The sequence below is a fragment of the Brevibacillus laterosporus LMG 15441 genome (genome assembly GCF_000219535.2).
In the GTDB taxonomy this organism is placed as follows: domain Bacteria; phylum Bacillota; class Bacilli; order Brevibacillales; family Brevibacillaceae; genus Brevibacillus_B; species Brevibacillus_B halotolerans.
Genome location: NZ_CP007806.1, coordinates 857,843 through 915,513, shown reverse-complemented (window position 1 = coordinate 915,513; position 57,671 = coordinate 857,843). Strand labels below are relative to the sequence as shown.

51 protein-coding genes (2 of these 51 running past the window's edge) are annotated in these 57,671 nt (G+C 41.3%); 15 read left to right on the top strand and 36 right to left on the bottom strand.

Translation table 11 applies throughout. The features are described from left to right. Window positions 1-1,375: the 5' portion of a YcdB/YcdC domain-containing protein gene (locus BRLA_RS04565; RefSeq protein WP_003335224.1), read on the bottom strand. It extends 872 nt beyond the left edge of the window; only the first 1,375 of its 2,247 coding nucleotides appear in the window; it begins with the start codon at window positions 1,373-1,375; the stop codon falls past the left edge of the window. A gap of 227 nt (window positions 1,376-1,602) precedes the next feature. Then, entirely contained in the window at window positions 1,603-2,646 is a 1,044-nt protein-coding gene (locus BRLA_RS04560; protein ID WP_003335225.1) for a glyceraldehyde-3-phosphate dehydrogenase, read from the bottom strand. Window positions 2,647-2,916: 270 nt separating this feature from the next. On the opposite strand from BRLA_RS04560, the gene BRLA_RS04555 reads away from it, so the two are divergent. Then, window positions 2,917-3,807 (top strand): helix-turn-helix domain-containing protein, encoded by an 891-nt coding sequence (locus BRLA_RS04555; RefSeq protein ID WP_003335226.1) that lies wholly within the window; start codon window positions 2,917-2,919, stop codon window positions 3,805-3,807. Between the two features lie 88 nt (window positions 3,808-3,895). Here the strand turns inward: BRLA_RS04555 and BRLA_RS04550 are convergent, their stop codons facing one another. From BRLA_RS04550 to polA, 4 genes are read right to left on the bottom strand one after another with little or no spacing between them, the layout of a single operon-like run. After that, a complete protein-coding gene (locus BRLA_RS04550; RefSeq protein ID WP_003335227.1) occupies window positions 3,896-4,471 on the bottom strand; it encodes a lytic transglycosylase domain-containing protein in 576 nt (191 codons plus the stop codon). After that, window positions 4,468-5,070: a dephospho-CoA kinase gene (gene coaE / locus BRLA_RS04545; protein ID WP_003335228.1), complete on the bottom strand. Its 603-nt coding sequence runs from the start codon at window positions 5,068-5,070 to the stop codon at window positions 4,468-4,470. The genes BRLA_RS04550 and coaE overlap by 4 nt, the downstream gene beginning before the upstream one ends. A 27-nt stretch (window positions 5,071-5,097) precedes the next feature. After that, entirely contained in the window at window positions 5,098-5,922 is an 825-nt protein-coding gene (gene mutM / locus BRLA_RS04540; RefSeq protein WP_003335229.1) for a DNA-formamidopyrimidine glycosylase, read from the bottom strand. Between the two features lie 12 nt (window positions 5,923-5,934). Further along, window positions 5,935-8,628 (bottom strand): DNA polymerase I, encoded by a 2,694-nt coding sequence (gene polA, locus BRLA_RS04535; RefSeq protein ID WP_003335230.1) that lies wholly within the window; start codon window positions 8,626-8,628, stop codon window positions 5,935-5,937. Between the two features lie 252 nt (window positions 8,629-8,880). On the opposite strand from polA, the gene BRLA_RS04530 reads away from it, so the two are divergent. Beyond that, the gene (locus BRLA_RS04530; RefSeq protein ID WP_003335231.1) at window positions 8,881-9,789 is read left to right on the top strand and encodes a DMT family transporter; all 909 of its coding nucleotides are present in this window, start codon (window positions 8,881-8,883) and stop codon (window positions 9,787-9,789) included. Then, window positions 9,776-9,901, top strand: a complete 126-nt coding sequence (locus BRLA_RS24935) for a hypothetical protein (protein WP_003339126.1) — start codon at window positions 9,776-9,778, stop codon at window positions 9,899-9,901. Before BRLA_RS04530 ends, BRLA_RS24935 begins: the two co-directional genes overlap by 14 nt. Window positions 9,902-9,949: 48 nt before the next feature. On the opposite strand, the gene BRLA_RS04525 is transcribed toward BRLA_RS24935, so the two are convergent. The 7 genes from BRLA_RS04525 to citZ all read right to left on the bottom strand — a co-directional run bounded on the left by BRLA_RS04525 (window position 9,950) and on the right by citZ (window position 18,291). Continuing rightward, a complete protein-coding gene (locus BRLA_RS04525) occupies window positions 9,950-10,816 on the bottom strand; it encodes a YitT family protein (protein WP_003339127.1) in 867 nt (288 codons plus the stop codon). A 151-nt stretch (window positions 10,817-10,967) separates the two neighbouring features. Further along, window positions 10,968-11,912, bottom strand: a complete 945-nt coding sequence (locus BRLA_RS04520) for a VanW family protein (RefSeq protein ID WP_003335233.1) — start codon at window positions 11,910-11,912, stop codon at window positions 10,968-10,970. 157 nt (window positions 11,913-12,069) lie between these two features. Further along, window positions 12,070-13,848, bottom strand: coding sequence for a two-component system histidine kinase PnpS (gene pnpS / locus BRLA_RS04515; RefSeq protein ID WP_003335234.1), 1,779 nt, complete (start codon window positions 13,846-13,848; stop codon window positions 12,070-12,072). A 15-nt stretch (window positions 13,849-13,863) separates the two neighbouring features. Then, window positions 13,864-14,562, bottom strand: coding sequence for a response regulator transcription factor (locus tag BRLA_RS04510; protein WP_003335235.1), 699 nt, complete (start codon window positions 14,560-14,562; stop codon window positions 13,864-13,866). A 239-nt stretch (window positions 14,563-14,801) separates the two neighbouring features. Further along, complete coding sequence (gene mdh, locus BRLA_RS04505; protein ID WP_003335236.1) at window positions 14,802-15,740, bottom strand: malate dehydrogenase; 939 nt, start codon at window positions 15,738-15,740, stop codon at window positions 14,802-14,804. 28 nt (window positions 15,741-15,768) lie between these two features. Next, window positions 15,769-17,052 carry an NADP-dependent isocitrate dehydrogenase gene (gene icd / locus BRLA_RS04500; protein WP_003335237.1) on the bottom strand — a complete coding sequence of 428 codons (1,284 nt, stop codon included), beginning with the start codon at window positions 17,050-17,052 and terminating at the stop codon, window positions 15,769-15,771. A gap of 126 nt (window positions 17,053-17,178) precedes the next feature. Further along, window positions 17,179-18,291, bottom strand: coding sequence for a citrate synthase (gene citZ, locus BRLA_RS04495; protein WP_003335238.1), 1,113 nt, complete (start codon window positions 18,289-18,291; stop codon window positions 17,179-17,181). 337 nt (window positions 18,292-18,628) lie between these two features. Between citZ and ytvI the strand changes: the two genes are divergently transcribed. Continuing rightward, a complete protein-coding gene (gene ytvI, locus BRLA_RS04490) occupies window positions 18,629-19,783 on the top strand; it encodes a sporulation integral membrane protein YtvI (protein WP_003335239.1) in 1,155 nt (384 codons plus the stop codon). Between the two features lie 260 nt (window positions 19,784-20,043). After that, a protein-coding gene (locus BRLA_RS04480) for an IS3 family transposase (protein ID WP_119912828.1) occupies window positions 20,044-21,194 on the top strand; the annotation gives its coding sequence in 2 pieces (ribosomal slippage) (window positions 20,044-20,305 and window positions 20,305-21,194; 1,152 coding nt in all). Between the two features lie 73 nt (window positions 21,195-21,267). On the opposite strand, the gene BRLA_RS04475 is transcribed toward BRLA_RS04480, so the two are convergent. The 10 genes from BRLA_RS04475 to BRLA_RS04430 all read right to left on the bottom strand — a co-directional run bounded on the left by BRLA_RS04475 (window position 21,268) and on the right by BRLA_RS04430 (window position 33,199). Continuing rightward, the gene (locus tag BRLA_RS04475; RefSeq protein WP_003339133.1) at window positions 21,268-21,672 is read right to left on the bottom strand and encodes an FxsA family protein; all 405 of its coding nucleotides are present in this window, start codon (window positions 21,670-21,672) and stop codon (window positions 21,268-21,270) included. A 40-nt stretch (window positions 21,673-21,712) separates the two neighbouring features. Then, a complete protein-coding gene (locus tag BRLA_RS04470) occupies window positions 21,713-22,153 on the bottom strand; it encodes an acyl-CoA thioesterase (RefSeq protein WP_035317867.1) in 441 nt (146 codons plus the stop codon). 105 nt (window positions 22,154-22,258) lie between these two features. Further along, window positions 22,259-24,013 carry a pyruvate kinase gene (gene pyk, locus BRLA_RS04465; protein WP_003335242.1) on the bottom strand — a complete coding sequence of 585 codons (1,755 nt, stop codon included), beginning with the start codon at window positions 24,011-24,013 and terminating at the stop codon, window positions 22,259-22,261. 119 nt (window positions 24,014-24,132) lie between these two features. Continuing rightward, entirely contained in the window at window positions 24,133-25,092 is a 960-nt protein-coding gene (gene pfkA, locus BRLA_RS04460) for a 6-phosphofructokinase (protein ID WP_003335243.1), read from the bottom strand. Between the two features lie 391 nt (window positions 25,093-25,483). Then, entirely contained in the window at window positions 25,484-26,443 is a 960-nt protein-coding gene (gene accA, locus BRLA_RS04455; protein WP_003335244.1) for an acetyl-CoA carboxylase carboxyl transferase subunit alpha, read from the bottom strand. Then, the gene (gene accD, locus BRLA_RS04450) at window positions 26,443-27,327 is read right to left on the bottom strand and encodes an acetyl-CoA carboxylase, carboxyltransferase subunit beta (RefSeq protein ID WP_003335245.1); all 885 of its coding nucleotides are present in this window, start codon (window positions 27,325-27,327) and stop codon (window positions 26,443-26,445) included. Before accD ends, accA begins: the two co-directional genes overlap by 1 nt. Window positions 27,328-27,347: 20 nt before the next feature. After that, the gene (locus BRLA_RS04445; protein WP_003335246.1) at window positions 27,348-27,530 is read right to left on the bottom strand and encodes a hypothetical protein; all 183 of its coding nucleotides are present in this window, start codon (window positions 27,528-27,530) and stop codon (window positions 27,348-27,350) included. Between the two features lie 73 nt (window positions 27,531-27,603). Continuing rightward, complete coding sequence (locus tag BRLA_RS04440; RefSeq protein ID WP_003335247.1) at window positions 27,604-28,275, bottom strand: FadR/GntR family transcriptional regulator; 672 nt, start codon at window positions 28,273-28,275, stop codon at window positions 27,604-27,606. Window positions 28,276-28,348: 73 nt separating this feature from the next. Further along, a complete protein-coding gene (locus tag BRLA_RS04435) occupies window positions 28,349-29,587 on the bottom strand; it encodes an NADP-dependent malic enzyme (protein ID WP_003335248.1) in 1,239 nt (412 codons plus the stop codon). 147 nt (window positions 29,588-29,734) lie between these two features. After that, complete coding sequence (locus tag BRLA_RS04430; protein ID WP_003335249.1) at window positions 29,735-33,199, bottom strand: DNA polymerase III subunit alpha; 3,465 nt, start codon at window positions 33,197-33,199, stop codon at window positions 29,735-29,737. Window positions 33,200-33,384: 185 nt separating this feature from the next. Here BRLA_RS04430 and BRLA_RS04425 point away from each other — a divergent pair, with 185 nt between their 5' ends. Together BRLA_RS04425 and BRLA_RS04420 are read left to right on the top strand one after the other, a co-directional pair. Next, window positions 33,385-33,696 (top strand): YtpI family protein, encoded by a 312-nt coding sequence (locus BRLA_RS04425; RefSeq protein WP_035317946.1) that lies wholly within the window; start codon window positions 33,385-33,387, stop codon window positions 33,694-33,696. A 309-nt stretch (window positions 33,697-34,005) separates the two neighbouring features. Then, window positions 34,006-34,380 carry a helix-turn-helix domain-containing protein gene (locus tag BRLA_RS04420; RefSeq protein WP_003335252.1) on the top strand — a complete coding sequence of 125 codons (375 nt, stop codon included), beginning with the start codon at window positions 34,006-34,008 and terminating at the stop codon, window positions 34,378-34,380. A 143-nt stretch (window positions 34,381-34,523) separates the two neighbouring features. Here BRLA_RS04420 and BRLA_RS04415 read toward each other — a convergent pair whose 3' ends face one another. From BRLA_RS04415 to mscL, 3 genes are all read right to left on the bottom strand, one after another. Beyond that, the gene (locus BRLA_RS04415; protein ID WP_003335253.1) at window positions 34,524-35,834 is read right to left on the bottom strand and encodes a DRTGG domain-containing protein; all 1,311 of its coding nucleotides are present in this window, start codon (window positions 35,832-35,834) and stop codon (window positions 34,524-34,526) included. A gap of 286 nt (window positions 35,835-36,120) precedes the next feature. Continuing rightward, complete coding sequence (locus tag BRLA_RS04410; RefSeq protein ID WP_003335254.1) at window positions 36,121-36,462, bottom strand: YlbF/YmcA family competence regulator; 342 nt, start codon at window positions 36,460-36,462, stop codon at window positions 36,121-36,123. A gap of 98 nt (window positions 36,463-36,560) precedes the next feature. Continuing rightward, complete coding sequence (gene mscL / locus BRLA_RS04405) at window positions 36,561-37,022, bottom strand: large conductance mechanosensitive channel protein MscL (protein ID WP_003335255.1); 462 nt, start codon at window positions 37,020-37,022, stop codon at window positions 36,561-36,563. Window positions 37,023-37,401: 379 nt separating this feature from the next. Here mscL and nhaC point away from each other — a divergent pair, with 379 nt between their 5' ends. Beyond that, window positions 37,402-38,817 (top strand): Na+/H+ antiporter NhaC, encoded by a 1,416-nt coding sequence (gene nhaC / locus BRLA_RS04395; protein ID WP_003335257.1) that lies wholly within the window; start codon window positions 37,402-37,404, stop codon window positions 38,815-38,817. Between the two features lie 293 nt (window positions 38,818-39,110). On the opposite strand, the gene BRLA_RS04390 is transcribed toward nhaC, so the two are convergent. Beyond that, entirely contained in the window at window positions 39,111-40,268 is a 1,158-nt protein-coding gene (locus BRLA_RS04390) for a DUF445 domain-containing protein (RefSeq protein ID WP_003335259.1), read from the bottom strand. An 80-nt stretch (window positions 40,269-40,348) separates the two neighbouring features. On the opposite strand from BRLA_RS04390, the gene BRLA_RS04385 reads away from it, so the two are divergent. From BRLA_RS04385 to BRLA_RS04355, 7 genes are all read left to right on the top strand, one after another. Next, window positions 40,349-41,770 carry a YheC/YheD family endospore coat-associated protein gene (locus BRLA_RS04385; RefSeq protein WP_003335260.1) on the top strand — a complete coding sequence of 474 codons (1,422 nt, stop codon included), beginning with the start codon at window positions 40,349-40,351 and terminating at the stop codon, window positions 41,768-41,770. Between the two features lie 19 nt (window positions 41,771-41,789). Next, complete coding sequence (locus tag BRLA_RS04380; RefSeq protein WP_003335261.1) at window positions 41,790-42,890, top strand: YheC/YheD family endospore coat-associated protein; 1,101 nt, start codon at window positions 41,790-41,792, stop codon at window positions 42,888-42,890. Between the two features lie 6 nt (window positions 42,891-42,896). Then, window positions 42,897-44,270, top strand: coding sequence for a YheC/YheD family endospore coat-associated protein (locus BRLA_RS04375; RefSeq protein ID WP_022583793.1), 1,374 nt, complete (start codon window positions 42,897-42,899; stop codon window positions 44,268-44,270). 28 nt (window positions 44,271-44,298) lie between these two features. Continuing rightward, on the top strand, window positions 44,299-45,582 hold the full coding sequence (locus BRLA_RS04370) for a YheC/YheD family endospore coat-associated protein (protein WP_003335263.1): 1,284 nt from the start codon (window positions 44,299-44,301) through the stop codon (window positions 45,580-45,582). A gap of 337 nt (window positions 45,583-45,919) precedes the next feature. Continuing rightward, window positions 45,920-47,434: a potassium/proton antiporter gene (locus BRLA_RS04365; protein WP_022583792.1), complete on the top strand. Its 1,515-nt coding sequence runs from the start codon at window positions 45,920-45,922 to the stop codon at window positions 47,432-47,434. Between the two features lie 199 nt (window positions 47,435-47,633). After that, window positions 47,634-48,659, top strand: coding sequence for a hypothetical protein (locus tag BRLA_RS04360; RefSeq protein ID WP_003335266.1), 1,026 nt, complete (start codon window positions 47,634-47,636; stop codon window positions 48,657-48,659). Window positions 48,660-48,738: 79 nt separating this feature from the next. Next, on the top strand, window positions 48,739-49,200 hold the full coding sequence (locus tag BRLA_RS04355) for a hypothetical protein (protein ID WP_003335267.1): 462 nt from the start codon (window positions 48,739-48,741) through the stop codon (window positions 49,198-49,200). A gap of 26 nt (window positions 49,201-49,226) precedes the next feature. Here BRLA_RS04355 and BRLA_RS04350 read toward each other — a convergent pair whose 3' ends face one another. From BRLA_RS04350 to BRLA_RS04310, 9 genes are all read right to left on the bottom strand, one after another. Next, complete coding sequence (locus tag BRLA_RS04350; protein WP_003335268.1) at window positions 49,227-49,598, bottom strand: hypothetical protein; 372 nt, start codon at window positions 49,596-49,598, stop codon at window positions 49,227-49,229. After that, on the bottom strand, window positions 49,595-50,149 hold the full coding sequence (locus BRLA_RS04345; protein WP_003335269.1) for a hypothetical protein: 555 nt from the start codon (window positions 50,147-50,149) through the stop codon (window positions 49,595-49,597). The genes BRLA_RS04350 and BRLA_RS04345 overlap by 4 nt, the downstream gene beginning before the upstream one ends. A 12-nt stretch (window positions 50,150-50,161) precedes the next feature. Then, a complete protein-coding gene (locus BRLA_RS04340; RefSeq protein ID WP_003335270.1) occupies window positions 50,162-50,488 on the bottom strand; it encodes a hypothetical protein in 327 nt (108 codons plus the stop codon). A gap of 136 nt (window positions 50,489-50,624) precedes the next feature. Further along, window positions 50,625-51,701 (bottom strand): YeiH family protein, encoded by a 1,077-nt coding sequence (locus tag BRLA_RS04335; RefSeq protein WP_003335271.1) that lies wholly within the window; start codon window positions 51,699-51,701, stop codon window positions 50,625-50,627. 199 nt (window positions 51,702-51,900) lie between these two features. Continuing rightward, window positions 51,901-53,394 (bottom strand): sensor histidine kinase, encoded by a 1,494-nt coding sequence (locus tag BRLA_RS04330; RefSeq protein WP_003335273.1) that lies wholly within the window; start codon window positions 53,392-53,394, stop codon window positions 51,901-51,903. After that, window positions 53,375-54,079, bottom strand: coding sequence for a response regulator transcription factor (locus BRLA_RS04325; protein WP_003335274.1), 705 nt, complete (start codon window positions 54,077-54,079; stop codon window positions 53,375-53,377). Before BRLA_RS04325 ends, BRLA_RS04330 begins: the two co-directional genes overlap by 20 nt. 66 nt (window positions 54,080-54,145) lie before the next feature. Next, the gene (locus tag BRLA_RS04320) at window positions 54,146-54,751 is read right to left on the bottom strand and encodes a class I SAM-dependent methyltransferase (protein ID WP_003335275.1); all 606 of its coding nucleotides are present in this window, start codon (window positions 54,749-54,751) and stop codon (window positions 54,146-54,148) included. 108 nt (window positions 54,752-54,859) lie between these two features. Beyond that, window positions 54,860-56,011 (bottom strand): TolC family protein, encoded by a 1,152-nt coding sequence (locus BRLA_RS04315; RefSeq protein WP_003335276.1) that lies wholly within the window; start codon window positions 56,009-56,011, stop codon window positions 54,860-54,862. 366 nt (window positions 56,012-56,377) lie between these two features. Then, window positions 56,378-57,671, bottom strand: the 3' portion of a protein-coding gene (locus BRLA_RS04310; protein ID WP_003335278.1) for a degradosome RNA helicase CshA. The gene runs 227 nt beyond the window's last position; the window shows 1,294 of its 1,521 coding nt (coding positions 228-1,521); the start codon falls outside the window, past its right edge; it ends in the stop codon at window positions 56,378-56,380.

Here is a 57,671-nt window from a genome sequence, read left to right as displayed (position 1 = left end):
TTACTTCTACCTCGATGTCTAGGTCATCAATGGGAGTATCTTTATATAAGTATCCAAATGTAAAAATGTAAGATTGCCCCTTATCGCCTCTAATGTAAGGGTCATCTCCTGTTTTAAGATACAACTGTCCCGTATGATCAGGGTAAAGGCTTTTGATCATTTCTATTGCTACCTTTTCCGCTTCTTTCTTATCAATCGCTTGTTTCCCTTTCGTATTTTCCGATGCTTCGTTGTTATGTTTTGAAAAGGCAAGGAATTGGCCCTTGTCATTTATCTTAATTCTTATTTCTTTCTCATTAGATGGGGAGCTTTGATTCGTTGAAATAAATCGAAATGACCAATCCAATGTTTTGATACCTGAAGCGTCAGCACTGGAGCCTGTCCCACCTGATCCATTATAAACCCAGCCTTTAGCTAGCTTTTCAGCCCATTTCTTTGCAATTTGTTCTGCCTGGTCTTTGCCGATTTTTTCAGGCGCTTGATTTTTTGTAAATGTAATTTTATCGCCTAATGGGATGATTTTATTGCTAGTTTCCGCTTTGCGACCATTTGGACTGATCGCCTCTCCACTATTTGCATCCAAAAACTTTGCACTATTGTTGCCATATATATAAACAGGAGTATACGTTACATCCCCGCTGTTCCTCTTCTTATACCTATCAGATCTCATGTATCGTACCTGTGGATCTAGTAGTCCCTTTAGTGTTTTCTCCGCTTGTTCTAGGGAAATGGCTGCCTTAGGAGAGGGAATTTTTCCGTCATCCCACGTAAGATGATAGGACGTAATTTCACCATCAGCATCAACCTTAATCGTTACTCCATTTTCAAGGAATGGAATTTCGTCAGACATACGGGTATGGACAAATGTATAATGATTGTTATTCGTCAATGGGACAATTTCATTTGCTTTACTCAAAGAATCTTTTTTTGATTTAGCTACCTTTTCAATAAAAGCCCATGCCGTTTTTTCCGCTTCTTTCTCACTAACCGCCTTTTTCACCGTTTTATTGTTGCGTGTATATTTATAGAAATCAATCAATTCTCCTGTTTGAGCATTAACTGATGCATGAATATATTTGTTGCTTTTTTTATCACTTGTCTCCCAGCTTATCGACCAGTATGGAGAGCCTGTTCTCTCGTCATCTATTTCTAATCGGGAATTTCTTAGTTTGTAATCCGCAGGAATGGTAATCCATTGCCGTACACGCTCTTCCACTTCTTTTTGTGTTAATAGCTTATCATAAGCTCCCTTCTTCTCCTGTGCATACAATACAGAAGCGCTTCCTGACATCTCAAATGGAGCTACTAACATACCAGCCGCCAGCACACATCCGCTACCTACAGCTATCCACTTACGCAATGATAACCTGTTCATCTCATTCCTCCTCTTCTTGTACACTGCCTTTCCAATCATATTAATTATAGCAATATTTTACATGAAACTAGATAAACGAATGATATAAAATCCATTACTGGAATGATTATGCAAGATTTTTGGGTTACAAAATAAAAAAGCCGATTTCAGCACTTATGAAATCAGCTTTTTTTCATAAATTCAAATAACAATTATTTTTCAGAATTAAAATGCCAAATGCAGCCAATTTATCCGTGTGTACTGCCTGTTAAAATCCGTTTCGATTGATTTACATGCTCTGACACATGCTTTACCAAATCAAGAACACGGCAGGAATATCCCCATTCATTATCGTACCAAGCAATGACCTTTACATGCTTATCACTCATCACCATAGTGGACAGACCATCCACGATTGAGGAATTTTCATTACCATTAAAGTCAGTAGAAACAAGAGGTGCATCCGTATAGCCTAAATAGCCTTTTAAAGCCCCTTCGCTTGCTTCGCGCAGCACCCGATTGACCTCTTGTGCAGTGACATTTTTAGAGATTTGTACAACCAAATCGACCACAGAAACATTTGGAGTAGGTACACGTAAAGCAAAACCATTCAGTTTGCCATTTAATTCTGGCAATACTTTACCTACCGCTCTGGCTGCTCCTGTTGTCGTTGGAATAATCGATTGGCCACAAGCACGTGCGCGGCGTAAATCCTTATGGGGGTTATCCAGATTAACCTGATCGTTCGTGTAGGAATGAATCGTAGTCATAAGCCCGGATTGAATCTGAAACGCTTCATGCAGCACCTTAGCTACAGGCGCAAGACAATTGGTCGTGCAAGAAGCATTCGAAACAACATGGTGATGCTCATGATCGTATTGATCATCATTGACACCCATAACAATGGTCGCGTCCTCTTCTTTACCAGGTGCAGTAATAACTACTTTTTTAGCACCGCTTTTTATATGCTTCTCGGCACCACTACGATCTGTGAACTTCCCAGTCGCTTCCACAACCACTTCAACCCCAAGCTTCCCCCATGGTAGGTTCAAAGGATCGCGATCGGATAACACCTGTGTGTTTTTTCCATTAATTACAATGCAATTGCCATCTACAGTAACGTCATGGGCTAAGGTCCCATGAACGGAATCATATTTTAATAAATGAGCTAGGGTTTCAGGAGGATAGCTAGCGTTAATAGCCACAACCTCGATGGATGGATCTTGGATCGCTTTGCGAAAAACCATGCGCCCAATACGTCCAAACCCATTTATCCCGATTTTAATTGTCATTTTATGTTGACCCTCCCTGAAATAAGTTACTCTAATCACTATTAATAATATATTAAGTATGTCATATTTGACAATGTGTTTTACTTAAAAACAGCAAATTTGGGCAGTTTGCTACATGATCTGCCCAAGCAGTAATAATTAGATTTTCCAAAAAGAATGATGCCCGTGATCAGGCAAAGCAATATCCAGAGATTTGATCAAAAGACCGCTGCTATGTTTTGGTAAGCTTTACATATCAAACAGAAAACTTGGAGGGGAGAAGCTTTCCAGATGAATGAACAAGAACTGGCAATCATTCAATCTCTTCACTGTATAGAAGAACAATTATTTGATGAAATCACTGTTTCTGATTTGGCTCGACAAGCTGGGTATTCAATCGCTCATTTTCATGCTTTATTTCTTAAACACGTAGGATTTCCCCCCTACGAGTACATAAAAAAACGCCGTTTAGCAAAAGCAGTCTCTCTGCTTTGTTCCTCTACTCAAGGCATTTTAGATATTGCAGTTACACTAGGCTTTGAATCACAGGAATCATTTACTCGCGCCTTCAAAAAGGAATACCTTATGCCACCTGCCATCTATCGCCGCTATATGCAAACACTTTTATTCAAACAGGAGGAGCTTTCTATGAATTCAATCTCTACCGATCTAAAACCCACAGGTTGGATGCTACAAGGTACCAATCCTGGAGCCTATGAGATGGGGGTGGACTATAATAGCATTCACCACGGTACATGTTCTGGCTATCTTCGTTCGAAACACCCTCATCCAGAAGGATTTGGCACGATGATGCAGATGTTTCAGGCACACAAATACCTAGGTAAGCGCATGCAATTAACAGGATTTATTCAAACAAAGTCAGTGACAGGCTCGGCAGGCTTTTGGATGAGAGTGGATGGAAGTGAGGAAGAGATATTACAGTTTGATAATATGAGTAATCGTCCTATTCAAGGGACCACGGAATGGAATATGTATCGCATCGTATTGGATGTCCCTGCTCATAGTGAAGCGATTGCATTTGGCGCATTCCTACAGGGCGGTGGTCAGATTTGGGTGGATAGTCTTCGTTTTGAGGAAGTAGATGTAAAAACACCCGTAACGCACCTAGAGACCTCTCCTGAATTGCCTGAGGAGCCTATTAATCTACTGTTTGAGGAATAAGAAGATTCGTTTTAGCAAAAAGTTGTTTCGCTAGATTCTTTTTTTCACTAGCTGATAATGTGGTAAAAAGCTCCCTGACAGATTACCATCAGGGAGCAAGATTAGGAAAGCTATTTTCGTATACCTCTTTATAACGATCTTCGTAATATAAAACACGTTGGACATAATGACGGGTCTCCCCAAACGGGATATTGGAGATCGTTTCACGAGTCCCTTCCCATTGCTTATTATGCAACCAATTTTTCACATTTCCTTGTCCTGCATTATAAGCAGCCAATGCAAGTACTTCATTCCCTTTAAACATTTGTAACAAATAAGCTAGATACCAGGTACCTAAATTAATGTTAGTTGCAGGATGTTCCAAATCAGCAGGATACAGCATCTCTAGCTTCCCTTGAGACTGTATCCATTCTGCTGTGTTTGGCATCAATTGCATTAAGCCGACTGCTCCTTTTTTCGAAACCAAATCTGGCTTAAATTTAGATTCGGACCGAATGACAGCAAGCACAAGGTATGGATTTACTTCGTATTTCTTACTCACTAACCGAATTTGTTCCTCATATTTGATCGGGTACATTAGTTTCCAAACAATGGAGGAGTTTAGCAGCAGATAGATGATAATCAAAACGGAAAACAAGAGAATAGCAGAGCGTAGCGTTTTCATGGGATTATCTCCGCAAGCAAGCTAGTTACCAAATCATCCACCTGCTTCTGAGTGTCTGAGCGGCTACCTTGGTTATCGATTACATAATTAGCTAATTTACGCTTTTCTTCAATATTCATTTGGGCTCGCAAACGCTTTTTCGCCTGCTCCTCATCAAATTCATCCCGCTCCATTAACCGTATAAACTGTACGGATTCTGGTACGTAAACAACCACAACTCTGTCTACCATATAGGTAAGCTTGCTTTCATACAATAACGGTATGTCCATAAAGACAAGCCGTTCCCCGCGTTCCTGAGCTAGAGTAGCTTGCAGACGCATTTCCTTGCGTACTTCTGGATGAACGATTTCATTTAAAACCATTCGTTTTTCTCTATCACTAAAGATCATTTCCCCTAGCACTGCACGATTTAAGGCACCTGTCTCATCCAATACACTCGTACCAAAGTACTTGACAATCCCATTGTAGGCCGGTTTGCCCACCTCTACCACTTCTCGGGCAATAAGATCCGCGTCGATAACGGTGACTCCCCGTTCACGCAGCATGGCTGCAACAGTACTTTTTCCGCTCGCAATTCCTCCTGTTAGACCCAAAATCACGCTATCTCCTCCTTCCCGATTAGCGGTCTATTTTTGACAGGATGGGCAAAAGTGCGTTCCGCGTCCTCCTACAACAATTTTCACAATCTCTGTAGAGCAGCTTGGACACAGTTCTCCTTTTTTCCCGTACACCTTTAATACTTGTTGGAACATCCCCATTTCACCTTGTCCATTTACGTAGGATTTAATAGAGCTTCCTCCAGCATCAATCGCTTCTTGTAGGGTCTGTACAATACTTGTATGCAAAATCTCTATTTGCTGATTCGTCAATGTATTAGCTACCCGTTCTGGATGTATATTTGCTCGGAAAAGAGCCTCGTCCACATAGATATTCCCCAAGCCCACCATAAATTCCTGATTTAATAGCAAGGGTTTGATTTTAGTGGTCTTACGCTGTAACATGCTGGAGAGCAAGGTAGGTGTAAAGGCTTCGTCTAAAGGCTCTGGTCCCAGCTTTTTAAGTGGCTCCACCTCTTGTTCCTTACCTAATGGAATCACGTCCATCGTTCCAAATTGACGCACATCCCGATAGCGAAGCTCCGTTCCATCCGTGAAATGAAAAATCACATGCGTATGCTTTTCTATCTCTTCAGAGGATTGATAAACTCCATATCTTCCTTCCATACGCAAATGTGAAATTAATACATCCTGATCGAGGATAAATTTAATAAATTTTGCTCGCCGTTCAACAGCATGAATGGTTTGTCCAACTAAAATGGATTTAAATTGTTCCACATCGGCAGGCCGGCGAATAATCCGTGGCAACAATACGCTTACCCGTTCAATCTTCTTGTTCAGCACTAGTGTTCTCAGCGTCCGAACAACGGTTTCTACCTCTGGTAGTTCTGGCATTAGATGTCCCTCCTACTTGGCGTCATACCAGGTTTCCCCATAATTTACATCTACTTTAAGTGGAACGTCCAGTTTAAGTGCGTTCTCCATCACGTTAGCTACCAGCTTTTGCATCGTTTCTAATTCATCCTCTGGAACCTCAAACACCAATTCATCGTGTACCTGAAGAAGCATGCGGCTTTTTAGCTGATTCCTAACGAGGGCCTCTTGCATCTGGATCATCGCTAATTTAATAATATCGGCAGCCGTTCCTTGAATAGGAGTGTTCATAGCAGTACGCTCTGCAAAAGAACGTAGATTAAAGTTTCTACTTGCAATATCTGGTAGATATCGACGGCGGTGCAACAGTGTCGTCACATAGCCATCCTTCTTTGCCTGATGCTTAATCTCTTCCATGTAATTCTGAACACCTGAAAATACATCAAAATAGCGTGCTATAAATTCAGCCGCTTCCTTACGCGGTATATTTAAATTCTGAGATAAACCAAAATCGCTGATTCCGTAGACAATTCCAAAATTAACAGCCTTCGCTTGACGGCGCATATTGGAAGTTACCTCGTCTTCGCTTACTCCGAATACGTCCATCGCTGTGCGTGTATGAATGTCCATATTATTTACGAAGGCGTCAATTAGGTTGGGGTCCTTCGAAATATGCGCTAAAATTCTCAGCTCGATCTGCGAGTAATCAGCAGCAAGGATATAGCAGTTGTCATTTGTCGGCACAAATGCTTTCCTTATTTTACGCCCCTCTTCCAAACGGATCGGGATGTTTTGTAGATTCGGCTCCGTGCTGCTAAGCCGTCCAGTAGCAGTTGTGGCTTGGTTAAAGCGTGTATGCACCCTGCCTGTTTTGCCATGAATCTCTTTTAAAAGGCCTTCAATATAAGTAGAACGTAGCTTACCTAATTGACGGTACGTAAGAATATCTATCACGATCGGATATTTTTGCGCCAGCTTCTCTAGCACATCTGCGCTGGTAGAATAGCCTGTCTTCGTTTTCTTCTCAGGCGGAATCCCCATGCGTTCAAACAGAATCTCCCCTAATTGCTTCGGAGAATTTATGTTAAACGTAGTACCTGCCTGCTCATAAATTTTCTCAGTCAACGCCTCTAATTGCTTGTCCAGCTCCTCGCCCATCTGATGAAGCTGCTCCTGATTAATCAGAACACCTATCTCTTCCATGTCGGCCAGCACGAGACTAAGTGGCTGTTCAATCTTTGTGTAAAGCTCTGTTAATTGGTTAGCCGTAAGCTCTTCTTTGGCTTGAAGAACACTCTGCCACAAAGCCTGCGCCTTACGCGCTACGTGTTCACTAATGAGCTCCATCGACGGTAGGCTTCGCTTTGCCCCTTTGCCATAGATATCCTCATCAGACGCCACCTTGACAGACGAGAATTTGGCAGTCGCATCAGATAGAGTAGGGTTGCTCTCACTAGCATTAATCAAATAGGATGCAAGGAATAAGTCAAAATCAATTCCCTTTACGTCCATTTCATGCCAGCAAAGTCCAACCGTTTCACGTTTGCCATCAAAGACCCATTTTTGTTTAGAGGCATCCTGTAGCCAATCCGTAAAGGCTGTCCAGCTTTTAGCCGTTTCATAAGGAATGAATAAAGCTTGTTCTTCTGTAGCTAAGCCAAATCCAAGAATTGGCGCATAATGATAGTTCTCTCCATCCATCTCTACCACCAAGCTCATGGGAGAGGTCAACAGAGGCTCATAATCGGCCAATTTACCTTCTTCGACAACGGTATAAGTAAAAGGCTTGTCTGGTAACGAAGTGTTCGCTGAAGAGCCTTCAGACGCTTCTACACTCCCCTGGCCATAGCTATCTGCAATGCTATTGCCACCCTTTACCTTAGATAGTAATGATTTAAATTCCATTTTTTTAAAGAACTCAATTAGCTTATCAGGCTCGTATCCTGTAAATTGAGAATCAGCAATACTGATATCAACTGGTATATCACGCATAATGGTTGCAAGCGATTTACTCATTTTTGCTTGCTCCACATTGTTGCGTAGATTTTCCTGTAGCTTTTTGCCAGACACCTGCTCGATATTAGCTAGCACCTCTTCAACAGAACTGAATTGGTGCAATAATTTAAGTGCAGTTTTCTCCCCTACCCCTGGAACACCAGGAATATTGTCGGAGCTATCTCCCATTAACCCTTTCAGGTCAATGATCTGTTCAGGCTTTAAGCCATATTTTTCAAAGATTTCCTCTGTCGAATACAGCTCGATTTCACTAATCCCTTTTCGCGTAATTGCTGTAGATACATACGGGGACACTAATTGCAGCATATCTTTATCCCCGGTGATTACGGTCGTTTTGATCTGTTCCTCTTCAGCTCGTAATGTTAACGTTCCGATGATATCGTCAGCTTCATAGCCTTCTAATTCAAATCTTTTTATCGAAAACGCGTCTAATAGCTCGCGAATTAATGGAAATTGCTCGGATAACTCTGAGGGCGTCTTAGCGCGTCCTCCCTTGTACTCTGTATATTCAGAGTGGCGAAATACCACTTTACCTGCATCAAAAGCAACTAGAATATGAGTCGGTTTCATTTCATCTATTACTTTTAGCAGCATGGTCGTAAAACCAAGTACTGCATTCGTGTGAAGTCCTTGTGAGGTGGACAGTAGCGGCAACGCATAAAAGGCACGGTTAGCGATACTATTCCCATCAATCAGCACAAAATGGCTCATGTGCGTCCGACCCCTTTCTGTTAATTCATTACCTTTCATCTTACCACAGGTAGACCTAAAAGGAAAAAAGGAAACTGGGCAATCGCTTACCCACGAAGAGTCCGTTTCATATCAGCGTTTCATCACGGTTGTGAGTTGGACTTTCCTCTTGTAAAATAAGGGCAGACTACATATGATCCGACCAGTGATTCTAGCTGGTTTTTTCATTTTTTCAATAACGATAACTGTTGTGACTGAGAGGATATTACAATCATGGAGAGACCCATCATACCGCCTTATTTTGCCTTATTTTTAGCTGTTTTAGCCATTTCAACATCTGCTATCTTTGTTAAGCTATCATCGGCGCCAGCACCAGTCATAGCCACCTATCGCCTGTTGTTTTCCGTTATATTGACCATACCCTTTCTGCTTATTAACAAAGGTACTTGGCGTGAAATCGTTCAATTTAGCAGAAAGCAATGGCTATTAAGTATTCTATCTGGAGGCTTTCTAGCCGCTCATTTCCTGCTCTGGTTTGAATCACTTCATTATACTTCCATTGCAAGCTCTACGGTGCTTGTAACGCTTCAGCCTCTATTTGCCTTTGTCGGCGGCTATTTTCTCTTTAAGGAACGCCTGAGTAAATTAGCCATGGCTGGTGGTATTTTTGCGATCATGGGTAGCTTTGTAATTGGTTGGGGAGATTTTCGTGTAGGAGGAATGGCTCTATACGGAGATTTACTAGCCTTGCTTGCAGCCTTTGTTGTGACGTTATACTGGTTAATTGGACAGTACCTTCGTCGGGGTATATCATCGACAGCCTATAGCTTCGTTGTCTATCTCATCAGTTCTGTCTTTTTGCTTGGACATAGTTTATTTTATGGTCATGCACTGACAGGATATCCGCTCGCGGACTGGGGATGGTTTATCTGTTTAGCTTTCTTCCCTACTTTACTTGGCCATTCTATTTTGAATTGGGTCATTAAATGGCTAAATACTACTACGGTTTCCGTAGGGATTCTTTTTGAACCGATTGGCACCTGCATTCTTGCTTATTTGATTTTTGGGGATATCGTTACGTTGCCACAATGGATGGGCGGCTTCATCATTCTGTTCGGCATTTTCCTTTTTATCCGCTTTAACAGGCCAAAGGAGGAACTGAATCAAAATGAAACGACGTAGTTTTTTTAAAGGAATGGGTGAATATATAGCTAACCTTCCCAGATGGGGAAAAGTAATTTGGACGATCGTGCTTGGTTATATGGTCGCCCGCGTGATTCATTTCTTATGGTAGGAATATGAAAAATCCCTTGCTTTTGACAAGGGATTTTTGTTTTTTCGTCTAATGAATATCTTTTTTGGCAAAATTACCACCAGAAACATCAGAAACATGCTCAATGGCGATGAACGCACTGTCGTCAATCTCGTGTATAATAGCACGCAGCTTAGCCACTTCCAAGCGCGTAACAACACAATAGATCATTTGTGTTTCTTCCTTGCTGTATCCACCACGTGCGTAGACATAAGTTGTACTACGTCCCAAACGCGCATTAATTGCCTCAGAAATCTCTTCGTATTCTTTCGAAATAATCGTTACTGATTTAGATTCATTTAAGCCCTCTACGACAATATCAATCAATTTAAAGGCTATATAATAAGTAAAAATCGAATACATAGCAGAATCCCATTCAAAGACAAAGCCAGCCATGATAAAAATAAAGAAATTGATAAACATGATAAGCTGCCCAACAGGAACTCTCGTTTTTCTAGATAGCAGGATCGCAACGATTTCCGTTCCATCTAATGTACCCCCAAAACGGATAACTAGACCTACACCCACCCCAAGAATGACACCACCAAACAAAACGGCGAGCATTTTTTCATTCGTAAATGCGGGTACATGATGGAGCATAGAAGTCGTTAACGACATGATTGCGATTCCATACAAAGTAGAAATAGCAAAGGTTTTACCGATTTGCTTAAAGCCAACAATCAAAAACGGTAAGTTGAAGAAGAAGAGAAATAATCCCAATGGTAAATTGGTAATGGAGGACATCATAATGGAGATACCAGCAATTCCTCCGTCAATCACTTTATTAGGAACAAGGAACAGCTCCAGTGATACAGCCATCATAATGGCTCCAATGGTAATGAAAATAAACTTTAGTAAAAACGAAGATAGGGTCGTTTTTTTGTGTTGCTTAGCCATATGTTTTCATCGCACTCCCTCTTTCTTGTGGATCGTCTCTAGTAGAAACCTAGTAATAATGATAGAAATATTTATAGTTGATTGCAACTTTTTTCATTTATTTCTTATACTTTGGTTATAATTTCTACCTTTTAAGAGAGTACAAATTTCCTTAGTGTAATGGCAATTTTGGCTGTGATTTACTACTTTCATTGTCTAATGGCTGGTCAGTTTCTTCCGGCAATCGCTTACGAACGGTAGGTACCTCACGCGGATCGAAATCTAAATCTGAGAAGGAAAATATCCGAACAGCCACCATGCCATTAAAAGCTCTTGCTCGAATCAGGATTGGGTATGCATAGCGATTTTGAAACCGAAAATCGGGACCATACCAGCTAACCGTCGCGTCTCTGCCTGGAGGTACATAAGCAACATTACGGCTATGGGCATAACGCTGTATAATTTTTAAACCCGACTTGTCCACAGCATTATATAAAGTAGAAGAAACCTGACAAATTCCCCCGCCAATTCCTTCCGATAATTCCCCGCGAACAATTACTGGAGCAGGTAAATATCCCCTTTTTGTCGTTCTTTCTCCTACTGTTTGATTAAAAGAAAACGTTTCTCCAGGAAACAACACCACATTGTCGATGGATTTGCTAGAGAGGGCAATATTACTAGCTCGATTCTTATTGCGAGGATTATAGTAAGTAGCATAAGCACCAATCTGTTTTTGTGAAACGTCTTTCAATAATGAAGCATCTACCTTAGGTAAAACGGTAAGCGTAGGAATTTGCAAGTGAGTTTGTTGATTGGTATAAAAATAAGAAATAAATGATTCCATAAAGGCTTGACGATTTAAACGTTGACCATTTTTTTCTGGGATGATTTTCTCACGTTCATCCCATTTAGCATTCATTGGAGAACGATATACCTGCCTCTCAAGCCTTGACATGTACGCTTCCAGTTTCGAAACATCCAGGATAGGAATATGTGTAAATGGAAGAGTAAATGCTTTTCGGTCTATTGAGACGACATCCTGGTTCATTTTTTGAATAACTGGTACATTTCCTTGTAATTGTAAAACCAGCATCAAGCCTGCCATCAGACTGATCACAGAATCCTTCACCTCCCTTTTGTAGTATGAACAAGAGGTGATTATTTCACTCGATGACTAATGCCTAGGAAATCTTTTTTCGCACAGGAAATCTTTACAGTAAAAATAGAGTGCTACAGCTCTAATGGCGGTTTGGCACTCTATTTCATTCCATCAACTATGAGATTGGATTGTCCAAGGGTAAGGTAACCGAAAACACAGAGCCAACACCCTCCGTACTTCTTACAGTAATTGATCCATGTAAAGACTCACATATGTGCTTCACAATAGCTAAGCCTAAACCAGTCCCACCAGAATCTCGTGATCGAGCCTTATCAACACGATAGAACCGCTCAAAAATCCGTCCAAGATCATCCTCTGGAATCCCTATGCCCGTATCTGCCACATCCAGGTAAAGATAATCCTCATCCCGTCTTAGTTCAATCGTGATGTTCCCGCCCTCTGGTGTATAAGCTATCGCATTTGCCAGCAGGTTAAGCAAAATCTGCTGCAAGCAATCCTTATCAGCTCGTAGCATAATTCCTTGATCGGCAGGCAAAATGAGCTTAAGCTCTTTTCGTTGCAGTTGTTCCCGAAGCAAGACTGCTGTTTCTTCTATGAGCCGGTGCATCTCTACCTCAGTGTAAGTCAGCGTTATTCGTTTCTGCTCAATTTTAGATAAATCTAAAATATCACTAATTAATCTAAAAAGACGTTCACTCTCGTCATAAATAATTTGCAAAAAGTGCCTGCTAATCTCTTCATCCTTAAGTGCTCCGTCTAATAAGGTTTCCGTAAAGCCTTTAATAGAGGTAATAGGTGTGCGTAGCTCATGGGAAACATTCGCAACGAAATCACTGCGCATCTTTTCTAATCGGCGGATATCTGTAATGTCATTTAACACTGCCAGAACACCTTTAATTTCACCACGGTAGTTCACATAAGGAGAAAAATCAGCATAGATCATCCGCTCTGTTGGATAAAAAATATGAATTTCATCCCGCTTGCGTTCCCCCGTGCGCATAACATCATCAATATGCTTACTAAAGCCATAATTATGACCTGCTTCAAAATGTAATTTCCCTACTAATTCAGAACTAGATATGTTCAGCATTTTTTCAACCGCATTATTTATAAGCTCAATTCGCCCATTCTCGGCGATTAAAATCACGCCACTAGGCATCGTTGCCAGCACTCCTGTTAAGCGTTGCTGATTCTCCGATATTTGATACATCTGTTGTTCCAAACTAGACGCCATAAAATTAATCGCTGTTGCTAATTGACCTAGTTCATCGCGAGGCTTAATTTTGACGCGACTCTCGTACTGACGCTGCGTAATATTTCTTGCTACCCGAATAATCTCTTCAATTGGCTTTGTAATACCATGAGAGATGCGTGAACTGACAATGCTACCGATAATCAAAGTAATTACAAGTCCCATGACCAAACTAAACCACATCTGATGGACAGATTGAGTAATGGTCTGCATGGACATAGCGGAACGAACCGCCCCAACGACTTGTCCTGTTTTATTATCCTTCAGTGGCACAGCCACATAGATCATCTGCTGATGAAGAGTATCACTTTCCCGATGAGCGATTCCTACCTGCCCCCTGAGGGCCGCTTCGATCTCTGCCCGATGAGCATGATTTTTCAGCTTTTGGTCTACACCTGAGGTATCAGCCATTACGACTCCCAAAGGGTCAACAACAGTAATACGTACCTCCATAGATTCAGTAAAGTGCTGAATTTGGGCTTCCAAACGCTCCTGCTGAGTTAATATTTTTGGATCAATGATTGTTTCAGAGATAAATAAGGCTTCTTTTCTTAAAAGATCATATTGCATCTGTAGATAGGAGCGTTCCATAACTTTCCCAATAAATATCCCGATCACAATAAGAACAAGCGAAATTAAGCTTAGTATTGTAAAGGTAAGCTTCAGGCGAAATCGATTCACTGTACCCTCCCTGACCTAGCCTTCTAATTTATAGCCGAGACCACGCACCGTTTTAATATAACGTGGGTTTTTGGTGTCCTGCTCCAATTTTTCTCGCAAATGGCTGACATGCACATCTACAATTCGAGAATCACCTACAAAATCATAATTCCATACTGCATTAAGCAATTGGTCACGTGTTAAAACACGCCCAACATTACTTGCAAGGTATTGAAGCAACTCAAATTCTTTCGGAGTTAGCTCCACCTTCTCATCACGGAGGAAGACCTCATATTTTTCTGGATAGATCACGATTTCTCCAAATGAGTACTGACGCTCTTCTTCTTTTTCCTGATCTGGTTCTGGCTTAGCATTAAAACGGCGCAAAATAGCTTTGACTCGTGCAACAACTTCTCTAGGGCTAAAGGGCTTTGTGATATAATCATCTGCTCCCAATTCGAGTCCTAAAATTTTATCCAGCTCATCCTCTTTTGCCGTCAAGATAAGGATAGGAGTATTGATTCGTTCCTGACGAAGTGTTTTGCAGACATCTAGACCATCCATATATGGAAGCATTAGGTCTAAGATGATAAAATCTGGCTTCTCTTCACGCGCCATTGTTAACGCCTGTTTGCCGTCAAAAGCGGTAATTACCCCATAGCCCGCCTTTTCCAAATTAAATTGAATCAATTTAGAAATAGATACCTCATCTTCTACTACCAAAATCTTCGTCACTTATGCTTCCCCCTACATGTAATTCTCAACTTATCTCTTCTATAGTATTGCCTTTATGCATTGTATTCTAGGCTTGTAATCTCAGTCTGACAGATGACATTTAGCGGTGCAAGTAATTTTCTTGTAAAGATTTGGTTTTCTTCCTGTAAGGATTGATGGATGGCGTAGTGGTGGGATAGATAGCGGTTACAAACAAAAAGGAGAGCAACGATGGCTCTCCTTTTTAGTCATACTTTTTTCTATTGAAGAACTTTCATGACATTGCGAACAGCGTCAGCGGATTTTTCCAAAGCTGCTTTTTCGTCTTCTGTCAATTCTAGTTCATAGACTTTTTCGATACCATCTTTACCAAGCAGGGTTGGTACACCTAGGTATAGATCTTGGTAACCATATTCGCCTTGCAATAAAGCGATTGATGGAAGAATGCGTTTTTTGTCTTTTAGGATCGCTTCTGCCATTTGAACGATAGAAGCAGCCGGTGCATAGTAAGCGGAACCATTACCCAACAGGCTAACAATTTCACCGCCACCTTTACGGGTGCGTTCTACGATTGCATCAAGACGATCTTTTGGAATTAATGTTTCTAGTGGAATACCACCAGCATAGGAATAACGAACAAGTGGAACCATGTCATCACCGTGTCCACCTAGTACGAAGCCTGTTACGTCTTCTACAGATACGTTCAATTCTTCAGCAACGAATGTACGGAAACGAGCTGTATCTAGGACACCTGATTGACCAATAACACGCTCTTTAGGGAAACCAGATGCTTTGTAGAATGTGTAAGTCATTGCATCAACTGGGTTAGACAATATGATAACAGTTGAGTTTGGAGCATAGATTTTTACGTTTTCTGCTACTGATTTCATGATACCAGCATTGGTATTTACCAAGTCATCACGGGACATACCAGGTTTACGAGCGATACCAGCAGTAATGATAACCATATCAGCACCTTGGACATCCGCATAGTTAGCAGTACCTGTGATTTTTGAATCAAAGCCTAGTACAGGGGAAGATTCCATCATGTCTAATGCTTTTCCTTTTGTAGGATTCTCTAATTGAGGGATATCAACAAGAACAACATCACCCAATTCCTTTTGAGCTAGGATAAAAGCTGTTGTTGCACCTGTGAAACCACTACCGATGACTGCGATTTTTTTGCGTTGAAAAGACATGTAATAGACCTCCTCAAGTTTTCGATTCCTAAAGATTTTTGATTAAGGCATCTGCAAATTCAGATGTTTTCAGTTCTTTTGCACCATCCATCAGACGGGCAAAATCATACGTAACTTCTTTAGATGAAATTGTTTTTTCCATTGCTGCTATCAACAGATCAGCTGCTTCATTCCAACCTAAATGACGAAGCATCATTTCACCAGACAGGATTACAGAAGATGGGTTTACTTTATCAAGACCAGCATATTTTGGAGCTGTACCATGGGTTGCTTCAAAAATAGCATGACCTGTCAAATAGTTGATGTTGGCACCAGGGGCGATACCAATACCTCCAACTTGTGCAGCCAATGCGTCGGAAATGTAATCACCATTTAGATTCAATGTAGCTACTACATCATATTCTGCTGGACGAGTCAAGATTTGTTGCAAAAAAGCGTCTGCAATCACATCTTTTACGATTAGCTTGCCTGCTGCTTCTGCTTCTTTTTGGGCTTGATCGGCATCTTTTCCTTCCGCTTTTAAACGGTCGTACTGTGCCCATGTAAATACTTTATCACCATATTCCGCTTCAGCAACTTCATAACCCCAGTTTTTGAATGCGCCTTCGGTAAATTTCATAATATTACCTTTGTGAACAAGGGTTAGAGATTTACGGTTGTTTTCTAAAGCATACTCAATTGCAGCGCGAACTAAACGTTCTGTACCATCTTTGGAAACAGGCTTAATACCGATACCAGAAGATTCTGGGAAGCGAATTTTCTTTACGCCCATTTCGCTTTGTAAGAATTGAATAACTTTTTTAACTTCATCGGACCCCTCAGCCCATTCGACACCAGCATAGATGTCTTCAGTATTTTCACGGAAGATCACCATGTCAGTAAGTTCTGGGTGTTTAACAGGAGATGGTACTCCATCGAAGTATTGAACAGGGCGTACGCAAGCATACAGATCAAGCTCTTGACGCAATGCCACGTTGATAGATCGAATTCCACCTCCAACTGGAGTTGTTAAAGGTCCTTTAATTGCGATCAGATATTCACGAATTGCTGTTAATGTATCTTCAGGCAGCCACTCACCATATTGATTAAATGCTTTTTCACCAGCAAATACTTCAAACCACGCGATTTTTTTCTCGCCTTTATATGCTTTTTCTACGACTGCATCTAAAACGCGAACAGATGCATTCCAAATATCAGGTCCAGTTCCATCCCCTTCAATAAAAGGAATGATTGGATTGTTAGGTACAACCATTTTGCCATTATCTACGGTGATTTTTTCTCCATGTGTTGGTGCAGAAAGATTTTTAAACAAAGGAACCCCTCCATGTTTTTATAATCTGATCTCTTTTTATAATACATGAAAATCCTGCCAAAGGACATGCCTAGAACCACCAAATCTCACACGATTGGCAGTTCCAGAATTTTCATTGCAAGTGAACTATCTTTGATCAATCGGTTTAAAATGTTGATTTACTGGCCCAATATAGTCTGCACGCGGGCGAATTAAGCGATTGTTTTCATATTGCTCCATGATGTGAGCCGTCCAGCCAGACATACGGCTGATCGCAAAAATAGGAGTAAATAAGTCAATAGCTAAACCAAGTGACACGTAAACCGAAGCAGAATAGAAGTCTACGTTAGGCTTTAATCCTTTTTCACCTGTAACCATCTCTTCAATCTTCACTGACATTTCGTACAATTCTGTTTTGCCTTGTTGTTCAGTTAATTCTTTAGACATATGACGCAACCACTTTGCACGCGGATCGCCATCTTTATAAACACGATGACCAAAGCCCATGATTTTTTCCTTATTGTCCAAAGCCTGACGAATATAAGGAACGACTCTGTCTACAGATCCGATTTTTTCTAACATCGTGGCAACAGCTTCATTAGCTCCTCCATGTAATGGGCCTTTCAAGGTTCCAATTGCTGATACCACACCAGAATAAATGTCTGTTAGAGTAGCAACTGTCACGCGTGCTGAAAATGTAGAAGCATTAAATTCATGGTCGGCATGTAAAATTAATGCTGTATCAAATGCTTTTACTGCCGTATCAGATGGTTCTTCTCCGCTTAGCATGTACAGGAAATTTTTAGCAATTGAGTACTCCTCTCTAGGTGCAATTGGTTCCAATCCCTTACGAAGACGGTCATAGGCCGCAACGATAGTGGGCGTCTGAGCGGTTAGTCGGATCGACTTGCGATAATTTGCTTCCTTTGACATTTCCTGTGCCTCTTTGTCGTAGAGCGCTAGCGAAGAGACAGCTGTGCGCAATGCCGCCATAGAGTGAACGCCTTCGGGAAAATTACGAATGCTTTCAATAAGCTCTTGAGGGATTTGGGCGTTTGCTCCTAATTCCTTCTGGAAGGCTTCCAGCTGATCGCGCTTCGGTAGGGCTCCATGCCAAAGTAGATATACCACTTCTTCAAAGGTAGCGTTTTCAGCTAATTCATCAACATTAATACCTCTATAGCACAACACGCCATCAATGATTGAACAGACTGCCGATTGAGCAGCAACAACACCTTCTAAACCTTTAGTAGCTGTCATATGCGTCTCTCCTTTTCTGTATAGGTTTAAATGCTATTTTTCTTGATAAATCTTCTCCCCCTATTCTTTTGCGAAAAAATCGAAAAAAAAGAATTTTCTTTTTGCATAAAGTAAAAGGCAGGAAAGTAAGACATAAGATATATAACGGGTAAACTAGAAAAGAAAGAGTAAAACAACAAAACATGATTTCGACACCAATTATAAAAGATATTGACGATTTTGTGAATGATAAAAATTCAAACAGTTATACTTTAGGCTCAAAATGTCTTAAAACTTGCGTAAAATGTACCTCTTCCTGCATAATAATACGTGACAGAAAAAGTGAAAGTTTAATGAATTGATAGATCAGGAGGGAACTACACTGACCCCGGAAACTTGGCTAACGCGCCTTTTTCAAGGCATTCGTTTTTTATGGGTGATTCTTTGCATCGTGGCCTTGTATTTTGCAGTCATCAAGATCACTCCTCTTATTTACCCATTTATTATCTCTTTAATCATTGCGATTATTGTAAACCGCCCAGTCACTAATTTAACGGAACGGCTTCGATTTCCCCGTTGGCTGTCCGTAACAGTAGTTTTGCTGCTTTTGCTACTTATTGTCACTGGGGTCATTACATTGGTGATCAATACGACCGTAAATGAAATCGGAAATTTGGTCAAGTTACTCCCTAGACTTTCCGTAGAGTTTACTGGATATATCCAAAATTTTCTAGCGCATGATTTTATCGCTAATTTATATCATCGGTTCCAGTTTTTCTATACACAACTGGATTTAAACTCTCAGACTACGATTGATTCTAACGTAAAAGAAGCACTGCACACGATTAGCAATAGCTTTCAAACTATTATCGTGGGAGCTTTATCTGGCATCAATGCCTTCCTTTTGTCACTGCCAAGCTTAGGTACGGTATTTGTCATCTCCTTGTTAGGTGCATTTTTCTTGAGTAAGGATTTTTACCTGTGGAAATCACGCATGCACAAAATTTTACCCACTGGTGTTAATCATCGAATGGATCAAATCGTCTTAGACTTGCGTTCTGCATTGGTAGGGTTTTTAAAAGCGCAGCTTACTCTTATTTCAATTACCGCAGCTATTGTGATTATTGGTCTTTTGCTTTTGCGTGTGGAGTATGCGATTACGATAGGGTTATTAACCGGTCTGGTCGATTTGCTACCATATTTGGGCACAGGTACAGTCTTTGTACCTTGGATCATTTTCTTGTTCTTTAAGGGGCAATACGGTCTTGTAGTAGGTCTTTCTGTCTTGTATGGCATCGTTGTGATCTTCCGTCAGATTATCGAGCCAAAGATTGTTGCTGAAAGTGTAGGACTAGACCCCTTACTCACACTGGTAGCCCTATTTGCGGGATTAGAATTGTTCGGTGTGCTAGGTTTGATTATTGGACCGGTTAGCTTAGTGATTATCAACGCTTTAGTTAAGGCGAAAATCTTTGAAGATTTATGGATGTATATCGTAAAGGGGAAATTGTAACTAGCGTAATTCGTAATACGATTGTATTACAGCTTCCCTGAGTTAAAGGCGCCACAGCATTTGGACTTGGCGCCTTTTTCATATGTTTAACGGCACAAGAAGTAGCCTCCTAGCATTTCAGATACTCTTGGTTATCCCACACACTAACTCCTATTCAACAAAAAAGAGGCCCGCTCCTGGTATTATCCCCTTACGGTAGACAGTAAAAAAAGAGTTCATGATATCATGGATTCATTACTGTTAACCGGAGGGGTTTTTTCATGCCACCAAAAAAAGGACAAGTCTTTACTCGCTATAGCGAAGAAATTAAAAAGGAAGCTGTGCGCCTACGGGTCGAAGACCAGTGGAGCTATGCCATGATCAGAAAAAAACTGGGAATTAAAAGTGATGCCCAAATCATCGCGTGGGTTCAGAAGCACCAAAACGGAGAATCATTTGTGGACTATCGGGGGCGCTGGAATAAGAAGCATTTCAGCAGCGTAGAAGAGGAAAACGCCTACCTGAAAGCGCAGGTGGAATATCTAAAAAAGCTCAATCCGAATCTTCATGGGGAGGGAAGTTGGATAAGCAAGCCCGATTTAGGACCATCGAAAAAATGAGTCAGACCTACTCCATCACGACACTATGTAAAATTGCGGAAGTATCACGTGCTGGTTACTACAAGTGGAAATCGGCTTTAGGATATCGACAGATTCAATTTGAGCTGGAAACCAATCTAAAAGAACATATTCTTGCTATTCATCGACTTCGTCCTATTTTCGGCTATAAACGCATGAGAACAGCCCTTCTCAAAGAAGGGTTCTTGGTTAACCACAAAAAGGTGCGTAGGCTTATGCGAGAGCTGGAGATTCGCTCTGTCATCCGTAAGAAACGCCCCTTTGCGGGGCGAAAACCATCCGTTGTCTTTCCGAATGTTCTCAACCGAGAATTTACAGCAGAAACGATTTTGAAGAAATTTGTAACAGACATTACCTATATTCGAGTTGGTCATGATTTTGTCTATTTATCAGTCGTTTTAGACCTTTATAACAACGAAGTTGTCGCATGGGACATGTCATCTCGCAACGATCTACAACTCGTTTTGGACACGATAAAGCATTTGAATGCACAAGGGGCCATTTTGCATTCTGATCAGGGATTCCAATACACAACAAAGTCTTACAAGATATTGCTTGAAGAGAAACAGCTCATTGGAAGCCATTCAAGAAGGGGAAATTGTTTTGATAACGCCTGCGTGGAATCGTTCTTCTCACATTTGAAAACAGAGAAACTTTACCTTGAAAAACCAGCAAGTCAAATGGAGGCTCGAAAACTGATCACGGAATATATCAATTTTTATAACCAAGAACGTTTTCAGAAAAAACTTGGCGATCTCTCCCCGGTAGAGTACCGTGAAGCGATCGCCGCATAACGAACTTACTCTTTTTTCATTGTCTACTTGACGGGGCTACTACCATCCCATCAGGTCGCTTGCCCCTCTTTTCTTATCTTCTAAAATGAATAAACTTGATCATTTTCCCAGAAGCAATCATCGACATAATCCATGCTTTTAAGAAATAGCGCAATATCATTCTCGTATATGGTATTAAAAAGATAATACCAATGATATCAGTGAAAAATCCAGGAAACACAAGTAAAAAACCGCCAAATAGGATAAACAAGCCATCCAACAATGCGTCAGTCGGCATTTGTCCTCGCGATAGCTGTAGCTGTAATAATTTTAAGGTCTGCGTTCCCTGATTTTTAGCAAGATAGGCCCCTACCACCGATGTTAAAATGACCAACAGGATCGTCCAAGGTCCTCCAATCACTTTTCCTACTGCAATAACTCCCCAAATCTCCAAAATCGGTATGATTAAAAAAAGCACAAACAACATTCGTAACCACATGGGCATATCACTTCCTCTGCCGGTTAATCAAACCAATTCTTTATCCGAGATATTTTTCATGTTCAGCTTGTAAACAGGAATACAGCTCTGGAATCACTTTAGGAAGACGGATTGGTTTTATTTGTGGATTCGTAAAAACATGCTCTGTCTTCCCTGACACTAATAATTTATTGTCATTGACCCGATAAATCTCATAACCAAAGTTCATACGGATGGGCGTTATATGCTCAATAAACGTGCGGATTTCAATCTCATCATCATAGCGTGCTGGTGAATGAAAAGATAAGGTTGCGTTGGTTACTGGCAATAGTACGCCCTTCTCCTCTACCCCTTTATATGATATTCCAGCTACTTCTCTAATATATTCAGTTCGTCCAAGTTCAAACCATGTTAGATAGTTTGCATGATATACAATTTGCATTTGATCTGTTTCGCTGTAGCGAACCCGAAGCTGATAGGTATGATAAAAAGCTGGATTCATTTCATTATAGCCTCCTAACTTCGTAAAGCCTTCTCTCATATAGTAGCACAAAAAGGACCATCGAATAATCTCGATAGTCCTTTTCTTTCTAGAAACAAACGCCTCTTATAGTACAGGAGCCATACCAGTAAAGATTTTACCACGTTCTGAATCAACAGTTACTTCCATACCATCCTTAAAGATAGCTGTAGCATTGTTTACACCGATTACAACAGGTGTATTTAGGTTCAAGCCGACAATAGCTGCATGAGAAGTAAGTCCGCCTTCTTCAGTGATGACTGCTGCCGCACGTTCAAATGCAGGAATCATATCAGAATCAGTACCTAGGCATACCAAAATGGAGCCTTCTTGTACTTTGCTCATTGCCTCTTCTGCTGTGCGAGCAACGACAACATTCCCAGTCACTACTGCTTGCCCGATCCCTTGTCCTTTAGCAAGTACATCGCCAATTACATGGATTTTCAATAGGTTGGTTGTACCTGTTTCACGAACCGGAACACCTGCTGTAATTACAACCAAATCACCGTGTTTAACCATACCTGTTGTCAAAGCTTCACGTACAGCGATGTCAAACATTTCATCTGTTGTTTCTGCTTGCTTCGTTACAACTGGGTACACTCCATACATTAAGGAAAGACGGCGAGCAACACCTTGATGTGGAGTTACTGCGATAATTGGTGCTTTTGGACGGTATTTAGAAACAAGACGAGCTGTATGTCCACTTTCTGTAGAGGAGATAACTGCTGCTGCATTTAGATCAAGAGCAGATTTTACTACTGCTTGAGAAATTGCGTCTGTTACTGTTACACGGTTGCAAGTTGCATGAGCCTTCATTACTTCACGATAGTTCAAGCTTTGCTCTGCACGTAGAGCGATGCTGTTCATGGTTTGAACCGATTCTACTGGATATTTACCTGCTGCTGTTTCACCAGAAAGCATGATAGCGTCTGTGCCATCATAAATCGCGTTCGCTACGTCACTTGCTTCTGCACGAGTTGGACGTGGGTTGCGTTGCATAGAATCCAGCATTTGTGTTGCTGTAATAACTGGTTTGCCTAGCAGGTTACATTTTTGGATCATCATTTTTTGGCAAACAGGAACTTCCTCAACAGGAATTTCTACACCAAGGTCTCCACGAGCTACCATTAAACCATCGGATACTGCCAAAATTTCATCGATGTTGTCAACACCCTCTTGGTTTTCAATCTTGGAGATGATGTCAATTTTTGCGCCATGCTTATCTAGGATTTCACGGATTTCCAATACGTCTGAGCCCTTGCGCACAAAGGAAGCCGCGATAAAGTCAACGCCTTGCTCGATACCAAACTTGATATCTGCAGCGTCCTTCTCAGTGATGCCTGGCAGGTTGATAGAAACTCCAGGAACGTTTACACCTTTTTTACTTTTTAGTGTACCGCCGTTTTTGATAACACAAACGATTTCAGTACCTTCAATTTTTGTAACTTCCAAGCCGATTAGACCATCATCGATTAGAATTTGGCTACCTACTTCTACATCGTTAGGAAGGTCAGGATATGTGATTGATACACGCTCAGCTGTTCCAGCCATCTCTTGAGTTGTTAAAGTGAAGGTGTTGCCCTCTACTAGCTCTACAGCGTCTACAGACATATTTCCTGTACGGATTTCAGGTCCTTTCGTATCTAGTAGGATCGCTACCAATTTACCTGTTTCTTTTGCTGCCTGACGAATATTTCTAATACGAGCGCCATGCTCTTCAAAATCACCGTGAGAAAAGTTTAAACGGGCTACATTCATACCCGCGCTAATTAGTTTTTTTAGTGTTTCCACCGATTCGGATGCTGGTCCAATAGTACATACGATTTTTGCCTTGCGTAACAAAATAATCCCTCCAAAAATTGCTTAGTAATTCTTGTTTTACAAAAGAACAGGGCGTTCATTAACGAACTAGATGCATGAGAACGCCACTGAAATTGTTATGCTTCTTGAAAAGTTACCAATTAAATGGATAGAGAACGCGCTAATTGGTAAATTGACAAGTCTAGTTGATGTTTTTGATCAAGCGCTTCATCAATATCAACGTCTACGATGGTATTGTTCTTAATTCCAACCATGCGATCCGCTTTGCCCTCAAGCAGCAAATCTACAGCAGCTGCACCTAAACGACTTGCTAGCATACGGTCGAAAGCAGTTGGAGAACCACCACGTTGAATATGTCCTAGAACAGTGACACGAGTCTCCCAGCCTGTTTCTGCCTTGATGACATCTGCGAACTGAGAAGCTTGGCCTACCCCTTCTGCCACAATAATGATGGAATGCTTTTTACCGCGGCGATGTCCTGAACGTAGTCGCTCCAGAATATCCTTCATATCCGTATCTGCTTCAGGGATGATGATGGATTCTGCTCCAGCAGCTAAACCAGCCCACAGAGCCAAGTCACCTGCATCGCGCCCCATAACCTCAACAATGTACGTACGCTCATGTGAAGTAGCTGTATCGCGGATTTTGTCAATGCATTCTACTACAGTGTTTAATGCTGTGTCAAAGCCAATTGTAAAGTCAGTGCATGGAATGTCATTATCAATAGTACCCGGAACACCAATTGTTGGGAAGCCAAGCTGAGTTAGTTTTTGCGCACCGCGGAACGAACCGTCACCGCCGATAACAATTAGACCTTCAATTCCGTGTTTCTTTAATTGCTCAACCGCTTTTGCTCGTCCTTCTTCCGTTCTGAACTCGTCGCTACGAGCTGTAAAAAGCATTGTACCACCACGATGAATAATGTCACCTACAGAACCAAGTGTTAATTCCTTGATGTTACCGCTAATAAGACCATTATATCCATTGTAAACTCCAAAAATTTGAACGCCCTTGTAAATAGCTCGACGTACCGCAGCACGAACAGCCGCGTTCATACCTGGAGCATCGCCACCACTAGTTAAAACAGCAATTTTTTTCATCGTACTCACCTCTTCATTTTCTCCTTTCCTTAGGATGGCTCTCTGCATCATTTTCTATTGGTAACGAAAATGAGAAACCTGGGGAAAATTTTGTTAACAAAATCCTGCTAACAGTCTATAGACACCAAATTCATACAATCGAAACCACAAATATTTACCCAATAATTAGGAAAACAGGATGGTGTTATACCAATCCGGTAAATTGGTCACGCAGTATGTATAAATGGCGTATATTGATAGGCTGTTATACAACAAACTTCCGGTTTTAGCCACTCCATTTTGGAATTTGTGACATACTTTTTGTTAGTTTTTCTTTTTTTGCCAAGATCGTCTTCCGAATACTGATTCTAACAGATTTTGAGCGTCTAAAAAAGCAAAAAACTCCCCTTTTTTATGAAAGGGAAGTAAATGTGCCAATTTGTTTAAATTTGTTATAACGATGCTGTACTAATTCTTTAGGGGACAGTTTTTCCAGCTCAGCTAAACCATTAAGCAACGACTGCTTAATAAAACCTGCTTGTTGGATTAAATCACGATGTGCCCCACCAAATGGTTCTGGAATGATTTGATCAATGATACCTAATTCTAATAAATCTGGGGCAGAAATTTTCATGGTTTCGGCTGCCCGCATCGCGAGACTAGAATCTTTCCATAAAAGAGCCGCAGCTCCCTCTGGAGAGATAACCGAATAAACGGAGTTCTCAAGCATATAGATATAGTTACCGACACTAATGCCTAAAGCTCCTCCACTACCACCTTCTCCGATGACCACACAAATAATAGGCACCGTGAAATTAGCCATCTCAAGTAAATTTCGAGCAATCGCTTCGCTCTGTCCGCGCTCCTCTGCTGCTTTACCTGGATAAGCCCCTTGCGTATTAATAAATGTAATGATCGGTCGACCAAATTTCTCGGCCTGCTTCATTAATCGCAACGCTTTACGATAACCCTCTGGATGAGCCATACCAAAATTACGGCTAATATTTTCTTTGGTATCTTTCCCCTTTTGATGCCCGATAACTGTGACAGGCCGGCCTTCTAGGCGTGCAATACCACCAACAATCGCCAAATCATCTCCGTAGGAACGATCCCCATGTAATTCCATAAAATCAGTAAAGATATGCTTGATATAATCAAACGTAGTGGGACGCTCTGGATGACGAGAAATCTGCACGCGTTGCCACGGGGTTAAATTCCCGTAGATTTGCTCGGCCAAATCCTTCGCTTTTTCCTCCAGACGCTTTACTTCATCTGTAAAATCAATCCCTTTTTCTTCTGTAAACTTACGTAGTTCTTTAATTTTATCGCGCAGCTCTACTAATGGTTTTTCAAATGAGAGATCTGTTGCCATTATTCTCCCTCCCTATGTGTGTGCAAAGCGACCAATGTACCTAAAGTATCTCGCATATCTTTGCGATGCACTACCATATCAAGCTGCCCATGCTTTAAGAGAAACTCCGCAGTTTGGAAATCCTTAGGAAGCTCCTGACGAATCGTTTGTTCAATGATACGACGACCAGCAAACCCAATCTGAGCACCTGGTTCGGCAATATTAATATCACCAAGCGAGGCAAAGCTGGCAGATACACCACCGGTAGTCGGATGAGTTAATACGGAGATAAACAACAAGCGTTCATTTTCCATTTGAGCCAATGCAGCGCTGGTTTTTGCCATCTGCATCAAGCTGATCATTCCTTCCTGCATACGTGCTCCACCAGAAGCAGAGAACAGGATAAATGGCAGCTTACGCTCAATAGCGCGTTCAATTGCCCGTGTAATTTTTTCACCAACAACTGCGCCCATGCTTCCCATCCGAAAGCGCGAGTCCATGACACCTAACACAACAGGCATCCCCTGAAGCAGACCCTCGCCCGTAATAACCGCTTCGTTCAAATTTGTTTTGGAACGATCTTGTTCTAATTTATCTTCATACCCCGGAAAATTAAGAGGGTTATCTGAAATTAAATTAGCATCAAATTCTTCCGTAAAGCTACCATTATCCAGTAGCGATTGTACGCGCTCTGGAGAAGATAAAGGAAAATGATGCTGACAGCCTTTGCAGACTCTTAAATTCTTCTCCAAATCCTTGGAATAATGAATTGTTCCGCAATGGGAACATTTATGCATAAGACCTTCTGGAACCTCTTTGGGTTCAACAGTCGGGACTTCCTGCGTCATTGACACGCTTGGTACAGTCGCAAATTTGCGCTTTTTCCCAAAAAGATCTTTGAGCACACTATCACCTCACATTTGTTTCAGTGAAGAACCGTGCCGAGAACCTCTTGCACTTCGGACAGTTCGCCCTCTGGCACCAGTATCTCATATTGCTTGGATACTTTAGCCTCACGAACCTTCACCAGAAATCCTTCACTTGTTAAACGGTGTTGAATACGTTCGGCAATCTTGGCGCTAGGAGCGATGTAGATGACAGTCCACATGATAATCCTCCTTACTGCTGTAAATCTGACAATCTGTGCCTCATCATATCACAGCCCCTACAGCACCTGCAATTTATAACATGCTGTTGTCAAGATGTACCTTCATATATTCCATCGCCTTTACTGCGTTACCTTCGCGTATTGCCTCCATAACCTGCACATGTTCCTGATGAGCAATACGCGCTCTTCCTTCACGTGCTATTGAGTCTTTGCGAATCCCACCACTATATTCCACGAGCGGAGCCCATATCCGGTGTAAGACAGAATTGCGGCTCGATCTGCATATGACCCGATGAAATAAGTAATCTTCCTCCCAAGGAATCTCTCCTCGCTCCAACTTATCCCAAGCAGAATCCAAAATGCGCTCCATTTCCTCAAAGTGCCTAGTCCCTGCTCTGGTGCACGCAAGACGTACAGCATCCAGTTCTAGGATCTTACGCATTTCTACGAGATCTTTTTTGGTTTTTGCATCACGTAAAATGTAAGAGCCTAATAAATCGATCAACCGGTTATGCCGATAATGCTTTAAAAAAGTGCCTTCCCCACGTCTTGTCTCTATTAGACCCAACAGCTCTAAAGCTCGTAGCGCCTCACGTACAGAGGAACGCCCAACACTTAATCGCTCGGAAAGCTCTCGCTCTGAGGGGAGCTTATCCCCAGGACGTAAATTCTCTTCTGCAATGATTTCGTTCAATTGCATGAGAATTCCTTCATACACTTTCCGATTGGTGGAGGAGTCTGTCATCGTACTCCACTCCTTCGGCTAAAAATCAGGAGAAGGCGATTACTATCGCCTTCTCTTATACGGCTACTTCCTATTATTGATCTGAGAAAGCAGAAAGTTTTACGGTTTTAGCTTTTATTTCTTCTAAATCGACATTAATCCGAGCTACACCGCTATCCATCGCAGCTTTAGCAACCGCGGCTGCTACATTCGCAGCAACACGAGGATCAAACGGAGCTGGGATAACAAAATCAGCGTGCAGCTGATCTCCCTCGATTAGATCAGCGATAGCATGTACCGCCGCTACTTTCATTTCTTCATTGATTTGAGTCGCTCTTGTATCCAACGCACCGCGGAAAATGCCTGGGAATGCTAGTACATTATTAACCTGATTCGGGAAATCAGAGCGCCCTGTTCCTACTACTGCCGCTCCTGCCTTTTTAGCTTCATCCGGCATAATCTCAGGTGTAGGATTAGCCATTGCAAAAATAATCGCATCACGATTCATAGATGTAACCATCTCAGGGGTAACAGCTCCTGCTGCGGAAACACCAATGAATACGTCAGCCCCAACCATTGCATCTGCTAGTTCGCCTTCGATTTTGTCACGGTTCGTTAGTAAAGCGATTTCTTCTTTCACTGGATTCATACCAAATTGGCGGCCTTCATACACAATTCCTTTTGTATCACACATAATTACTTCTTTTACACCCATGCTAAGTAAAAGTTTAATAATTGCAATACCAGCGGCTCCAGCACCGTTGGCAACTACACGGATATCTTCTATTTTTTTATTCACTAATTTTAAAGCATTGATGAGACCCGCAGCAGTTACAATGGCTGTTCCGTGCTGGTCATCGTGGAAAATTGGAATGTTCGTTTCTTTTTTCAGACGTTCCTCGATCTCAAAGCATGCAGGTGCTGCGATATCTTCTAGGTTTACGCCTCCAAAAGTTGGCTCTAGAAGCTTTACTGTTTCAATAATCTTCTCTTTGTCCGTTGTATTTAAGCAGATCGGGAATGCATCTACTCCAGCAAACGATTTAAATAATACGGCTTTTCCTTCCATAACAGGCATTGCAGCTTCTGGACCGATATTACCAAGTCCTAGCACGGCCGTTCCGTCACTAACTACAGCTACCAAATTACCTTTCATGGTATATTCGTACACTTTGCTAGGATCATTAAAAATCTCTTTGCAAGGTTCGGCTACACCAGGCGAGTATGCTAGGCTTAAATCATGTGCATCGCGCACTGGCACCTTCGTAACTGCTTCTAGCTTTCCTTGATGTACTCTGTGAAGTTCAAGAGCTTCTTCTCTTAAATTCGACACCTAAATCACTCCATTCCCGCCTGAGTAAATTACCCATATTGTTGTATGTCGAAGTGGTCAGACCACTCAAACGCCGTTACTGTTCATTATATCAAATCATTTCCAACTGTAAACCTGCTATAAAGTGCAAAAAAGGGAGGACTTCGTTCATCCTCCCCCGTTTATGGGCAATTCTTTCTGAATTACACACTCATCTCCCACTATTTCTTTCATTTTCTCCAGTATTTCGCTATTTGCTTCCACTCGATATTCGTTTGGTAGCCGTAATATTTGTTTTTTCTGCTCATAATAAAGCAGAACTGGGGTCATTCCACTGTGCTTGGTAAACAATTCTTTTAACCGAACTAGGGTATCGCCTCTTTCATGCTCTGGAGAGATTTTAATAAATAATACGCTTTCCATCTGTGGCTTAGGCAATGCTTTTCCGTCCCAGATCCTGTTAGCGATCAATTTAGGCGTATCTCCCTGACGATCTATACGTCCTTCAATCACAACGATCGCCTCTTTATATAAAAAGGTTTGGGCCGTTTGAAATATTTTCGGAAAAACAACTACCTCTACTTGAGCCGTTTTATCCTCTACCTGTAGAAATGCCATCGGGTCGCCTTTTTTTGTTTGAATTCGCTTAGCCTCTGTTATCATCCCTACAATTTTTACTACATGCTGATGCGGTAGGTCATCCATATCGGGGATCATGGTTACTTCTTTATGCTGTGTTAAATAAGAATAGGGATCGAGTGGATGACCGGACAGATAGACACCTAATAGCTCTTTTTCCTCTTTTAAGCTCTGTATATGCGAGAAGGGCGGAACCTCTGGATATTCTATCTTCTCTGGTTCTGGTTGATTCCCCTTATCATCAGAGCCGGCTTCACTTGTAAATGCAAACAAATTTAACTGAGCAGCTTCTTTGTCTTTTCGACGTGTACCACCCTTCTCCATGGCTTCATCAAGCATCAATAAAAGCTGAGCTCTATGACCTGGCAATGAATCCAGTGCCCCGCAAATAATCAAAGACTCAATCACACGGCGGTTAACCAATCGACTGTCGACTCTTGAACAAAAATCAACCAGATCTGAAAACGGAGCTTTTATCCGTTCTTTAACAATTGACTCGATTGCACCATATCCTACATTCTTGACAGCAGCCAGTCCGAAGCGAATCGCCTGCTTATCTGGCTCAACACTAAATAATGCTTCACTTGCATTTACGCAAGGAGGAAGCACCGTTAGGCGCAAGCGCTTTGCTTCTTCTACATACTCCGCGATCCTCCCTTGGCTGCCAATTGACATGGATAGTAATGAGGCCATAAAAGCTAGTGAATGATTCGCTTTTAAATACGCCATTTGATAGGCAATAATCGCATACGCTACTGAATGGGCTTTATTAAAACCGTAGTCGGCAAATTTAACAATCAAATCATAAACCTCATTGGCAAGCTGCTCCTCATATCCTTGGGCAATGCTGCCTGCCACAAATTTCTCACGTTGTTCCATCAATAGCTCACGTTTCTTTTTCCCTACGGCCCGCCGTAAAATATCAGCCTCACCTAGAGTAAAGCCTGCCATTTTAGAAGAAATTTGCATGATTTGCTCCTGATAAATAATAAAGCCGTGTGTCTCTTGCAAAATTGCTTCTAAATCGGGATGAGCATAGTGTACGGGAGTTTTCCCATGCTTGGCTTTGATATAGTCTGGAATAATCTCCATAGGCCCTGGACGATATAAAGCAAGAACAGCTACGATATCACCAAGACAGGTCGGCTTTAAATCTCGAAGTACATTACGGATTCCCGCTGATTCTAGCTGAAACACACCTGTTGTATCACCGCGTGTTAGCATTGCAAAGCTTTTTGCATCCTCCATTGGCAATGAGTCTAATGACAAAGGGATGCCCTGACGGTTCATTTCCTTTAACGTTTCCTGAATAATAGTCAGATTGCGTAGACCTAAAAAATCCATCTTTAGCAAACCGACCTGTTCTAGAATATCCATTGGGAACTGAGTAAGTAATAGCCCTTCACTTCCCTCTTGCAGGGGTACGTATTCTGTTAAGGGTTCACGTGAAATCACTACCCCAGCCGCATGCGTAGAAGCATGGCGCGGTAATCCTTCCAATCCCCGGCCTAGCCGGATCAGCTTGGCTACGTCTCGATTTTCCTCCGTTAAACGCTCCAAGTCAGGATTAAGCTTGAAGGCCTTATCAAAGGTCATAGATGGAGATTGTGGAATCATTTTCGCTACGCGATCTACCAAAGCAAGTGATAAGCCTAGGGCTCGGCCAACATCACGCACGGCCGCCCGTGCAGCAAGTGTACCAAAGGTAATAATCTGCGCCACCCGATCATGACCGTATCTGTCTGCTACATAATGAATAACCTCGTCACGCCGCTCCACTGCAAAGTCAATATCAATATCAGGCATCGTAATGCGCTCTGGATTGAGAAAGCGTTCAAACAACAGATCGTGAGCAAGCGGATCTACATTGGTAATGGAGAGCGCGTAGGCGACCAAGCTGCCTGCCGCTGATCCTCGCCCCGGACCGGTTGCTATTTTTTGCTCATGAGCATATTTCATAAAATCCCAAACGATTAAAAAATAATCGGTAAAGCCTGTCCCGGTTATGACAGATAGTTCATAATCTAGGCGCTCCTGCACCTCGGCATGTAGAGCACCGTAACGCTTGACACAGCCTTCTTCACATATTTGTCGTAAATATTGCTCCGCCTCTACTCCCTCTGGTAACGGAAACCGTGGCAAAATGTGTTGGTCTAACTGAATTTCCACCTGACAGCGTTCCGCTATACGAAGGGTGTTTTGTAGTCCCTCTTTCGCGTAGACAAACAGACCAGCCATCTCTTCTGCCGATTTAAGATAATATTCCTCCGTCTCGTAGCGAGATCGGTTAGTATCTGTAATGGTTGCACCTTGGCCGATAGCCAGCAGCACGTCATGTAGCTCTGCTTCCTGCTTTTCCACATAATGCACGTTATTTGTGACTACTAGCGGAATGTGTGTCGCCTCATGCAATCTCAATATACGTTGATTTAGGCGACGCTCTTTTTCAGTCCCATGATCCTGAAGCTCCAGATAAAAGCGCTGTGGGCCAAAAACATCAGCATACCAGCTAGCGGCTTGTCTTGCTGCCTCTATATCGCCTTCTAATAAAAGCTGGTTAATCTCTCCTTCTGTACAACCACTTAGCGCAATCAGGCCGTTTGCATATCGCTTCAGCCTTTCTCGATTGATTCGCGGCAGTATTTGATACCCCTCTGTATGAGCAATTGTAGATAACTGAATTAAATTTTTATAGCCTTGCTCATTCTCGGCAAGTAATGTCAAATGATAAGGGGCCTTGGTTTGTCGTGTCACCCGATCACGCAAATCTCCATCAATTAGATAAATTTCCATGCCAATAATAGGTTTAATTCCTTTCTCAAGACATGCTTTATAAAAAGGAATGACTCCGTATAGATTCGCATGGTCTGTAATTGCTAAGGCCGGCATCTTAAGCTCAGCAGCCTTTTGCACCAATTGATCAATCCGTGCGGCCCCATCTAATAAACTAAATTCGCTATGCACATGTAAATGAACGAAGGATGCTGTCATCATCTTGCTCCTTCCCTACTGATCTTCGTATATTCCTATTATACCCGAAGGAGCAATTGAGGCGAACCTTTATTCGTGTAACAGAAGGATAGGACTTGTAAGAACATACGAATTTTTCCGTTAATAAGTATGCTATAATACAGATGTCATGATTTGTTAATTGAAAAAGGAAGGGTAGGTGTTGCATGATGTGGTTTGCTATTTATTTTACCGGCATGATTGCCTCCCTCATCATGGGAGTCTACTATAGCATTAACGCTCGTCGTCGTGGTCTTCATCCATTGCAATCCCGTATGACACTTGGAAAAATGAATATTTCCTTAGGTTGCCTGCTCATCTTATTTGGTCTCAATCAATTTTCCTTTCAGGACTTAGATGGAATTCGGATTGGGGTTGCTTTTGTAATGCTGTTAGTAGGTATTATTAATCTCGTGCTTGGTACAAAACACTATATCCGCAACAAACAAGAATGGTTACGAGTAGCGGAAACACTAAAATAAAATGATCTATAAAGTAACGAAAAACTGCCATCCTTTCAAAACGGAAGAAGGATGGCAGTTTTTTATTATTGTGATAACGAAAATAAATGGGTTATCATATATTGATCTTTACAAATAATATACTTATCATAAATATAAAGATCAGGTATCTCTTTTTCTCATAACACAATATAATGAAGAATGTTTGAAAATTTTTTGCACAGATGTAACAGGAGGTTTGATTTACTCGTCATATAATGAGTAATTAATTCAGGTCTGTTTATGAGTGTGTAAGCAAGCATGCGAGAATTTTGTTTAGGAGCAATTTGTATGGAGAGAATTGGGTTCGTTATGAAAGAAGCACGGATTTCAAAAGGGATTAGCCTAACAGATATTCATCAAAAAACAAATATCCCGTTGTCTTATTTGGAGGCAATCGAACAAGAGGAATTTTCTAAAATTCCTCATCAAGTGTATGTCCAAGGATTTGTGAAAAGTTACGCTAGCGTTTTAAAACTAGATGTCTCAGCTTATATGGACCAGCTACCAAAGCCGGAGCCTTCCGCTCCGCCCAACTATATTACGCATCAACGGAAATGGAAACTAGGTAGTTTTTTCTTTTCCGGCACAGGTTTTTGTCAATTGCTTGTCGTGATCTTTATGTTATTCATCGCTGGTGTAACCTATTTGGGTTTTCGTATGTAAGAAGTTGTTGGTAAGTGCTCAGATGATTTGTAAAGTCCGATCGTTCTTACTACTCTCAATTCAAAAAATTTCACGTTTCCACAGCGCAAAAACCGGAGCAGGAAATCATTCCTCGCTCCGGTTTTATCATTTTATCATCCGCATTATCTTTCCAAAACCTGCGCTGTAACCATTGCTTTTCCTACCATTTGATCGCGGTGGAACACTTCTACCTCCACCTTGCCAAAGCGGCGGCTCACGTCTAGTAAACGCGGTTTTATCTTTAATTGACTTTCGATCTGAACTGGCTTTAAGAAATAAACGGTAATGTTCTCCGGCACCATATCACCACGTCGATGTCGGCGCAATTCATTACAGGCTACTTCTGTCATGACAGTCGTCAATACGCCACTTGCAATCGTTCCCAAATGATTGGTCATCTGAGGAGTTACTTCACCAATGTAGGTGACTTCATCCCGATCCTTTTCTTCTCGGAACTGACTCATGATCATATTTGGAAAGGTTTCGCTTAATTGCGGTTGCTTCTGCATGTATTGTAACGCTTTCAGAACTTCCTGACGTGTAATGACTCCCAGCAGCTTTTTGAAATTATCCACAACCGGCAACAATTCGATTCCTTCCCATGCCATCAAATGAGCGGCGGAAGCGACAGAGACCCTTGGTGACGTCGTAATTGGGCTGCGTGTCATCACTTTATCCACAGTAACATCATCTTCATTACCGATGATATCCTTAGATGTCAGGATACCAACTAGCCGACGAAACTCATCGACTACAGCAAAGCGTGTCTCTTTATATTTTTCTGTGTACAAATGCCACTTCTTCACTTGATCTGTAGGCAATAAAACGGGAACCTCATCTAATGGTTTTACTATATCCTCTACCATGACAATCTCTTTTTTGATAAGACGGTCATAAATAGCACGATTTAATAAAGAAGCCACACTGAATGTATCGTACGTAGTAGAAATAATCGGTAATTCTAGCTCATCTGCTAGCGCTTTAACTTCCTCACTTGTATCAAATCCACCAGTAACTAATACAGCCGCACCATTTTGTAAAGAAAGACGATGGGCCTGCTCTCGGTTTCCAACAATTAACAAGCTACCCGGTTGGATATATTTGACCATGTTTTCTAGCTTCATGGCACCTATCAAAAATTTATGTAAAGTCTTGTGTAAACCCTCTTTACCACCCAACACACTGCCATCCACAATATTTACTACCTCGGCAAAAGTTAAACGATCAAAGTTTTCCTTATTCTTTTTCTCAATCCGGACAGTTCCTACCCGTTCAATGGTACTAACATACCCTTGTACCTCCGCCTCTTTGATCGCGCGGTAAGCCGTTCCTTCGCTTACTTCGAGATCCTTGGCGATCTGTCGGACAGAGATCTTAGTTCCGATGGGAAGGCGATCAATATGTTGTATGATTTGTTCGTGCTTTGTTGCCAAGTTAGCCACCTGCCCTTTGTTTACCGTTTTTACAAATGAAGGATATTATATGGTTATCATACGAATCATGTATGTACTTCATTAACTTAAAAAGGCTCCTTGCAACAATTTTACCCCATGCCTAGACAAAAAAAAAGGGTGTAACGGCGCCCGTTACACCAAATCACGTATATAATTTAAGGGGGTTTTCATCATGTTTTTATCTTATCCCCTTAATATTACAGGAATGTTACAAACGAATTACAAATGCATTTCATTTCATTCGTTCTTTGTTTACAAACAAAAATTAATTTTCAATACCGTACAGAACCTGTAGAGGCTCAGCTATGATGCGATTAACATCTTCCATAATCTGTCCAAGAACGCGCTCTGCTTCTAGCACCTTACGGATTTCTTGATGAAGCTGAACTGTTTCATACAATTTTTGGATTTGCTCCATATCTGCTTGACCTACTTCTTGTCCGCTCATTTGCTTCATCTGCAATTCAAATTGTTTTTGACGAAAATCAGCTAACATGCGACTAGCCTCTGGGTCTGCACTCACGTTTTGTTGAGCTGCTAGAAATGCTTTGTACTCGTCGCTATCTTTAATGGCACGTGCCAATTCATGCGCTTTATCGTAGTTCACAGTATTCCCTCACTTTTATATTAGGATGTATTGTAAGTAGTGTAACAGATTTGCTTTTAAACTGACAATCTTTGGTTACTTATCTTCTCCTCTAGCTATTAGGCTGAAGGATGAGCATCCACTAATTGAGAGGTACATGCTGGGCAACGCTTAGCCTGTAAAGGAATGCTAGAAATGCAATATGGACACTCCTTGGTCGTAACTGCTTCTTCTTGCTTGATTTCTTCCTTTTTCTTACGTAGTTTATTTAACTGTCTAATCACAATAAAAATACTAAAGGCTACAATGAGAAAATCTAAAACAGAATTCAGGAACAAACCGTAGTTTAGTGTTGCTCCACCTGCTTTTTTTGCCTCTGCTATCGTATTATAATGAGTTCCAGACAAGTTTATAAACAAATTAGAAAAGTCGATACGTCCTAAGAGTAAGCCAACCAATGGCATAATTAAATCATTAACAAGAGAAGTAACAATTTTCCCAAAAGCTCCTCCTATTACAACACCGATCGCCAAATCTACGACGTTGCCCTTCATCGCGAATTCACGAAATTCTTTCCACATATTCATCACCTTTCTTCTGCATTATACATTGTAGTATTATGACCAAAACCAAAGGATGAGACAACTATCAAACTCTCGATTTCCTCCATTCTTTCATTTTTGTTCCTATTGGCCGTGGTTCAGAGGACGATTTTCATTTTCCCAATTCATTGCTCCTAATTCCTTTTTGTTGTTTTGCCCCACTAGTCGTAAGAAAATAAAAAAAAGGTTACACTCCTTTTTACGTACAGAAAACAAAATTTTTTTAGCCTCATTGTAAACTTTCCGTTTTTCATGTAAACTGATATTATAAATAATTAGCTTTAGTGCTTGAAAGCGTATAAGCGTTAAAGTAATACTAAACAAATTTTACCACTAACAGAAAAAGGAGGTCACTCAGATGCAGCATCAACCATCATCTAATTGGACAAAGATTTCAGATTCACTCGCTCTTATTCTCATTTTATTGGTGGTGATTGGTTATCTAGTGCTCAATCTGCAGGCCCCTCCGCAAATCGCTATCTTATTGTGCATCATGATCTCCGTCGCCTTTGGGTTTTGTAAAAGAATACCGTGGAAGGTAATGGATAAAGGAATTCGAGAAGGAATTATTTCTGGTATTCCTTCTATAGTAATTTTTTTGCTGATCGGGGTATTAATTGCGGTTTGGATTGCCTGCGGAACGATTCCAACCATGATTTTATACGGATTCTCTCTTATTTCCGCTGACTACTTTCTGATCACCGTTTTTGTTATGTGCGCGCTCGTTGGCACTAGTATTGGAAGTGCCTTTACGACAGTAGCTACTATCGGTGTTGCCTTTCTTGGTATGGGCAAAATGCTGGGAATTGATTTGGCATTGATTTCAGGGGCTATTATTTCTGGAGCATTCTTCGGAGATAAAATGTCGCCATTATCAGATACAACCAATCTGGCTCCCGGGGTCGCAAAAGTAGATTTATTCGAACACATTCGTCATTTGATGTGGACCACTATTCCTGCTTTTATCATTTCTTTAGTGCTCTACTTTTACTTAGGGAGTTCTGTTACAAGTCAGGTTCCACTAAATTTCGAAACCATCCGTAAGGGCTTGGAAATGAGTTCATTTATTCACTGGAGTACATTCCTGCCACCATTGCTTTTATTTTTTATGGCTTACAAACGGATTCCAGCTATTCCTGCTCTATTTGTAGGAATTGTATCCTCCTTACTATTGATTTTAATTACTCAACCGAATCAATCATTGGTTTCTTTATTAACCATCATGCAAAATGGCTTTGTTTCAACAACTGGACAAGCTGAAGTGGATTCTCTTCTATCACGCGGGGGTCTTCAAAGTATGCTATCGTCCGTCGCACTGATTTTATTAGCCTTAGGTTTAGGCGGAATCTTATATGAAATCGGTGTGATTTCGAATCTGGTTTCCTGTATTCAGCGGTTTGTAAAAACTCGCGGACGACTGATTTTGTCTACTGCTATGTCAAGCCTTAGTATTAATGTGCTGGTTGGGGAGCAATATCTGTCCATTATTTTGCCAGGAAGAGCCTTTCTACCAAGCTTTGAAAAGCTAGGGCTAGCCCGTAAAAATTTGTCGCGTGTGCTAGAGGATGCCGGAACAGTTGTTAATCCACTGGTTCCTTGGAGCGTATGCGGAGTATTCTTGACGGGAGTGCTAGGAGTCGGGACTCTGGAATATCTGCCTTATGCCTTCTTCTGTCTACTATGTCCAATTATTACTGTCATTCTGGGCTTTACGGGAATTGGAGTTCCAAATGAAGTATCTGTCCCCAAGATACAGGAACAATCAAAAGTGTAAATAATGGAATATACTATCAGAGTAATAGCGGTTTGTCATTCATGTGGCAAATCGCTTTTGTTTTAAACATTAGCAGATATCTCTACTTTAACGAAAGAAAAAATGAATGCTTTTTCACCCATTTCACTGCAAGCTCCTCAGTACTTAAGAAGCTTGGGAAAACTCTGGGTAAGGATAGGTTTTGGAAATAGGGGTCAGATGGAGAGGCCCAACCAAGTTTTCTTCCTTTCATTGGTAAAGGCTCTCCTCTTCAACTCTTGTCCCCTTCTTACAATTTTTTATTTTTACTTGTTTTATGTTAAAAAGTTAAGTAAGCCTTGCACAAGTCCGATAATTGCTCCCAGTACAAAACCTAGTACTGTAATCATGCGGAATTCCCTTCCCGAAATGCCGATGATCATTTCCTCTAGTCGCTCTAATGGAAATCCCTCTACTTGTTTCGTAACAATTTCCTTAATTTGAAGAGAATCGAACAGTCTATCTACGTTTTCCTCTAATCTCCCTGTAAACCACTGGGCAACTCTTGGTAACCAGTATGTAGATATTTGTTCCTCGAATGTAAGAAGGACTTCTCCCACTCGCTTGTCCAATAACTCAATTCCCACTTCTTCACCTTTAGCGAACAGCTTCTCTTTCCACTTACTCAATTCTTCTTGGCTTATCATCCCCAGAAAATCACTTATTGGACGCTCCAATTGCTTATTCATTTCTACGTGAAGTGTCGCTTTTAATTTATCGATAAGCTGTGGATTGCTTAGGATTGATTCCAAGTGGGGCATAATCTTGGCAACCAGCTTCTCGTCCCCTAAGAACATCCCCACTAAACCGCCCAACATGCCTCCGCTTCCCCCTACAAGTTGACGAATCAAGGCTTGAACCTGAGCTTGACCTTCTGGCGCATGCAGATAGTCCTTTAATCGACTAATTAGCATGTCCCCAAATTGATCTGCAAGTAGCTCCACTTTATTCAGGATTTCTGGCGAAAGCAATGACTCTACCGTCTTATCCTCTACGCCTTTTAGCCAATTTGTCACACGCTCATCGTAGACCGAATACACGTTTTTTCTTATTTGCGGAGCCAGCCTATCTCCATCTACTAATGCATTTGGCATAGCTTTGTCGATTAGCTCACGAAAGGTTACATCGCTAGCTATCCATTTTTGCAGGAGTCCCTCAGTTATGTGTATAAGCTTTTGTTCGACTCCTGCTGCTCGTAATCCCTGTCTAACCCCTTCCTTAGTCAGCAGGTGATTCTCTACCAATTTCCCCATTTCAATTGAGATTTGCTTATGCCGTCTTGGGATAAGACCTGGGGTAAAAGGAACTCGAAATCCGCCTATTTTTATCTCACGATGGGGGCGAAACAGCATACGGATAGCCAGATCATTCGTAATGCCACCAATAGCTGAGCCAATACCTACATTGAGAAGTAATGTTATCCAAGCATTCATGTTTCTACTCCTATCTGGAACCAATTATTTTTAGAACTCATAAGATAGACTAACCTAACGCCTATGGAAAGGGGATCATCATGTCATATGTTCGCACTATCATTCAGGCATCTATACCCATAGAAGAGCGGTCTGATCTACAGCTTCCCCTTCATATCATGAAGAGTTTAGACATTCCCTCAGACATCTTTATCACCGTTTGCTTTGGTGTATCAAAAGCACAAGCAAAGGTTTCAGGAGTAGATCAGGATACCTGTGTCACGATGTGTCCTTCCCTTGTTCGTGCTCTCCATATTCCTACCGGGACCAAATTTCTCATGCGTTATGATTCACAACAGCAAACGCTTTATTTCGGCCCCTATTTGGGGATTTTGCTCACCAGCTATCAACAGGATCATAAACAAGAGCCTTTTGGTTCCCTCTCTTCGTTTATTAATGAAGTGGTTGATACGTTCAAACAGAAAGGTGGCTTCGCTTGTATCTTTTCCATAGATGACGTTGATTGGGAGAATAAAACGGTTTCCGCATTCGTTAGGCAAAAAAACATCTGGAAAAAAACCACACTCCCACTCCCCCATTCAATCTATAATCGGCTATCTTCTCGACAACGAGAGCAGAGTGAAAAGGTAGTGGATTTTGTGGAACGCTGTAAAATTTTGAGGATCCCCTTTTTTAATGAGCGTTTCTTAAACAAATGGCAGGTTCATAAAGCTCTTCGCAATGATGTAGCCGTCTCCACTTATTTGCCCAAAACCATGTTATTTGGCCCAAACGGTGAACTATCAACCATGCTACAAACCCACCGTATCGTGTACGCCAAACCCGCTAATGGTAGTTTGGGAAGGGGTATTTTTCGCCTGATAAAAGCAAATGGTGAATATGGTGTTCGATTTGTATCAAAAGAAAAGGTTATCTCCTTAAGGCAAAAAAGTCTGTACTCTTTACAAAAATTCCTACGAAAGCGTTCTAAAGGAAAATCTTATGTTCTCCAACAAGGCTTGCACCTTATTGGCATCGACTCCAATCCAACCGATTTTCGTGTTTTGGTACAAAAGAACAATCGAGGCATTTGGGCAACCACCTCCATTGTTGCTCGAACAGGTCAAAATTCGATTGTATCAAATGTAGCCCGTGGTGGTAGTATTATGTCTGCTAAACAGGCCCTACGAGTATGCGGTCCATGGAAACGTAATAAAAGGCCATCTATTCACAAGCTCAAGAGGGTCGCTCTGCTCATCGCTGAACGGTTAGAATACGCTTTACAAGGAGAATTCGCAGAGTTTGGTATTGATCTAGGTATTGATACTAACGGAAATGTCTGGCTGTTAGAGGTTAACAGCAAACCCTCCAAAAGCATTACCAGCTTACGTTTACGCGAAAATGAAACTTCTCCCCGACAAGCAAGACCGTCCGTTCGACATTTAGTAAGCTACACCGCTTTTTTAAATGGCTTTACCCAACCAATCTTTCAAACAACACCTCAGAAAAAGAAGAATAGATAAGACAGCGTAGGTGATCAAAATGAGAAAACAAGAAAAAACATTAGGAATTATGGCCATTTTCAAAGGATCGCCAAACCAGCCAACCTTCCGGGAAAAGTCTTATTATACCACTTTAACACGTATTGGAAGCAAGCTAGGTATACGCATAGTCGTCTTTTCTCCTCGTCAGGTTGATTTTATCTCACGTACCATAGTAGGCTTTGAACTTATTGAACATACTTGGAAGCGCATAAAAATTCCCTTTCCACAATTAATCTATGATAGGTATTTTATGGGTCCCCATATCGCTAAATATAGACCGATTATTGAACGACTGCAAAATGATCCTAAAATTACCTTCTTAGGTCGCGGATTATCGGGAAAATGGCAAGTGCATAACATCCTTATGAAATCAAAGGATTTACAAAAATGGTTACCGCAAACAAAGCTCTTTAGCCCTACTCTTCTTGAAACAAATCTGGCTGAACAAGGGGCTGTCATTATAAAACCCATAGCCGGAACCCATGGAAGCGGAGTAATTCGTATCTGCTCTGTAAAAAAAGGGTATGAACTTATGGGTAGAACGAGGGATAATAAACCCTTTACACGTACCTTAACAACTAAAAAAAATCTTCTCTCCTATATTAAAAAGGTAACGAAGGGGCGTAAGTACATCTTGCAACCTTATTTGAAGCTACACACCTCAGATGGATTCCCCTTTGACATACGTATTTTAGTCCAGAAAAACGGGAGGGGTAAATGGACAACAACCGGCAAGGCCGTACGAGTAGGGAAGAAAGAAAGCATTACCTCTAATCTGCACGGAGGGGGAATCGCCGTACCATTAGAAGATTTCCTAATTAAACATTATCCACATGACTTATGTCATCAAATCATAGAAGAAGTGGGTAGGCTTGCTCAACTCCTTCCCCCTTTTTTAGAAAAACATCATGGTCGCTTGGTAGAGCTGGGAATAGATGTAGGGGTCGATACGCAAGGGCATGTATGGATTATTGAAGTAAATTCACGACCAGGCCGGACGGTATTCCGCCAAATTGAAGATGGGAATGCCAGACTACATTCGGTCGCACAGCCAGTAAAGTACGCTGAATATCTCTTGAATGAGCGTATAGGAGGTTAGGAGTACATGGAAACCATCTCAGTACGGTTACGATTTCTTACCTACTCCCGTATCAAAGGCATCGTGCTCCCTTCCCATCTATGCCGGGACTGGGGATTTAAGAATCGACAACGAGTTGCTATCTCGCACGGGCAAATAACGGTACATGGAATCATTATTGAAGAAAAAAAACAAAAAACCGGTAATCAAGTAAAAGTAACATCACCACTAAAAGAAGCTTTAGCCATCCCTCATCCCGGTATGATCCATTTAAAACACGAAGATGGAACAATTCGGGTTGGTCCCTCCATTGGTATAGTCACCACAGGAATACGCGATGGAGGTAGAGCCCCGATTGGCCCTAGATCAAGCTTTTTTCAAAAATTATTGTCAGCTCAGAAAGGAAAAGGGGTTTATTACTTTATCTTTTCACCCAATGATGTAGATTGGTCATCAAATCGAGTATATGGCTGGTTCTTGCGCTCTACAAATAAGGGGCAGTACGTATGGAAAAGATTTTGGACTGCCATGCCAGACGTGTTGTATGATCGCGTTCCCTCTCGTGCAGCGGAACGCCAAGAGTCTGTCAAGGACTTTAAATTTCGTGTAGCCAATGAACAGTATGTCCCCATGTTTAATATTGGATTTTTTGATAAATGGGGTGTTCACCAACGCTTGTTTCCCATGCCGGAAATAAATGAATTCATTCCAGAAACCCAGGTAGCTCCTACACTCTCCATGTTAAAAAGCATGCTTGAAAGATACTCTATGGTTTATTTAAAACCAAAAGATGGCAGTCTGGGCTATGGGATTCTAAAAATAAAGCAGATTCCAAAAGGATATCAGCTCTCTTACCATAGCGGAGCAGGTAATGTCACCCGACGCTTCCAAAAATTAACTAAGTTATACCAGCATGTGTTTCAAACGCGCCGTGCAAGTAACTACCTGATTCAGCAGGGCATTGATTTATGCACTTATTCAGGTCGTCCACTCGATTTCCGTGTTCACTTGCACAAAAACGTGGAAAATAGTTGGGTCGTATCCTGTCTAGCTGCCAAAGTAGCCGGTGTTGGAAGTGTAACTACCCATGTTCGAACTGGAGGAATGGTTATCCCAGGTAAAGAACTGTTGGAAACCCTATTCCCAGATCAGCATCACACGTTAGAAAAGCGTGTTCGTGAAGCTTCTATTCGTTTAGCAAATGCAATTGAGTTTGCTTACGGTACGAATCTAGGTGAACTCGGTCTAGATATAGGCATCGACAAAAAAGGGAATATATGGATGTTCGAGGCTAACTCCAAACCAGGACGCTCCATTTTTAAACATTCACGCCTAAAACAAGCTGATGAAATGTCGCGTAGTTTACTCGTTGATTACGGTCGCTATTTAGCTAATTTTTAACACGGGCTGAAGGAAGGAGGAGTTTCTAATGTCCCACTGGCAAGCCGGTTGGCTGACCATACTCCCCTCAGGACAATGGTATGTAGAGGGTATCCACTTTCCCATCCCGCTTACTTCCACAAATCATATCACTGTGCCATTGGGTCCCCTCCATGTTGAGCAAACATTAAACCTAGGATTGGCTCCTACTGTAACAGGTCGCTATCGTACCCGCATCAGATGGAGCATGTATAACAATATGCTGCAAATTGCTCCTCTTATTGGCATTCTTACTTCTGGCAAAGGCGAGGCATTTAAAGGAAATAGGGAAAACTTTCAGGAGATAAGCAAAACAGGACAAAAGCTAGGAGCACTCGTATTCGTATTTACACCAGATGGTATAGACTGGGAAACTTATAAAATACGAGGTTATCTATATGATAAACGTAATGGATTCTGGCAAAGCTTTGAAACTCCCTTTCCTCATGTTATCTATAATCGGGTTCCAACACGTACAGTAGAGGAAAAAGAGCATATGCAAGAAACTCTCAAGCGCATCTCACAACTGAAGAACGTGACATTGTTCAACCGTCAATTCTTCGATAAGGAAAGCTTATTTGCCACCCTACAAGCCAAAAAGGAAGTCGCTCCTTTCTTGCCCGATACTTACAAATTAGATTCTTTTGAGCGACTGAAGTCCTTTGCTAGAAAACATGATGTTCTTTATCTAAAGCCTATACGTGGAAAAGCTGGGCGAGGAATCATGCGTCTTGAAAAACACGATACGGCCTGGCTTTTACGCCGTGTTCATCAACAAAAATCCTTATGTAGAACATTTGACACGCTGGATGAACTCTGGACATATCTGTGGCCGATTCTTCAGCGGAAACCCTACATCGTTCAGCAGGGGATTATGCTTGCTACTTATAATGATCGCCCATTTGATGTGCGTGTCCTTACTCAAAAAAATGGTAAGGGACTTTGGGATATAACGGGGATAGGAATTCGACAAGCAGGGGCCCGAAGCATTACCACTCACGTCCCACGCGGGGGTGCTATTCTTTCACCTGATAAAGTCCTTCCCCAAATTTTTGGAGAAGAATGGTCCATTTTCATTCTACAGAACATCAGGAAAACTGTACTTGTAATAGCTAAAGCTCTTCAGCAGAATATGAGAGATCTTGCTGAGATGTCTATGGATTTAGGAATAACAACTGATGGTGATATCTGGTTTTTTGAAGCAAATTCTAAACCAGAAAAATTCGATGAACCAGATATCCGCCGTGCTTCACTGCGCAACATTATTTTTTATTCACAGCACATGTGCAAGTGAGAAGAGCCTTACTTTTATTCAGCCCTTCCTAATAGGAAGGGTATTTTTCTATGCTCGCTCCACTACCATTATAATAATGAAATTATTCTTTTATAAACATTTACGATTTTCATTAAAAATAGGTCGATATGTTGCGTTTACATAGAATACAACAACGAATTTAAACATATAAACGTACTTTTTTGTGAGATTTATTACAAAAAAAGCATAAAAATGCACCTGAAATATTGCATCTCCCTCAGTTTCGTGTACATTTAAAAGAAAAGAGCTATCGGGTAACAAATATCACAGAATTGATTTCTTACTTTTTATTTTATCTAAAGGAGTTGGTGTATGGTTGATTTTCACAACGGATAATATCATTTTGATCCTTGCTGTTCTCTTGGTTACTGGCGTTGTTACAGCCAAATTTTCTTCACGCATCGGTCTTCCTTCCCTTGTTTTTTTCGTTGGGGTTGGAATGATCCTGAGTAAATTCATTTATTATGATAATGCCTCGTTAACACAACTCTTCGGTATTCTCGCCCTTATCATTATTTTGTTCGATGGTGGCATGCAGACGAAATGGACTGACATTCGCGCTGTTGCCAAACCCTCTCTCTCCTTAGCAACTATAGGTGTTGTTCTCACCACTTTTCTTATTGGTGCATGTGCCAAATTTATTTTAGGCTTGTCTTGGAATGAAGGCTTATTATTTGGAGCAATTGTTGGTTCTACAGATGCCGCTGCTGTTTTTGCCGTATTAGGCAATAAAAATATAAAAAAGCGGCTGACTTCCGTACTGGAAGCAGAATCAGGCACAAACGATCCGATGGCGATGTTTTTGACCATTGCCCTGATAGAATTCATGCAACATCCAGAAGTGAATGTTTTAACAATGATATTAGAATTCTTATGGGAGATGGGGTTAGGTCTAGTAATGGGTTATTTATTAGGCAAAATCTCCACTATGCTTATTAAAAGCATTAATCTGGACTCATCCGGACTCTATCCGGTATTGTCTATCGCGCTGGCAGTTCTAGCCTACGGTGCCACATCCATATTGGGCGGAAGTGGCTTACTCGCTGTCTATGTGATGGCTGTCTTTGTGGGAAATGTTGACATTCCCTATCGGCACTCCATTCTGCGCTTTAACGAAGCTTTTGCCTGGATGATGCAAATCCTAATGTTTATCCTGTTAGGTTTGCTGGTTTTTCCATCAGATTTGTTGGAAGTGATTTGGCAAGGTATTGCCCTTTCCTTTCTACTCATGTTTGTAGCACGACCGATCGGAGTTTATGTAAGTACACTTGGTATGAGCTTCTCAACTAAAGAACGAGCCTTTATCGCTTGGTCAGGCTTACGCGGCGCTGTCCCAATCGTATTAGCTACTTATCCCTTGATTGCTGGACTAGAGAATGCTCAGCTAATCTTTAATGTGGTCTTTTTCGTTGTCTTAACCTCTGCTCTTATTCAAGGAGCGACTATTTCGCCGCTTGCCAACTGGTTTGGCTTTTCTAAAGGGGAAAAGACAGTAGCTCCCTATAGCATGGAACTAGTTTCGCTTGCAAAAACCAACGCTGAAATGATTGAAGTTCACATTCGGGAAAACAGCAATGTCGTGGGTACCAATCTGCTTGATCTTCAATTGTCTGACCAGGCACTAGTAAACGCGATTATCAGAGGGAAAAAATTGCTGATACCAAAGGGAGATACCATTTTACAAGCAGGTGATATCTTGTACGTGCTTGGGCCGAAAGCAGAGCAGAAGAGGATTAAGCAATTATTTTCGGAAGAGCGTTCTAATCGAGAAGAGGAGCATGTTCAAAAGGAAGAAGAGCACATGAGAATTCCTAGAACGAATGAAACGTAAATAGAAACTAACTGAAAAGGTACATTGCTAAATAGAATTGAATTTATTTACAAATCACATCTATTGCTTACAAACAGGGAGTCTCATCAATCCTACTGATGCCGTTCCCTGTTTTTTTATAAGTAAAAACGAAATTTTTTTCCTTTGCATGCATTGAGTTTCCTTTGTTGGTAAAAACTGAGGGTAGGAGGTGGTCAACATGACCTACAATCAAAATTATCATACTTCTGCTTACAACCAAATGTCTGGACCTGCAAGCGCGATCTTCAATCCGAATTTCGCTGGTACAAATGTGCAGGAGGTAAAAGCTTTGAACAATAGCTTTTATCCAACAACCCAAGCCTTTAGCCAAGTACCAAGCCCATCTTATGGGACACAAAGTGGTTATGGAACTGCTAACAGTGTTTTCAACCCCGGTTTTGCTGGTACAAATGTTCAGGAGGTTCGAGCTCTGAATGCAGGTCAGTCTGCTCCGGCTTTGGCACATCAAGCTTACGGACAAGTCCCTTCTTATGGTAATCAACATTATGCAACACAAGTTGGATTCACTGGTGCAAATAGCATATTCCAGCCTGGTTTTGCTGGCACAAACGTTCAAGAAGTACGAGCTCAAAACGCAGGTCAGCCTACACCAGGTGTTGCAAGCCTAACAAACCTAGCTTACGGACAAAACCAAAACTATGCGGTACAAGGCGGATTTACTAATGCAAACAGCGTGTACCAACCTGGTTTTGCTGGTACAAATGTCCAAGAGGTACGCCATTTAAACGCTGGCCAAGCAGGAACTGCTTTATCTCAAGGTATGAACAGTAACATTAACAGTGTGTATACCCCAGGCTTTGCAGGTACAAATGCAAATGAGGTACACGCTTTGAACGCCGGCTATTCTATGCCTACTGTAGCTCAACAGCCGTACCAAGCTCACATCCCGCAAACTCAATCATATCAATTCCAAGCTCCTTCATACAGCAGTCCAGTGAGCTATGCTGGGGCTAACAGTGTATTCCAGCCTGGTTTTGCTGGAACTAATGTGCAAGAGGTTAGATCGTTAAATGCAGGATTTGCAACACCAGCTTTTTCTCAACAAGCTCAACAAAGCTATCAAAACTATAGTTCTCCTGCTTCAAGCATTTTTCAAAGTGGCTTCGCAGGAACCAATCCTCAAGAAGTAAAAGCTCAAAACATTGGTGGATACGGTACATTACACTCTTATAGCGGCATGTAATCCTTCCCCTATTGCCTAGCCGTAAACAAAAGACCGCTCTTCACAGGCGGTCTTTTTTATTCTTAAGAGGAGGCTGAACATGAAGCCGTATGGCGACTTTCGCAAGCTGTATAAATCTCTTAGGCGCTATGATTCACAACAGATTGCTGTTCAACGCAGTGAGGATCTGTTAGAAATTGAAGAAATCTGGCACTTTTATGAGACACTCACCGTTCATGAATTGCGCATTCTTTGTGCTGCTATTAAAAAAACAGAAGCTCAGCTTGGCTACATACCGTTTTGTTTTTCTACCGTTCCCATCGTTTTCATCATTTTTTCCAGCAAACTTACACATTACATTGCAAATAGCATCCCTTTGCTCTCTATGCTAATTGTTGGTTTTGTCACGTTATTAGTCTTTTTGATTTTCCGGCATTTCCGCAACAAATCATATAATGCTCTACACTTATACATTGTAGAGAGCTTATTACAAGTGAAATCGAAAAGCAAGAACTCTGAAGACGAGCACTGCTGTCCGCTTACAGCTTCTCCATTGCTATAGAGATGGGGCAATGCTTCCCTCTCCTTTTAGAGAGGGTTCGTCGTCTTCAAGATCACATAATTGCCAGTCCACATGTTACTCGTTATCACCTGTTTTTGGCCATTACGTTCAAAGAAATACCCTGCTCCTTGCTTCTCAACAAATTGATATCCCTTTTGAGCCATTTGCTGTTTTACCTTATCTGCCGCCTCCTTTTGTGTTCCTTCCATCATATAATACACGTAACCCTCTTCTTTACCGATGTTAACTAGCTGTTCAGGATGTTCCTTTACCATAGCCATCGCTTGTTCAACCGGCATTGAGGCAATAGGCAACGGAGGATAGGGTAAATGAATGATCCACAGATAAACAACCAAAAAACCTATCAGGACACAGCCGACTTTCCCACTTATTTTCATACGCTACCTCTTTTCTCCATAATCGCACGATAAAGCTCATTTAGTGTATGTAGACTAGTCGTATCAACAGTAAACAATCGTCCATCAAACCAGTAACTATCGTTTGCAAGCTGACTCAAATCTCCCTCGGTGTGTTCCATTTGGGCACTAACACACGCTTCAGTGTCATCTACACAATGTCGTACAGCAAGATGCCGTTCTATATCATCTGAAAAGCGTTGCTTCAATCGACAGAACACAGAGCCATTCGGGTGGGTACATAACCGATGGAGCGCCAAATCAATTTGCAACCAGCACGTCACATAAAAGTGAAACTCTAGAAATAAAGTAGTAAGCGCTTTTCGAACCAACTCCTCTGCTTCTAATTCATCATTGTTTTTTGTTTCTATACAAGCCTCCCAATCAAATACAGCTTGACGCAGCTCTTCTTTGGCTAGCTCAATGACCGGATAATGACTAACAGCCCCGCGATAAAATTTTTGAACAATCTGAAATAACAAAGCAGGGGGCCGCGGAGGTAGATTTCCGTATCGGCTATTTGTATCACGCATACATTCATCCCCTTATTCGATGGCCGTTCCTTGTTTTTTCAAGCGATCAATGATCTCGTCAGCCCATTCTTTAAATACACGAAGAGCTGATTCAATATCGATATATACTTCCTTTTGCAAACAGGTATAATTAGGAAAATCCGTAATTTGATTCTTTTGAACACGGACCCCTTCCGGTACAAGCTGAATCTCTAAAAATATTGGTACATTCTCGTCTACACCATACGTATTTTCAACATATTCATAGGTACGAACCCACTCAAGAACCCTGATTTCATTTGGCTTTAAATGAATGGCTTGCGTTATCGACATAATCGTTTCATTTCCATAGTAATGCATACCTTGTACTCCCCTTTTCAAGCTTCCGCTATTTGAAGCATACAGCAAACTACTCCTGTTCACAAGCTTGTAACATATGTACGTCTTTCGAGATAAAAAAACCTCCACTCCCAATAGGAATAGAGGCAGTATTTTATTAAGCTAACTGAAAAGCATAGGTCATTGCAAAACCAAATAGGGAAAGTAACACCGATCCAACTAAGCCGGCTGCAAACGATTTTAATCCCATCCGCTTAAAGGCAACTAGATTTACGTTTAACCCTAAACCGGCCATCGCCATCGCAATTAATAGATAAGCGATGCTAACGATTTGTGTAGCTATTTCCTGAGGAATAATACCTAGTGAGTTAACAGCACTCATCGCCAAAAATCCAAAGATAAACCATGGAATAGGTAGTGACCTCCAAGAAAACCGTTTATTGATTTCCCCAGTCATCTTTTGTTCCAAACGACTGCTCCATATTCCTATGCCAATGGCGATCGGAACAAGAAGAGCAACCCGGGTTAATTTGACGATGACAGCAATATCTACAGCATTATTTCCACCAGGTGCTGCTGCGGCAATTACGTGCGCTATCTCATGTAGGGTCGCACCCGAAAAAACACCATAACCATTAGGTGTAAAACCAAGAAAAGGATAGAGAAGCGTATATAAAAGTGTGAAAATAGTGCCCAAAATAGCTACAGTAGCCGCTCCAATTGCTGTTTCTTCATCATTAGCTTTGATTTGTGGTGCAATTGCCACAACCGCTGCCGCACCACAGATAGCCGTTCCACATGCCGTTAGAATGCCTAACTTTTTCTCTACCTGGAACCAACGTGTAAATAGATAAACAACACTCAATCCAAAAATAATGGCTAATGCGGCCATAGCAAACACTTTGGGACCAGCATATAAAATATCCATCAAATTTAATCGCATCCCAAGTAAAATAATGCCAAATCGAAGCAATTTTTTGCTAGAAAAATTGGTACCCGCAATCGTTTGCTGCGGAATACCAGCCACAGCACGCCAGATAATACCGATCAGGATTGCAATTACCAATTGTCCCATTATGCTTAAGAAAGGAAATTGAGCCAAATATCTAGCCGCTAAAGCAATTATGAGAGTAATTACTACTCCCATGATAAAACCAACGGTCTGCCTCTCTTGTTTGACAAGCTCTTTGGTTTCTGTTTTACTTTCTGTTTTACTTTCTGTTTTACTTTCCATTGTATCTCTCCATTCTGTCTATCAAGGAACTTCCCCTACCATGCTTTCACTATAAGTTCTTTTGATTGACAAGTGAAATACAGATATACAATGCTTATCATTAGAAAAACTTATCATAGGAAATAAATCACGTACAGCAAAAAACGCATGCTCCTCTTTTAAAGAGAATGACATGCGTTTTGCAAGTATGATAGGGTTTTTACTGCGGCAATTCCACGTAAAAAAGGATCATGTTGTCATGCGATTCAGCCCAAATTTTTCCGCAATGCAATTCAACGATGCTTTTAGCAATGGCTAAGCCCAATCCAGAACCTTCCTTTACCATGCTTCGAGATTCATCAACCTTATAGAAACGTTCAAATAAACGCTCTAATTCCTGAGGAGTCAGTTTGGGACTTTTATTCCCAATCGAGATACGAATAGAACTTCCCCGTTGCTCTGCATTTATTAAAATTTCCCCTGGTTTATCACTATATTTAATGGCATTTATTAATAAATTATCAAACACACGCACTATTTTATCTGCATCTACATGTACGAATAGATGATCTACAGCATAGTTTTTTCGAAAGGACAAGCCTTCTTCCTCTGCTTGCGGTACAAGCTCCTCCATTAATTGCTCCAACATTTCTAATATATCAACTCGCTGCATTTGCATTCCTACACCGTTAGTAGAGAGCTTCGTATAATCAAATAAGTCTTCAATTAAGCGCTTTAATTGTTCCGACTTATTTACAGCAATTCCAGCATACTCCTCCAATTGCCCCTCACTATGATAACGCTTATCCTGAATCAACCGTAAATAGCCCATAATAGAAGTAAGCGGAGTACGTAAATCATGTGAAACATTGGTAATTAGCTCATGCTTGGTTCGCTCCGCCTTGCGTTCTTCCTCTCTAGTATGATGCAATTGCATGGCCATAACATTAATATTTTGGGCCAACTGTCCTAATTCATCGTTACTGTTAACCGGTACACGGATATCCAGATTCCCCAGTGCCATTTCTTGAATGCCTTGAGAAATGCTTTGAATCTGATACATTTTTCGCTTTGTAAGATAGTAAAAGGAAAAAATAAATACACCAAAACCAATCAGTCCAGGTAACTGACTATAGCCTGTTCGATAGACGATAGATGGTTCTGGCATACCTCGTACTATTAGATATAGCTTTTTCTCCCCCACATCCACAGGATAAAAGGACACGAATTCTTTCGCCTCATTCTGATAATCCTGGCGATAGATACGCACATCCATTGCATTTTGGATAACAGAATGTATATCGATCGTAGCCTCAGAGGTTTGTTTACTCTTATATAAAACCTTTCCTTGTTCATCAGCCAATAAAATACGATACTTCCCGCTATCCGAACGGTCATCAATTATTTCTTGCAAATCAAATTGATAGGAAGGATTTAGTTGTTTATTTTCATTTTCTGTTCGAAGGGTGCTTATCAAATTACGCGCGTGATTATCAATATTTTCCATACCTTGCGTATAATCAATATATGCCTGTTGCGTTCGCATATAGGGGTTAAGGACATTCGCCACAAAAAATCCAGCCAGTACACATAGTCCAAAAGCCGCAATCAATTGAATACGTAAACTTGATTTTCCCTGAGCAATCATTTTTTTCGCAAGCTTATAACACGCATAAAACGTATATGGTATTAGCTTAAATGGATTCCATCTCAACTTTATAACCTACTCCCCAAACGGTTTTGATATAGCGAGGTTTTCGTGGGTTTTGCTCAATTTTCTCCCTGATTTTACGTATATGTACCATAACCGTATTATCAGATTGATAAAAAGGCTCGTTCCAGATTCGTTCGTAGATTTTTTCAGCGCTAAATACAATTCCTTTATGGCGAGCCAATAGTTCTAAAATGGCAAATTCCCGTGGAGTTAGTTTGACTTCTCGCCCATCTACCTTCACCTCATGCGTGGAGACATTGATCGTTAAGTCATCGACTACCAGTTCATCAGTCTTCACTTCTGAAAAACCGCTTAACCGCATGTAACGTCTTAACTGCGACTTTACCCGTGCCAAAAGTTCCATCGGGTTAAACGGCTTTGTCATATAATCGTCTGCTCCAGTAGCTAACCCAATAATCTTATCCATATCCTCCGCTTTGGCGGACAGCATGATGATCGGGACATTTTGCTTTTCCCTGATCCTCATGCAGGCAGCCAACCCATCCAGTCTGGGCATCATAATGTCTAAAATAATGACGTGTACCTGATTTTCCTCTAAGATTTTTAACCCTTCTACTCCATCAGCCGCTTTCAAAACCTGAAAGCCCTCGTTACTTAGATATATATCAATCAAATCACGTATTTCTTTTTCATCATCAATGATTAATATTGTTTCTTTCATCATCGAAGCTCCTCCCGTGAACAAATAGCACCGCATATTCATTCTACTTCTTTCTCATCAGATTGTCCGTTACTTACGACACCGATAGACAAATGCAGGAGGGATGTTCAAGGGTTCAAAAGAGATAGATACCTCACGAAAGGTCTCTTTCAGTTGTTTTCTCATTTGTAAGGAATATTGGAATGCGATGAAAGCACCGCCTGGTTTTAACGATTGCATAACCTCCGCAACAATCCGTTCCCGTAATTCCTGCGGAAAGTTCATAAACGGCAATCCGCTAATGATGACATCTACCTGTTCTACACCGGCTTGCTTCAAGTCTTTTGACAAACACTGAGCATCGCAATGATGGTGAAATGAAGGAAATCTTTCTTGTAAATCAGCTCGAAGTTTTACGTCTTGTTCATATACAAACACGTTTGTATTGGGTGAAATTTTTTGCTTCAGTTTTTTTGTAAAGACACCTGTTCCTGCGCCTAGTTCAACCACTGACGTAACTTCCGCCCAGTCGATTCCTTCCAGCATCCTGCTAGATAAACGTGCAGAGCTTGGGGTCACACTCCCTACCTCGCGAGGAGATTTAACAAATGTAGTAAAGAACCGAACTTTATCTCTAACGTAACGTTGCATAGCTAGACAAGTGGTCGTTTCTACAGCGCTTTTATTCGCTTTCATTTATGCTCTTCCTTTCTTGTCTGATCCTTTGTCCTATTTTATAAGACGGATCTTAACAAGAAAGGGTACAAGTTCTTAAAAAAAACTTAAAATTTATACGTTTCTTTATTAAGAAACAGATCTTCCCATCGAGTTTTTGTAGTTGAGATAAGCTAACTGATAATTGTGCTGAGCAGTTTCATATTCGTTTTCTCTCTTTGCTAGCTCCTCCTCAGCAGTCATAACATCCAAGGTTGTTTCAAGACCATTTTCATAGCGTAATTGGGTTAAACGATAATTCTCTTTGGAAGCTTCTCTTGCTTTATCAAGTGCCTCTAGACCTTGTTTAGAGGAGGTTAGAGCTTCATAGTTTCGAGTCACCTCTAACAAAATATCGTTTTTGATTTGCTCCTTGTTCATTTCTGCTGTTTCCAATTCATTTTTGGCAAGCTGACCTTGGAAGGAGGACAAGATTGAATATTTTTCTATTGTATCTACACTCTTTTTCGCCGCGTTGACTTCTTCTTCACTTTTCAGAATTTCAGCACGTTGAACAACAGCCAAACGCTTGGCTTCTTCCAATGAAATGATCTCTTTGTCGCGGATATCTCCTTCAGGTATAGAGAGCTCCCATTCTTTCGTCAAGTCTTCTGCTAAAAATTGATTTAATGAAAGGGTAGATAGATGGACCTGATTGCGAGCTACTTCATGATTAGCTTTTGCTTGGGCTAATCCTGTTTCAGCCTGCAAAACATCATTTTTGGCTTTTATTCCTGCTTTAAATAAGGCGTTTGCCATATCTACCTGCTTTTGGGCACGAGTTAAGCTTTGCTCCTGTAGCTGCAAATCTTGCTTGGCATGCCATAGCTCATAAAAGGCTTTCTCTGCACCTAGCTTGGTCTTATCTTCCATGGCCTGTAGCATATATTTGTGGATATTTCGCGCCGCTTCCGCTTTGGCTGTTTGCACATATTTCTGCTGAGCATCGCCAAGCGAAGAAATATTTGATTCCTTCATTTTTACGGAATTATATATGGCTTGATTAGCATTAATATCAGCTGTATCAAGTTCCAGGCGGAATTTCTTCAGATCAATATTTTGTTCCAAGGCCAACTCGCCAGCTTTTTTGGGAGTTAGCTCATGCTTGTTTTTTTCTTCACTTGCTTGAGAATGTACAGTCTTCTCCTCAGTCGCTTGAGCCATTAGCGGATAGCTTATAAACAGCAATGAACCTATCATCACCATTAATAGCCGGGTCTTTTTTGTATAGGAAACACTCATTACTTATTGGTTCCTCCTTTATAATCCTTGGTGCTTTTGCCTATTCATAAACTTATAAGCAAATACCAATATTCTTTGCTTATTATCCACCTGTATTATGTAACCTTTCAATCAGTAAATGTTTCATTTCCTGCCAACCTAAATCCAGAAATCCCAGCTTATAGCATGATTGTTATTGAAAAATAGCTTACTTGTTAAACTTTCTTTTCTTTTCCTCTGTCTTTTGATAAGTTAAAAGCATATTCTGAAAAATCTACCTTTACTGGCATGCAAAAAAGACGTGTAGATTGCCCTTTCTCCTGTCGGATTCGGACAATCATACACGTCTTATAGATATAGATTAGCTGTTTACAGTTGAACCAACAACTATACGCGAGGCTTTCTACCTTCAGATGATGGTTTGCTAGATGTTCTGCCGCTGCTGCGACGACGGTCATCACCGCTACGACGACCACCCTCAGAACGTCCTCCACGATAGTTGCCACCGCCGCTACGACGCTCGCCATAACCACCACGGCGTGGACCACCACCGCGCTTATCATCGCCAAATGGACGGCGCTTTTTAGAACGAAGAGGTGCTTCTTCTGTTAAACGAACTGGAGTTACATCTGGCTCTTTTGTCAGCATTTTTAAAGCGGCTGCCACCAATGTAACGGAATCAGTTTCTTGAAGCAGAGTTTCTGCCAAGCCATGGTAATCACGGTAGTTTTCTTCCCCGATTACAGTCAACAGTTTCTCAACTGTAATGCGCTGTGCACCTTCAATAGCTTCCGTTAATGTTGGTACAGGACGACGACTCATTTTACGTTTTGTAACGTGTTCAATCATGCGCAAGTGATCTAGCTCGCGAGATGTTACAAATGTAGTCGCAACCCCTGTCTTACCTGCACGACCAGTACGGCCAATACGGTGAACATAGCTCTCAGGGTCTTGTGGAATATCAAAGTTATACACGTGTGTAACACCGCTAATATCCAAACCGCGAGCAGCTACATCTGTTGCTACTAGAATGTCGATAGTACCTTCTTTAAATTGACGAAGAACGCTGTCACGCTTCGCTTGTGTCAAGTCACCATGGATACCTTCTGCAGAATAACCACGCTTGTTCAAGGCCTCGCTTAATTCATCAACGCGACGCTTTGTACGACCAAACACGATAGCTAATTCTGGGGACTGAATATCTAATAAGCGAGTCATTACATCAAACTTCAATTTTTCCTGAACTTCCATGTATACTTGCTCAATGTTTGGAACCGTTACTTCTTTTGCTTTCACGGTAATTTTTTCTGGGTTTTTAAGGTAGCGCTGTGCCAAAGATTCGATTTGGCGTGGCATTGTTGCTGAGAACAACAACGTTTGACGCTCGTCTGGAATTTGCTCTAGAATGCTTTCGATTTCTTCAATGAAACCCATGTTTAGCATTTCATCAGCTTCATCCAATACCAAGGTTTGAATGTTTTGTAGTCGGATTGTACGACGGTTAATGTGGTCAATTAGACGTCCAGGAGTTGCTACGATAACGTGAGGGTTCTTTTTCAATGCGCGTATTTGACGCATGATATCCTGTCCACCATAGATTGGCAAGGTTTTAATACCTGTGTATTGACCTAGTTTGATCAATTCCTCAGATACCTGTACTGCAAGCTCACGAGTTGGAGCC

Bases quoted from the DNA above. Each gene is read 5' to 3' on its own strand.
- mdh (WP_003335236.1), bottom strand. From the start codon at position 15,740: ATGTCTTTTCAACGCAAAAAAATCGCAGTCATCGGTAGTGGTTTCACA.
- BRLA_RS04560 (WP_003335225.1), bottom strand. From the start codon at position 2,646: ATGACAATTAAAATCGGGATAAATGGGTTTGGACGTATTGGGCGCATG.
- BRLA_RS04360 (WP_003335266.1), top strand. From the start codon at position 47,634: ATGACCTACAATCAAAATTATCATACTTCTGCTTACAACCAAATGTCT.
- BRLA_RS04420 (WP_003335252.1), top strand. From the start codon at position 34,006: ATGGAGAGAATTGGGTTCGTTATGAAAGAAGCACGGATTTCAAAAGGG.
- BRLA_RS04375 (WP_022583793.1), top strand. From the start codon at position 42,897: ATGGAAACCATCTCAGTACGGTTACGATTTCTTACCTACTCCCGTATC.
- BRLA_RS04425 (WP_035317946.1), top strand. From the start codon at position 33,385: ATGTGGTTTGCTATTTATTTTACCGGCATGATTGCCTCCCTCATCATG.
- BRLA_RS04380 (WP_003335261.1), top strand. From the start codon at position 41,790: ATGAGAAAACAAGAAAAAACATTAGGAATTATGGCCATTTTCAAAGGA.
- BRLA_RS04320 (WP_003335275.1), bottom strand. From the start codon at position 54,751: ATGAAAGCGAATAAAAGCGCTGTAGAAACGACCACTTGTCTAGCTATG.
- BRLA_RS04345 (WP_003335269.1), bottom strand. From the start codon at position 50,149: ATGCGTGATACAAATAGCCGATACGGAAATCTACCTCCGCGGCCCCCT.
- BRLA_RS04350 (WP_003335268.1), bottom strand. From the start codon at position 49,598: ATGAAAATAAGTGGGAAAGTCGGCTGTGTCCTGATAGGTTTTTTGGTT.
- BRLA_RS04430 (WP_003335249.1), bottom strand. From the start codon at position 33,199: ATGATGACAGCATCCTTCGTTCATTTACATGTGCATAGCGAATTTAGT.
- citZ (WP_003335238.1), bottom strand. From the start codon at position 18,291: ATGACAGCTACTAAAGGTTTAGAAGGTGTTGTTGCTGCTCAATCGGCA.
- nhaC (WP_003335257.1), top strand. From the start codon at position 37,402: ATGCAGCATCAACCATCATCTAATTGGACAAAGATTTCAGATTCACTC.
- BRLA_RS04555 (WP_003335226.1), top strand. From the start codon at position 2,917: ATGAATGAACAAGAACTGGCAATCATTCAATCTCTTCACTGTATAGAA.
- BRLA_RS04440 (WP_003335247.1), bottom strand. From the start codon at position 28,275: ATGACAGACTCCTCCACCAATCGGAAAGTGTATGAAGGAATTCTCATG.
- BRLA_RS04315 (WP_003335276.1), bottom strand. From the start codon at position 56,011: ATGAGTGTTTCCTATACAAAAAAGACCCGGCTATTAATGGTGATGATA.
- BRLA_RS04370 (WP_003335263.1), top strand. From the start codon at position 44,299: ATGTCCCACTGGCAAGCCGGTTGGCTGACCATACTCCCCTCAGGACAA.
- BRLA_RS04445 (WP_003335246.1), bottom strand. From the start codon at position 27,530: ATGTGGACTGTCATCTACATCGCTCCTAGCGCCAAGATTGCCGAACGT.
- BRLA_RS04470 (WP_035317867.1), bottom strand. From the start codon at position 22,153: ATGAATCCAGCTTTTTATCATACCTATCAGCTTCGGGTTCGCTACAGC.
- polA (WP_003335230.1), bottom strand. From the start codon at position 8,628: ATGAGCCATTTTGTGCTGATTGATGGGAATAGTATCGCTAACCGTGCC.
- BRLA_RS04385 (WP_003335260.1), top strand. From the start codon at position 40,349: ATGTCATATGTTCGCACTATCATTCAGGCATCTATACCCATAGAAGAG.
- BRLA_RS04335 (WP_003335271.1), bottom strand. From the start codon at position 51,701: ATGGAAAGTAAAACAGAAAGTAAAACAGAAAGTAAAACAGAAACCAAA.
- BRLA_RS04475 (WP_003339133.1), bottom strand. From the start codon at position 21,672: ATGTGGTTACGAATGTTGTTTGTGCTTTTTTTAATCATACCGATTTTG.
- mscL (WP_003335255.1), bottom strand. From the start codon at position 37,022: ATGTGGAAAGAATTTCGTGAATTCGCGATGAAGGGCAACGTCGTAGAT.
- BRLA_RS04525 (WP_003339127.1), bottom strand. From the start codon at position 10,816: ATGGCTAAGCAACACAAAAAAACGACCCTATCTTCGTTTTTACTAAAG.
- BRLA_RS04550 (WP_003335227.1), bottom strand. From the start codon at position 4,471: ATGAAAACGCTACGCTCTGCTATTCTCTTGTTTTCCGTTTTGATTATC.
- pfkA (WP_003335243.1), bottom strand. From the start codon at position 25,092: ATGAAAAAAATTGCTGTTTTAACTAGTGGTGGCGATGCTCCAGGTATG.
- BRLA_RS04530 (WP_003335231.1), top strand. From the start codon at position 8,881: ATGGAGAGACCCATCATACCGCCTTATTTTGCCTTATTTTTAGCTGTT.
- BRLA_RS04355 (WP_003335267.1), top strand. From the start codon at position 48,739: ATGAAGCCGTATGGCGACTTTCGCAAGCTGTATAAATCTCTTAGGCGC.
- BRLA_RS04390 (WP_003335259.1), bottom strand. From the start codon at position 40,268: ATGAATGCTTGGATAACATTACTTCTCAATGTAGGTATTGGCTCAGCT.
- BRLA_RS04325 (WP_003335274.1), bottom strand. From the start codon at position 54,079: ATGATGAAAGAAACAATATTAATCATTGATGATGAAAAAGAAATACGT.
- BRLA_RS04340 (WP_003335270.1), bottom strand. From the start codon at position 50,488: ATGCATTACTATGGAAATGAAACGATTATGTCGATAACGCAAGCCATT.
- accA (WP_003335244.1), bottom strand. From the start codon at position 26,443: ATGGCAACAGATCTCTCATTTGAAAAACCATTAGTAGAGCTGCGCGAT.
- mutM (WP_003335229.1), bottom strand. From the start codon at position 5,922: ATGCCAGAACTACCAGAGGTAGAAACCGTTGTTCGGACGCTGAGAACA.
- BRLA_RS24935 (WP_003339126.1), top strand. From the start codon at position 9,776: ATGAAACGACGTAGTTTTTTTAAAGGAATGGGTGAATATATAGCTAAC.